This is a genomic window from Nitrososphaera sp. (assembly GCA_039938515.1).
Lineage (GTDB): Archaea > Thermoproteota > Nitrososphaeria > Nitrososphaerales > Nitrososphaeraceae > Nitrososphaera.
Genome location: JBDUUL010000015.1, coordinates 284,087 through 333,208 on the forward strand (window position 1 = coordinate 284,087; position 49,122 = coordinate 333,208).

The following is a 49,122-nucleotide window of genomic DNA, read 5'->3' on the forward strand; positions in this document are numbered from 1 at the left end:
CCTTCCGGGCAAGCTGAAACCCACTGAGCCCCGGCATGCGGACATCGGATATCAACACCTGACATTCGTTTGGAGAATACTTGAAATGCTCAAGCGCTATTAGCGGGTTGGAAAAAGCATGAACATTAAAGCCGTCTCTTTTAAGGCCCGCGCTAAAGACGCCAAGCGCGTCCACTTCATCGTCCACTAACATTACCAATGCTTTCTTTTGCTGCTGTTCCTGCGTCATCTCCTCATATTGCGGGCCAGAAGTATATACCCATGAGGAATTTATTGTGCGAATACCGGAAAATTGTTTGGTTTGAGGCAAGACCTGCGGTTTGTTTACATAAACCTGCAATGTGCGAATCGGTTTGCAGAGCACGCATTTTCTAAATTGCTTCAGTTGCCGGGTTGGTGGTTTCTAGCAGAAGCACCGTCAAGGAAGTAGCACCTGTTCGTCATGCATCATGACATGGGCGAGCGGTGGTCGCTGTACTTTGTCGAGCTATATCGCTTTGCGTTTGAGGGAAAAGGTATATTGATCTTCAGCATACTCTCGTTTGAAGCGGAATCTTGAAAAACGCTGCTTTTGATTGAGGCAAGAACCGTCTACAGAGTGCTGATTTTTCTGTCGAGGTCCTTGATCTGTCTGCGGTAACCAAATGCTCGCAAAACGTCATTGTCGTCCATTGCTGCCATCATTTGCTCGACTTTGGCCGCTCTCAGTTCTCTCAGCTCGTTGCGCAGCTCGGCAGCTTCTGCTTGCTCTGTCAGTTCCTTTTCGTCTGGAATAGGCTGACTTTGCATCCTCTCTTGTAGCACCGCCTAGCTGAAATCGTTGAAGGTCGAAATAGTTTGGCTTTTTGGATCAATTGTTATTGAGTAATGAGGTGCAGCTTTCCACATTCTTGAATATTGGTCACTAGCGCAGAAAAAATAGAGAATCAAAGCATAATGTGTACACAAATCGACATGATCCGTGGAGATTTCTTTTATAATTGGTTTACGTAGTTGGTCTGAAAATTGTGATAGCCGCCAAATGAAACTGCTAGTCATCACGGACATCATTACCAAGAAAACATACCTGATGACTTTTGTTGCTTGGGCGATAATTCTGGCGGATGTTGTCTTTGGCACCTTCCTTGACCGTTTTGGAAAACCTCTTGACTCCAACTTTGGCGTGGCTTTGTTCATAGCAATGACAGCCGCGGTTTTCTTCGCCGGCCTGTATCTCCTGCGGGACTGCATGAAAGTACTGCGCAAGGACCTCGAAGGTCAATCATTTTTTAACAGACTTTACCGGGCAACGCCAAAGTTTCTGTACGCTCTCCTGGCAATCTTTGCAGCAATAATCGTAGAGATGGTGGTTTTCTCGCAGTACAGCACAGCCCTGATAATACCGCTTGTGCTGATAAGCGGAATTGTCCCCATGTTGTTCTTTGGCTTTCGCACCTTCAAATTCCTCTCATGGTTCAAGTCGAGCAGCAACAAGCGGCGTAACGCCATGATACTTGCATTTGCCGTATCGTCAATGCTATTTGCCATCAGCGTGACCACCACCACTGTGCTTGACACCAAGGTCTTTGTTTTTTCAAGGCCGCAGGCCATAACCCCGGCCTACCAGTCAAGCAACGACATCACAATAACCCTGTCAGGCACGGAAAACCTGGTTCTCCTTTACGTCTTTATTGTGCCTGTGGTTCTTGCCATTCCCGCAGAAACTGTTGCCGTGGCGTTTTTCCTGCGATTCTTCAAGGACCAGATAGGAAGGGCGACATTCTGGGCAATAGTAATCCTGCCTCCGTTCCTCAATTTTTTCGGGATATTTGCGCCGCAGCTGCTGACGACTGGGTCAGCATTCGTGTATGCCGACCCCCGGTTCATCTACTTTAGGATTATAGGGACCGCCGGCTGGGTCGCGGCAGACTTTGTGATACTCTTTGCATACCTTCTGGTAGCTAGGACTGTCGAAAAGCAAGTCGGAAGTGCCGGCAACAAGAAAATCATCAACTATCTGATAATTGCGGCTCTCTCAACCATTCTGGTATCGCCAACGGCTAACAACTGGATTCCAAACGCCTCCTACCCGCCCTTTGGAGCTATCCAGCGCGCCTTAGCGGTGCTTGGCGCCTTCATGTTTACCATTGGCATTTACGCGGTCAGCCTGTCACTTGTACAGGACGCGGAACTTCGGAATTTAGCTCGAAGGTATGCTAAGGACTATGCCTTGCTTGATACTCTTGGCAACGCGCAGATGGAGGCCGAGGTCACGAGAAAGGTCGTAAAACTGGTCCGCCAGCAGGCAGACGTGATGGAAAGGGAGACAGGGGTTGAATCCGAGATGACAGATGATAACGGGGTTAAAGAGTATCTGGAACTTGTGATAAGAGAGGCTCGGGAAAAGAAGGCACTAAAGAGTGGCCGCCAGCCCAGCCCGTCGGAATCTTGAGCCGTATTTGCGCACTTTGTGAACGTTGGGGGATTGCAATTCACGACTGCAACTCTATCTGAAAACGCAATTGTATGTTCCATCGGGCAATTATCATAAAGTTCACGAGAGCGCCTTGAACACAAGCGCTCGAGATTTGAGACCTTACGAGCCACTTACACAGGACTTTTTCTGGTAGTCCATGCCCTCCTTTATCATCTGATCAATTGTTTCAAAAGTTAAATCGGTCCACTTGGCCCAGACACCATTCGGATCATGTTTTCTCTGGATGGTTGTCACATTGCGCAGAGTTACTCCTCCTTGCAACAGTTCGCGGAATGTTCTGGCAGTCCCATCTCGTTTTTTGCTTGATGCATTTCGGTTGAGAATTGCAGCCAAAGCAGGTGCCGGCGCCCCACTGTCAGCTGCAAGTTGCATAAGGCTCTTTGACAGCGTAATCAAATCCGTGACTAGCATTCCCACTTTTTTGTCATAATCCGATCTGTCGCAATAAATCAAGTCCTGCATCCTGTCCTTGACGCCATCGTGGTCGGTCGGCAGCGACGGGGTTTCTGAAGGCCATACATCGACGATGTACACTTCAAGGTCAGGAACTAAAGCCGCGTGTACTGTATTTGTCCAGTAATCCTGATGCGACTGTATGAGCTCTCGCAGGGGCGTATTGCTGACAAGCCATCCATCCCAGAAGTATCTGCCGCTTGCCTGCTGGTAGTCGTAAATGAGCGGCACCGTGCAGCTCGCCAAAATGTGTTCCGGCCCCATTCCTGCAGGGTACTCCAAGTTTACGTCAGTGGGTTTGCACGTAACCGGATCGCAGTAATTGAAAGTCGATTTTAGAGTATAACTGTCAAATGTCACTGCTTGACCATACTGTGCCTCCGTTGCCACCGCAAGCAGCCTAGGCTCAGGGGGACTTGTCTTTAGTGGAAAGTTAATGAAAGGCGCTCCGTTGAAAGTGCTTTGTATAGCATTTGAAAGAGGAGTGTCGTCATATTTGTACCACACATTGTTGGTGCTATCGCCGGGGGTATTGTCGTTGAACCTGGAGTCGGGCACAGGAATGGGAGGACTATATGTTGACGTAAGACCGGTAAAGAAAAACTGTTTCGTTGAATAGTATCTCCTTACGTCTTCTGGAAACAAAGGAACTCCGAAAGGGGTCGCGACTGCGGCTTTGTGGTACCAGTAATCCAAAACTCTGTCCGCTGCACCGTTCCAACTACCTGTCTGCTGAAAGTAGCTGACCAGAATTGCAGCATTAATGGCACCCGAGGATGTCGCAGCGATGATATCAGGCTTGAGCCCTAGATTATCAAATAACCCCTTGATAACTCCTGCTTCATATGCTCCAAGAGCAGCACTTCCCTGAAGGATCAGAGCCGTCTGCACCGCTGGAGGAGCTGCCATAGAATCTTGACATGCGCAGTAATTATTAAGTATAGTATAGGAAAAGCAGTCAATTATGGCCGCTGTTTCGAGGCTTTACAAGACCCTATTTCAACGAATTTCAGGTTAGAGAATAACTCATCGCGAACTATTGAGTGGGCAGAGAGAATTATCGCTCCGACGATATGCCTGGGAGCTATTCTTTCAGGGTACTAGTCTAATTGCCCTTCCGTCGTCGACTACCAGCGAAACCCACTTGCCAATCCTTCGTTCCAATTCTGCCTGTAATGCAGGATTGTAGTCATACCTTCCATCAAGCTTGGTGGCGGCTTGCCAGAAAGACACGAAATATTGGAAGGCTGGAGGCACGGGCCCGGGGTTCGTCAAGAAGCGGTAAAAGGCAGGCTGATCCGACTCTACTGGCCCTTCGATTACGAGCCTGTTTGTGGCAGGGTTTATCGACTTGAGCATCCCGGTGACTGATATCATTACCACGCTAATCAACTTGGTACGGTTTCATATAAAGAATCTCAGGGAGCGATACAGTTGCTGCCACGCAGTACATTTTGACACTGGTTCCGGCATTTCTTTGCCTTCTGCCCGTATCATACAGGTTCGTACAGCACTATAATGAATCGTGATAAAATACGACAAATAGCCATTAGCGCACTGCGCAATCGAATTACTGTTTATCGGCCGCTAGCTGTGACGCAAAAACTGCTTCACAACCTCACAGAACACGGCAGGCTTTTCTGAAAACGGCGCGTGGCCTGCATCGTCTATTACAACGAGTCTTGAATCCCTGATTGACTGGTGGAAAATGTTGCAATACGGCTCTAGTGGAATAAGCTTGTCCTGCGACCCCCAGATTAACAGAGTCTTGCTGGCAATCTGTTCAAGTCTTTGTTTTCCAAGCTGAGTGCTGACGCTATTATCGTATGCAGCGACAAATGCCTCTCTCGCGCCCTGCAACCCAAGACGGTATATGAACCCGTCTACCAGCGCATCAGGTATCCTCACAGGATTTGCGACCAGCTGTTCGAGAACTGGCCGTACTGTCTGCCGTGTCGGGTTCAGAGCCGCCGCAAGGTACTGCTTGAGCAGGGGAGTTGGACCATCAAGCATTCCTGACGTGTCAACCAGTACCAGTTTGTCAACCAATTCCCTATTTTGAACCGCCACCTCGGCGGCGATATACCCGCCAAGTGAATGTCCCACAAGAGTTGTCCGTCTGTCTTCAAAACCTAAACTGCGCAAAAATTGAACTACAAACCGGGCAAAGTCTTGAATGGTGTATTCCATGGCACCCCCCGGGCTGGGCTTGTCACTCAGTCCAAAGCCTGGCAGGTCTATTGCAAGGGTGTGATAGTGGAATGATAATGCAAGGGGGATGTCAAGCCACCTGTCCGCGGAAGAGCCGAGCCCGTGAATAAACAATACATGACCCTGTGTGTCAGGACCGGACTCAAAATAATGTGTCTTGATCCCGTCGACTGTCGTAATGTGCTCCTGTGGAACTTTGACGATTGAATTGCTGTGACCCCGTGTTGCCAGCGTGCCGGAATTATCTCGAGCCATTTCATGCATGCTTGAGCTATCGGATAGACGTAAGCGTTGCTTTTAAAATTTTGAAAGCATGCGCCCGGCTAAACGGTCGTTCATTGTAGCTTTCCGAGTAAAGAAAGAGAAAATGGACTGGAGAAAATGAAGTCTGTTGGTTTACTTAAATAAAACGAATGTTAACCCAATCCGAGCCCATTGAGCCGCGTTCCAAAATCTATCGCATTCCATTCATACAAGGGCGGAACCGGAAAGACGACTCTGGCCTGCAACCTGGCCGCCCTTCTGGCGACTCGGGGCTACAAAGTTTCCATGCTGGACCTTGACGTGTATGCTCCGAGCCTTCAGGCCTACTTTGCACACACACCCAAAAGGTGGATTAACGACCTGCTCCTCGGCGACGCAGACGTTTCCCAGGTCATGGTCGACATGACGCCTGCCATCAGCGGTCTTGGCGCGGACAAGGTCGGCAAGTTGTGGGTAGGATTTTCAAACCCCCAGAAGGAGGAAATCTTCAAGGTCGATAGCGGCCTTGGCAAGGACGAGAAGCCGAAGCTCAAGCTGCTAAGCAAGTTCATCCAGCTCCGCGAGAGCCTGATTTCGGATTTTGATTCTGATTTTATCCTCATCGACACAAGCCCGGGCATAAGGTTCTGGTCGATCAACTCGCTTGCAATAGCTGACATTCTCCTGCTTACGCTCAAGTTCGGCGAACTTGACATAGACGGCACAAGAAGGATGGCTGCAGAGCTTTACAGGGCATTTGAGGAATTTGGCGCAAAACCATTCCTTCTCTTAAACAGGGTGAACGGCTACTGCGTTCCCCATCCTTCCTTCCAGAGGACAAAACAAGGCGATACGGCCGTGCCCGCACAGTTTGAAGAAACGGAGCCGGGCGCCAGCCTTTCGCGCGAAATCGGGATGGACATGATCTCTGCCATTCCGTGCTACTGTGACATCCAGTTTGACAAAAAGGAGTTTCTCACCGTCCTGCGCCACAGAAATCATCCGTTCGCGGAAAAACTCGAACAGCTGGCGGCACGGTTCTCGTAGTTCAGTGATAGCTGGAAAGAAAGTCTTTGCCGTAAACCCGGTAGAGCTTTTTGAACGTGACCTGGCAAATAGTCTTGTCGAATACGTACTCGACTCCGTCCAAGGTCTCTACCAGCGCGCCTGAGGCAGGCTCCCTGCCGCACAAAATACACTTCTTGTCGTTTGTTGTTAGCGAAATTTCTGGTCAGCTATTATCCTATCCTGCAATACTTAATTTTTAGCGTGTGCTGCCTCGCATTCTGTGCATTTGAAAAATATCAGATGCACACTATGCACTGCCGTTTTGGTCAACTATTTTATCAAAACCTCCATTACAGGTATCATGAGTCTATTCCGGCTCGCAAATGAAGATTCAAAGATTAACCAAGGTGGTAAGGCAGGCAGCCAGTTTGACATCGGGGTTTATCGCGACCCCCAGGTACTAGTCGACGGACCAAATCCCGCAATGCCCCAGAGGGACACAAGTTTAGCGCTTGATTACCTGAACCCGCCAGAGATAGACGCCAAGTTTCAATCCCTGCTAGTCAAGGCGAGGTGCGCGTGCGAAAAATCAAAGGTTGAATTCCGGGTCCTCTCAACTGTCCAGCGAAAATTCGTCACGCACTACCGCTGCCCCCAGTGTGGTCTGCTGCCGCTATACCATCTGGACCTCACCCATCCAAAAAGGGTCCGCTGCGGCAAATGCAGGCACACAGTCCCGCTCAGAAATAACGGCAAGTACGGCAGGCTGAGAAAGGAAATAGCAATTGAGCTGTGGCTTGCAGGACAGGAGCGTGGAGAGCATTACCACCGGAAGTGAAGAAGCGCTGCTTGAAGCTCTTAACCTGGAGCTGTCAAAGCTTGGCGATTCGCCTCTGCACGGCGAGATTACACTTGCCTGCTCGTTTTACGTAATGCCAAACGGGATCAAGTGCTGCAACGTCCAGGTCCTGTGCAGTTCCGGGTGCGGACACCTCATAGTGGCTCTTGACGACGAGGCCGAGCTTTTGAACCGGCTGGCCCTAGTGATAAAAGGGATACTGGAGCGGCCAGCCGTTCTGGATTCTCCGCTGCGCTGCTAGGCGCGGGGAGGATCGGGATTGGTTAAATATTTGCGCCCGGCTAGAAATTTAAAGGCCAGGATTTTGAGTTCAGGCGATTACGCTGCGAGCAGGACGCATGCTCTGCCTTTGGTATTTCGGGGAAGGGAGGGCAGGCTCAACGCGCGCATAATCCGGTTTCTGGCCCTCAACGGGCCTTCGCTTATCTACTCGGTCTCAAAATTCCTGTCCGACACCTCCAAAACAAGAATCCATTATCCCACGATTAACAGGAGAATGCACGATCTGCTAAACCAGAACTACCTGCAGAAAGCCGGCGCCAAGAGCACAAAGACCGGGGTCATGGCCGACCTATACGCCACTACCATACGGGGCGACTTTGCCGCATTTGTGGATCTTGCTGAAGGAGACGACAGATTAGTCGACCTGTCCCCAAGTCAAGCGCGGCAGATTATAGACGCCGCATCAAAGAGGCACGGGTCTCCTTTTCTTCTCCTTGAGCACATATCCAAGGACAGCTCGGCAGGCAGTAGCCTTGTGGGCACGCTCCTGGTTCCGGAAATTGCCAAAAGCGTCAAGAACGGCTATCTGAATCTTGAGGCAACCGACGACTCGATAATGTGCAGCTCGTTTGCCTCAGTCGTGGCCCGGGCAGTAATGGGTATGATGATAAAATCCGGCATTGAGGCTAACCCTCAAATTGGCTCAAAAGAAGGTGGCCAGTACGCCAAAATATTGCTTCGATGCGTCGACAGGATGCTGGCTGAAGACCGCGTTCCGGCCAACGAAAACGGAAAAGACGGTTCCTTTTCAGAACACCTTACTCCGGTTCCCATGCGCTGGGCAAAAGAACTCAAGGTGTTTCTGAGACTGAGCGCAGTAAGTCTTGACCGCGGAATGGATTAGGCTATGACGGTTGCGGAAATGCACAAATAATTCTCATAACATCTAGGGTCAATGGCTCCAATCCCCAAGAGACAGCGCGTCTTTATCATGCAGGGCGGAGGCGCTCTCGGTGCTTATGAGGCCGGAATCTTTGAGGTTATTTCTTCAAGAATCAAAAGGAAAGATCCAAACTGGAAGACCACACTTTTTGATGTAGTCGCGGGCGCTTCCATCGGCGCGATTAACGCCACAGTCCTTGTAGACCACTACCAGAAAAGCAAGAGCTGGGAAGGGTCAGCAGAGTCGCTTCTGCAATCGTGGAACCAGTTAAAGAACAACACCTGGGTGGACTATGGCCACAACCCCGCAGCCCGCGCCATGTTTGAGAGCATGTGGAATTTCATGGACAAAATGAACCCGGCGCTTGCTCATCCGGAAGGCGCGCGGAGGTACTGGTCTTGGGTGCAGCTGGCAAACACGCCTTACATGGGCGCAAAGAATCTGTCCTGGACTATACCAAAGTTTGACTACAAGTTCCTCGACGCCAACCCCTTTGATTCCGCGTGGCTGGGCTACGACTATGCGCCGCTAAGGTCGTTTCTTTCAGAAAACGTAAACTTTCCGATAAAAAACCAATTTGGAGAAGGCCCAAGGTTGCTTCTGGTCGGAGTGGATGTTCAGGACTGCACCGAGGCCGTGGCTTTTGACAGCTACCCAAGGGATGCAAACGAATGGTATTCAAGCTATGCCCGCAGCGACGGCGGACTCTACAAGGTAAAGTACGACGGAATCGGGCTGGACCAGCTGCTGGCATCATGCATGTTCCCCTACTCCCTTTATCACCCCCGTATGGTGGACCAAAATACCGGAAAGGAGAGGACTTTCTGGGATGGAGCCTTCCTTAGCAACACGCCGCTGCGTGAGGTGCTCCAGCGCCACAGGGACTACTGGCTACGGTATTTCGAGATGCACAAGATGGACTATGACCGGGGCGCCGACGAAAAAGCAGGCAAGCCAAGAGTGCCGGACCTTGATGTGTACATCGTCAACCTGTACCCTTCAACAGAGGACCAGGTTCCGGCCGACCTTGATGCCATCAGGGACCGAGAGATTGACATCAAGTTCCATGACCGGACAAAGTACGACGAGCAGGTTGCGCACCTGGTCTCCGATTATATCAACCTGGTCCAGGATTTTATCGCGCTTGCCAGAAGCAAAAAGGCGGCGCAGTCAGAAATCGATTCCATCCTGAACAAGGACCGGAAACTGCGCAGCGAAGACAGGGCAGGGCATAGCAGGAGAAACTACCGCGAGCTGTTGGAAGGAAGGTTTGAGGTCAACGTTGTAAGGATTGACAGGCAAGACGATGGGAACACGATTTTCGGCAAGCATGCCGATTTTTCGGCGACCACGATTGACAGCCTCATTGAAGCGGGAAGAAGGGACGCAAACAGGATACCGGATGCCGAAATAGTATAATCCAATAGAATCTGGGCGTCGCCAGAACGTCAAGCAGAGTCGCGAGGACTCTTTAATTACGCTAGGCTCGTAACCAGAGCATGAAAGGTGAACAGGTGCAGTGCACGCACCTAAAGACCGTGAACCAGAGCATCAAGGGAAACACCAAGGGCTGCGAGGAATGCGAGAAAATCGGTTCAACGTGGGTCCACCTGAGGCTATGCCTGACATGCGGCCACGTCGGATGCTGCGATTCGTCGCCTAACAAGCACGGAACAAAACACTTCCACCAAACGAATCACCCCATTATCAAGTCCTACGAGCCGGGCGAAGACTGGGAATGGTGCTACATCGACAAGGTTTATTTGTAAAATGGGAGTGCTCTACCGCTCTTCCTTTTTGAAATGCCAAGTTTGTGTGGGATCCAAAGCAACATCTCTAAAAGGATAAAAAGCCTGGCTCCCCGGTGCACAACATGAGCCGGATAACGGACGAGTACATGCGTGAAATGCTGGCCAAGTGCAGGCCCTATACCCTTGTGATATTGCACAAGACACCAAAGCTCGCCGAGCCGGGAATTGACAGGGTTATCTGGGAGCACGGCAGAAGGAATTTTGAACTAAGAAGGGACGGCAAACTTCACATTGTATGCCCTGTCAGGGACGAGACTAACACCGCCGGCATCTGCGTCTTTTCTGCCGACCCAGTCGAGACGAAAAGCATCATGGAAGGGGACCCTGCGGTAAGAGCTGGTGTTCTGACCTTTGAAATCCACCCGACCATAAGCTTTCCTGGCTCCTATCTCCCTGGCTAGTCAACCCGTACTATCTAGTCAAGTCTCGAAAAAAGTTAAATCATAAGCGGCATTGACCATCAAGTAGCTCCTCACGCTTGATAGATTATAACCTTCAAAACGGAGATTCGCTCGGTGTCCTGCAGGCCCTAGCACGGGATCCAAAGGAGAATGAAAAATATCGCGTTATCATCACCTCCCCGCCATATTTTGGCCACAGGCGATACGGCCAGAATCAAAGCGAGGTCGGGCGGGAAAAGACAGACGAGCAGTTTATCGACCGGCTCGCAGATATTTTCAGCGCTTGCCAGAAGCTTCTGACAAGCGACGGCTCGCTCTGGATAGTCATAGGCGACACCCGCAGAAGCAACAGGAAACTAATGATCCCCCACAGGCTTGCGCTGAAGCTTGTGGACGCGGGCTATACCTTCAGGGAAGACATCGTCTGGTACAAGAAAAACAACGTTTCTAGCAGCACAAGGCAGAACCTTTCGCAGGCCTATGAGTTTATCCTCTTTCTATCAAAAAACGAAAGGTCATTTGCAAACCTTGACCTTATCAGGGTAGGCGGCAACGAGGCAAGGGAGGGAAGGAACAAGGTGCCTCCAAAGCACCTTCTGCAGTTCCAGCCGGTCAACCCGGACAAGCAAAAGATCCAGGAGCTTCAGGAAATAATCCACAGCTCGAGGCCCGACACCAAGTTCAGCTCGCTCCCTACGACAAGTGAAATCTCGGCTGCCTACGGATACGACCCGGAAAAATACTGCCCGACCTGTTACAGGAAGTTCAAGAGGCACGCGACGCGAAAGCGAATAGGCGACCACAAGCACTACCCGATATTTGCAGTCTGCAATCCGGCGGGCAAGAACCCCGGCAACGTCTGGGAGATCTCTACAAAGGCACACTATGGAAACGAGCACTTTGCAATCTTTCCCGAGGACCTTGTGGCCCGGATAATCAACTTTGCATCAGAGAAGGGTGACTGGGTTCTTGACCCGTTCATGGGCCGCGGAACGACCGGCATCGTGTGTGCGCTTACCGGCAGAAATTTCACCGGGATCGACCTTTATCCTGAAAACGTCAAGACGGCTGAGAAGAACATTCGCGACGCCATCAGCGGCAGGTATGACCAGAAGCTGGCGCAGACCGTAGCAAGAGAGTCCTCAAACCATCTGGAGATTCTGGTCAGGGCCGACGATTCCGCCTAGCGCTCCTGCCTCCGTTGTAACCTAGATCGGCCAGACAGAATTGGGCCGGAGCTCCAAGCTAAGCAAGTCATAAATTGATGGTTTGCGAGTGAGCAGGGAAAACGGGAGGATTTGCACGCTGTATTCGGTCAAGATTGTCCAGTTTATCGCTATAGCCATTCTAGCCATCGGCTCTGTCGCCACAGGCATGGCCTTGTACGGGTCTCTAGTGGCGCTGCCGCCTGCCCTAAACGGCATAGACCAGACGGCAGGCTACCTGAGCAGCTTTCAAATCCCGAATGTCTCCGGGCAGGTTGGAACAGCCGCCGACAACCTGCGAAACGCCTCGTCAAACATCCAGGGTGCAGGAAACAACCTGAAGGCAACGGCCGACAGCATGCCGTGCGCTTTTGGCTGCAGCGTCGCAGGAATCAAGATCATTGACCTCAGCCAAATGAGGTCAAACCTTGAAAACACCGCAACAAATCTGCAGGGACTGGGTTCAAACGGCCTTGCCCTTGCAGGCAACGTCGACAACTTGGGCAACAGCATTGGCTCTACATCGCAGAGCATAGAGAATCAGGTGCACCAAGCAGGCTATAATCTGTACAATGTCAAAGCCGTGTTTCAGTTTGGGCTTTTGTCGATTCTGGCCATCGCTATCGTCGGCGTACTTTCCGGCGCCGGTCTGCTTTTACTGGCTACAAGGATGAACAGGATACTCTTGGACCACCTGTCTGCAAGGGACAGCCAAACAGGGGCCGACAGTTCAGCCGCGTAATCATGGACGCCAGCCTGATGAGCCTGGTAAAGGGACTCAGGCGAGATGCAGGGTTGCGAAATGGTGCATGGCCAAGCAGGTGCCCCCCTTTTGCGGCCAATGGACCACAGGCATTGGGAGCAACCCGCCAAGTTTATTATCGTCAACGGCGAATTCTCTACGAGTCGCACACAATTGTCAGCAGGCAACCCTGACCTGAGACGCCAGGTCGAAGAAAACAGAGGCCCGCTAAAGAAGCTTCAGCTCCTGATCCCCGGCCTCAACAGCTACAGGAGAAGCGAGGATATCCGCGTCGCAGACGAACTTTTGCGCAACCAGGTCGCAGACAAGCTTGACCTCTCGAGGGAAAACCTTGAAGGGCTGAGAAAGCAGATGGCAAACGCGGGCGATTTTACAAACTTGTCTTCAGTCGGATCGCTTATTTTTCAAATCCAGCAGTTTTCGGGCGAAGTGCGCCACGCGCAGCAGGGCTATTCCGGCCTGGCGGCATCAATAAGCATTGATGAGGCAAAGCTGAACAGCCTTTACGAGTATGACTATGAATTTGTCAGCTCCTCGATATCCGTACTTGGCAGCACCTCTGCCCTTGTTTATGACCCTTCATCACCCGGCAACATACTTGCGGCGCTATCAACCATCAGCCACAACCTTTCAGATCTAAAGCGCAAGTGGTCCATAAGGATGGAAGCAGTCAGTAACATCCAGCTAAAATAACTGTGGGAAAGTGAAAATGTTTCACAGGCATCCAGACAAAAACGAAGGCGGGAGCGACATTCCCGCCCAGGGAGGCAGCGTCCTTGGCTCTATCACGATAAACTGGGAGGACCAGTACAAGCAGAATAACGTCATGTGGAAAGTGCCGCGCAACATAAGGCTTAACGACAACATTGTGGTGCGCGAAGACGAAATCGCGGTCTTTTACCGCGACGGCAAGGTGCTGACTTACTTTGACCAGCCAAACCGCTATGCGCTGACCAGTATCAATGCCCCCATAGTCGGCAGCCTCCTAAAATATTTCACGGGCGTCCAGCAGCAGGCCGAGGTCTATTACCTTCAGAAGCGTTTCATGGACGGCAAGTTTGGAAGCACACAGCCGTACCAGTTCATTGACCAGCTCTTTGGAATAGTGAACCTCAGGGTATATGGCGAATACAGATGGAGGGTGTCATCGCCGGAGAACTTTATCAACCAGTTTGTCGGCACCTTCAACCTCGAAACTTCCGACCAGATCGAAGGCAGGCTGCGTGAGCAACTGGTCGTGCTTGTTTATAGCGCAATCGGCAAGATGAAGGCGCAGGGAATGAAAGTCACCGACCTTGCTCCAAACCTTACAAGCATCGAGCAGGTGGTGCTCTCCACCTCACCTGACAACTTTGGCCAGTACGGGGTAGAGATTAACAAGATCTCCGGTCTTACCATAAGCCTTCCAGACGAAGTTCAAAAGGCAATTGACACCAGGTCGGAAATGTCCGTCCTCGGCGTCAATTACATGCAGTACCAGGCAGGCCAGGCAATGACAGAGGCTGCGAGCAATCCGTCCGGGGGCGCAGGCTCGCTCGCCGGCCTTGGAGCAGGGTTTGGCGCTGGCAGCGGAATCGGCTACGCAATGGGCGGACAGATGGCACAAGGCATGAACCAGCCGCCCTCAAAGAGCTGCATAAAATGCGGCACAATTATCTCGGCGTCGAACAATTTCTGTCCAAACTGCGGCGCTGATCAGAAGCAGACTCCCTCCCAGCAGCAGGGTGCCAAATTCTGCCCTAACTGCGGCTCGACCGTCTCTGCAGGCTCAAAATTCTGCGCAAACTGCGGAAACAAAATCGCGGTGTAGGCGAAAAGATGCCATTCTACTGTACCAAATGTGGAACCCAGCTTCCAGACGGCGCTGCCTTCTGCCTAAAGTGCGGTACCAACCAGCAGCAATCGGCCACAAGCCCTCCGCAGCAAGTTATTGCTTCTCCGGTCGCCAGCCAGCTAAAGTGCTCAAGCTGCGGTGCCCCTATCACGCCTAAGTTCGGCGAGATGGTCATCGCCTGTGAATACTGCGGCACAAGCATCACGCTTGGAACCGAAGGATGGAAGAACATACAAAAGCACACCATGCTTGCGGCAAAGGTGCGCGACAAGGACAAGATTACTGGCATAATCCACGATGTAATGGACAAGGGAATTTTCAGGCACCACCTGCAGGAGAGCTCTACACTCGAGGAAATGAACCTGAGCTACATACCTTATTGGATCGTCCCCGTGTCCGCTAGAACTGAGATCATATCTGTTGACACCGCGAGCGAGGCCGGCTCGATAGCCACGACCGCGGCGCTTCTGGCAGTGATGGGCGGTTTGGGAAGCCAGCGAGGAGGCCGCGGAGGGTTTGGAATGGGAGGCGGTGGCCTGCTGGGGGGAGCGATGCTTGGAGGCATGATGGCCGGAGGCGGTGGCCTAATCGGTGGCGGGATGAATCAGAAAAGAACATACAAGCTTGATCAGAACTACAACTATCCTGTCGTCGCCCTCAAAGCCCTTACGGAGTACCAGCCGCACGATTACAACTTTTCGCTGGACGATAGAAAGTTGTTCGACGCCTCGACCTTTGACAAGAGCATCAAGGCGCTAAACGGCGACATCAGCGAGGACATGGCCAAGTACCAGGCCAAGACGTATGTGGACCAGCGGCAGTCCGAGCGCGCTCATGCGCAGTACCACATGATCCAGCAGATTCATACAGAGATGGAAGTTGCGGAGGCTGAATTGCTCCATGCACCCATCTGGTTCGCCCGTTACGATCACAAGGGCAATAAGATAATCTTTGTAATTGACGCAAATTCAGGAACGCCAATAAACAGTATCGGCATCTGAGTGCCCAAAGGGTTTCCTCGCAACCTGCCTGACAAGAGCCTAGTTCTCCCTCTGAACCAGCTGCATAGGTATGGGGAACGGGTCGGCTAGTCGTGCCTTATGATTGCCCTGAACCTAGCGGTCCTTCTGAGCGGCTGAAACTCTGGCGCATCATTTGCGCGTTCGACGCAGTTTGGGTTCAGGCGCACGGCCTCGGCGAGCAGGTCGATCGATATGTCACTTTTGCCCTGGACCGCCATCAGCCGGGCCTTGTTGTAGTACGCGTTTGAGTAGTAAGGCGCAATCTCAAGTGCCTTGTCGTAACAGCTGGCGGCATCATAGTACCTCCCAACTGCCTGCAACAACACCCCCTTGTTGGTCAGCGCAACGAAGTTGCCCGGGTCAATTGAAATCGCCAACTCGAAGCATTCACGCGCGTCTTCAGGCCTGTCAAGGAGTTCAAGAGTCGTGCCCTTGTCGGTCAAAAGCACGGAATTCTGCGGATCTATTGCAAGCGCCCGGTCGAACGCCCCTATTGCCTCTTCATATTTTCGCTGCGAGCAGAGAAGGTTCGCCCTTGCCTGGAGCGTAAAACGATCCTCTGGGCTTATTCTCAAAAGCGTGTCTACTACCTCAAGCGCCCCTGCATAGTTCCTGTACCCATCGCACTCCACCCTGGCAACGTTCCACAGTATGTACAGCGAATCGGGGTTGAGATCCTTTGCCTTGATATAGCAGCCGAGTGCGTCCTCGTGCCTGCCCAGTCTCCCAAGCATTCTCCCTTTCCAGATTAAGGCCCTGCTGCTCCTCGGATGGGCCGACAGTATCGCATCAAATTTCTCCGGCTCCTCGCCAAAGGATGCGCGCAGCAGCTTGTCCTCAAAGCCGTTTGCATATTTGCAGAAAGCGTAATCGACCCAGACTGCCGCAAGCTCCGGATGTATCGCAAATAATCCGTAAAAACAGCGTTCTGCCTCGTCATAGTCTCCCCTGTCCGCTGACCTGTGGCCGCGCTCTACAAGTGAGGCCGCAATTTCAATTTCGCGCTTGTCAGTGCTCTTGATGGAAGGCAAAATTGCAGCCACCTGAGCCTTTGCAGACAAGGCCCTGTTTCCGATCCAAAGCAAATGAAAGGGCCCGTCCATGAAGACTGTACTCAATTCAATTTCTTAAGCATATCCCCGCGGCATTTGGAAACGTTACCAGTCGATCAATGATTGCCAGTTCCTTTCTTCGCAGCTCATGCGTTACTTCCAGCCCTGTCGACCCTAATCAACACCAGACTCTTCATTACCTGCAGCGCCAGTCAAGCTCAATCTGCCTGCACTGCCACGGGTTCTTGTCTAATGCATGATCACGATCCGTTCTTTAGAGCGGCCCCGGGGCAGTTGGAAGGAGCAAGCCGACAATGGTTGCCACGAACCAGATAACCAAAGCGACAATGAGGGCCTTGAGCCATCCCATCTTGTACAGGGCGCGGAGGGCAATGAGCCATACTATGCCCCCGATTATGGCGGCGAGCCAACCCCGGCCTAAAAGGTAGTAGACTGCAGAGTAGACTATGGTCCCGACAATGGCAGCTACGACTGCCCGCCCAATCCCTCCCTTTTCGCCGAACAACTTTGTAATCAGGAAAATAATGACTGTAGATACTGCAAGTCCGACAAGAAAAATAACTGCAGAATAAATCGCGTTTGGCACACTGGATATTGTCGCGCTGGCTATAAAGCCGGATGCAGACGGCGAAATTCCTCACTTAAACTCATCTGTCAGAATTCTCCCGGGCGCGATGATCCGGAGATTTGAGTCGACTTTGCTTAGAGGGGACAGTACCTTGCGACGAGATCATTCATGTAACTGCAGATGTGGCTGCCATTCTTTCTGGCCGCATGCCGCGCTGCTTTTGTTCTATTATCTCTAGGTAGCGCCTGACGACTTCGGCAATGAAGATTCTTGCAGGGGAGCCAAAAAAGCCAAGCAGACCCAGCTCGACTTCGACTATCGTAACAGGCGGCTCCCGCCGACTGAGAAGCTTGTATTTTTTTTCAAGGTAAGACATGACCGACATTCTTGCCTCTTCCGGGAGCAGGGAGCCCAAGGTTGACTCGAGAGCTTGTCGTACTTCCCTGCCGGTCATGGTTTCTTTGTCTGGATTCAACTTTACTCCCTCTTGCTTATATCGCAGTGTCGTTTCATCTGAAAACTGCTTGTATGTAAGCGCCGATTACATGCAGCCAAAGCCATTCTGAAGGAATGCCAGTAAGATCTGCTGAAACTGTCAATGACGGCATTGCAAATAGTTCTGAGTTCATATCGAGATGCGGCTATTTGCGCCATAACAGATGATTTAGCAAACATCAGGCCAAATGCAATAAACGGGCTCATCGGAAGGCAAATTGTGCAAACCGCCGAATTATCAAAGGCACTCCCGGCGCGGCGGTACAAAGAAGGAGCCGAATTCTGGAAAGGCTAGCGTTTTTATCGAACAGCCCAATGTAAACCATTAGTCGCCAGAGGCATCTCCTCGGGGCTCTAGTAGGCCAGCGAGGGCAGGAACAGACCAGCAGGCTCTTGGTAGGGGCCGAAGGTCATCAGGTTAGCCGGCCATTCGATTCTAAACTTGCAGTCAAACAGCCAATTCATAAGTTCATGATTTCTTGCTGGCACAAAGAAGCCCGGTCCCGTTATCGTTGGGGCAGAAGAGATAAGGGCCTTCAGGTCATTGTTTGATTTTGCAACGGCATGACCGAACAATCCAATACCTGCGGCATAGCCTGAAATCTGGCCGCCCCGCTCTATCATCAACGCTGCGCCGTGGTCAATTGCCTGCCTAAGCTCTCCTTCCCTCGTAAAGCCGTGCACTTTTCGGCACATTTCATTGCAAGACGCTATGTCCGTTGCATTCCGAACTGGTCTGACGTTTTTCGCATCATCGCTCTTTTGCTCATTAGTCAGTGGCTGGCCCTGCATTAGAAACAGAGGTTCGCGTAAGGCAAAGCCGCACTTTGTATAAAGTGCAAAGGATCTGATGTGGCTTGGAGACTGCACCAATCTTACTTGGCCCATATGCTGTTTTCCCGCCTGAGTAAGGACTGCATCCATAAGTGCTCTCCCGACCCCTCCTTGAGCCGAAGGTCGGACAGTAAGCGGACCTATCACTGCTACAGGCGAGGGCGGGAATTTGTGCAGGAAAATGCTTCCCAATACAGTGCCTTCAGCCTCTGCAAGGACACCAAAAGAGTTCGGGTTGTCAAGAAGCATTTTGACAAGTCCGATGCCATGCTCTTCAGTAGGTTGTTCGGACGGATATCCATGAGCGGCGGAAACGGTTTTGTGGGCCTCATACCCGATCTTGCCGCATACTTCAACATCGTGTTTCTCTATAGGCCGAATCGTCAGGCTCATTTTGTTCGCGAAGTTATTTTTCGCTAATAAGTGTAGTGAGCAACGTGCATTGCCCTTGCCTTCCAAACGGTCATGCTCAATGCGGATTGTGCCGTGTCAAGACTCATCGTCGGCAAAACCTGACAGCGCGTTAATATTATGGAGAATGGCGGGCGCGTGATGTCACATGCCTCCAGTTCAGTGAGAAAGACTCGGTATACCCCTGATGTTAGAGATATGTCTCGTCGACGTAGCACCACTTCCAGTTCTCGCCCGGCTCGTACGACTTGATTATGGGGTGCCTTGAGTGCTTGAAGTGCTTGGTTGCATGCTTGTTGGGCGACGAATCGCAGCAACCTACGTGGCCGCAGGTAAGACATAGCCTCAGTTTCACCCAGCCGGAGCCGAGCTTTTCGCATTCCTCGCAACCCTTTGTGTTGCCGGCTATGTCCGGGTTTATCTTGACAATATGCTCGCACTGAACGGTTTCTGCGCTGCGTCTTACCATGCAGAACTCATGCACAAACACCTAGTTAAGCGGTTCAAAGGCTCTTCCGCATCTTATGCTTAGGCTTGGGAGTCCTCGCGCTGCCTTCGCTTCAGGCCCAGCACAAAATTGCGCATATAAGTCGCAAGAATCAGCTCCCTCATTTCCTTGAGCGGGTCGAGTTCATTTTGCACACAGTGCGCTTCAAATGCTTCCCACTCCGGTCTTGGAAGCTTGGCAACGTATTCGTTTATCAGCCTGATGTCATGGGCGGAGAGCTTTCTCTCTCGCTGCCGGGCGTACAGCTCGTCTGACTCGAGCACCTGTATAAGGACGGCCGTCGCAGTGCCTGACGAGCCTACACCGCCGGCGCCACCCCGTCTGTATGATACCATGCGTCAGGCGGAGCTTGCCCTTGGCATCCTTTAGTCGGCGCGTGTGTTCAACCTAATAATACGGCCGCCTCACGTTGCCGGCTCCTCCATCGCCGGCACAATCTCCTCTGCGATAAACGCCCTGAAGCCCGGGTCAAACCAGCTCTCTATGTTCATGGACTTCCAGTCTTCTCGTATTGTGCCGAACTTGAATGCGTTTCTCATCCATGCCAGCCATCCTTCCCACTCGTTGTCACTTAGGACCTTTCGCTGGCGCATGTGGTAAGCGTGCGAGCATATGTAAAGAACGTAGTATGTAAACACGCCCTCTTCATCAGCCTCCGGCCTTCCCTTTGCTATGACCTTGAGCAGGCCGGGCCTCTCTATCAGGATCTCGCCCATCCTGTGTATTTTTTCGTCAAGGTCGTTCAACACCCTCGTTTCGACGTCGACCGAAATGCCCTGAATCTGCCTTTTCGAAAAATACAGAGTCATAAGCATAGTCCCGACGATTCCAATAGTCTGCGCGATAGTCAGCCAGTCGTCAAACGACAAATCCGCCATGAAAGGACTATCAGAAGTGCGTATTGAAAAGGCTGATCCAGCTCCTAGGCCGCAGAGCTGTCTGCAAGCCTCGCGGCCTCGACTACCTCAAAGACGTTGTAGTACTGCCTATCGTCGAATATCTTGTCGACAAGCGCGATTGTCTCCGCGCGCGACATGGTCGAGTTTTCAGGGAAACTGGTGCTCAGGTATTCCATGATCTTACTCTTGTCAGCCGGAAACGTGACGTTTTTTAGTACCTGCGCAAGCGCCGCAGCTTTTGGAAAGTCGTGGACCATCATGTCATCCCGCTGCATGCCCTCGACCCCCTCCTGCTTGCGCAGAACATCCGCGATATGTTCAACGTTTCGCTCCGTAGGAATTTGATCTTTGTTTTCTCTGGACATTCTTACGCCGTATATTGCGCAGCAAGATATTTACGCGCACCGCAGGCACGGATAACCGATTTAATCAATAAGATATGTCTTGTACTTCAGATGGCTCACGCTATGGAGTATGATAAGAAGGCTGCTGCCTTTGGAGGATTTGACGCTCTGCTGTTTGATCTTTTTGGAACGCTAGTAGATACGAGTTCGCTTGCCCGCGGCTTTGAAGAAATAGGCATCGCCGTCGACGTCAAGGCATTTTCAGAGGCGTGGCAGTCCAAGCGGCTGCAGTACATGTGGGTAAACTCGCTTCTGACCAAGAGCAGCTCAAATACAGCTCCGGTCGTACAATTTCAACCGTTTGAAAAACTGTCTATTAGAGCCCTCAGTTATACTGCAAAGATGCACGGCATAAACCTGAGTGAGGATCAGATTGTAAGGATATCCGAGTCGCAGCTCTCTCTTGACATTTTGCCGGACGTGAGGCAGGGCCTAGAAAAGGTGCATTCGGCCGGCAATATCAGGATGTCCGTGCTTACAAACGGCTCAAGTCGGAACACGGAGAAGCTGTTACAGAAAAATGGATTGGACCATTACTTTGAGGCAGTAATAAGCGCCGAGGATGTGCGCTATTACAAGCCGAGCCCCGAACCATATTATCACGCGGCAAATGTTTTGAAGCTCCCAGCAAGCAGGCTGGTAATGGTGAGCGCGAACCTCTGGGACATTGCGGGGGCCCAGAACGCGGGCATGAAGGCGTGCTGGATAAACCGCGAGGCGATTTTGGATATCGACCAGATGGACGTTCGGGGCGACCTCTCCTTTCCGTCGCTTATCGAGTGAATGCAGTTCTTCGCTTCGGCGAGCCGGATTGGGGCACGCGCAGCCTAAGAAAGGTGGATAACCGATAAATGAAATGCACGCTAACCGGCCGGTAGAATTCAGGATGTCTGATTCGATAGACTCGGTTCCGCTAACGGGATTGTCCGTGTTTACCAAGGAAGACGAGGATCATTCCGTGGGAGTGGTCGAAGACGTCGAGGAGGAGAGCGGAAGCTTGATTGTCCGCGGTAACTTGGATCTTAGAAAATATTCTATTCCCCGCGACACTGTCGTGGGAATTGATCCCACTAATGAAAAGTTGATTCTGGACATGACGCGAGACGACTTCATCGAGTATGAAAAATGATGGCTTTTTACATACTTTTGCGACCAGGAGAGTCGAGCGGTTAATGTCGGGCATTCTAAATGACGACCAGTATGTTTGCGAGGTCTGCGGTCGGGGTTTTGGCACGAAGGAGAAACTGAGGGAGCACCTCTTTGAGCACGGCGCCGATAAGGTGCAAGAGCGGCTGGAACGAGCGCTCTAAATGACGGTGCACTTAACCTACTACATTTAGCGTACCGTGCATGAACGGATGTATTGTACAATGGTAGGCTAGCGAAGGCTGAGGAGTTGACGGCATCTTTGCCGAGCCGGATTGCCCGGCGGCGATTATCCCGGTGTCAAACGATCCATTGTCTGCTGTCGCAGTATGGGGCGCCGTGTCTCTGTTGTCCCATACCATCGGAACCCCGGCCTGCACTGAAGCGGGATTAGGCTGGTAGTACTCCTTTACCTGCTGCGCCCCGGCTCCCGCGGGGATTCGGATAGCTACAATGACGTTTCTTGCCCTTGTAGAGTTGTTTGACGGGCCGCTAGCCGAAGTGCTTGCTGCCGCTCGCTGGCCTGCTGTCTGATTTGAAGTCGCTGACCCTGTAGCATTTCCAGTCGCCGTGGTGTTGGCCAGGTTGGTGGTACTGTTTGAAGCAATCTGCGTTTCATTTGAAAAGCCGCGCAAAGACGGCGGGATCTCGGCCTCCTTGGGAGTAAGAACCGGTTGCGCAGGAAGGCCGTACTGCTTCCTCAGTGTATCCTGCTGCTTTTGGAGCACCGTAGTTGAAAAGCTTGACCCCAGATGACCAAACGACAAATAAAGTGCGATAATCGCCGTGATTGAAATCCCCATTACAAGCAGGCCGCCGGCCACTCCTTTCATGTACTTCGAGTAGCCGCCTGCATCCTCGTCGCCTCCCTTCTTTCCGGCAGCAGACATCCGCAAGTACTATATGCAGACATCAAATGAAAGGGGTTCGCTAGGCCAGGCTGTTAGCCAGTATTTTTCTTGGGAGGCAGGAACAATAAAGACGAAGTCGGGCTATTGCTGTCTGTGCCGGTGGTAATAGTGGTATTGGTTGAACTGGGGTCTGACACCGAACTCAGGGTGAACTTGTCAGTCATTTGCGGCTGGGTGTATACATGGTTGCCCTGAGACAGTATTCTCACCGTAAGATAATAGGGGACGTTTTTTGTCATGATGGGTCCCTGCAGATGAAACGTCCCCGAGCCGGAGTGGTCATGATGCCCTCTAAAGTCAGGCCCCCAGGTTGTGAACTGGGAGGCAATAGGCTTGGTAGCATTGCCGGCCGTTGCATTTAGCGGCAATAGTTCCAGATCGAGGATTCCGCTTTCTGTAACAAAGCTGTGCCGGCAGAGCACTGCAGTGTCATTTGAAACCGTGACGTTGTACTTCAGCCCCTGGACTGGCGGAATTGAAACCAGCTTGGGGACAAACGAGACAACAAAACTTGTCTTGCTCGATGCATCAAAAGGCAAGGTCCCCACACCGCCAATGAGCATGTTCATGTAATAGCCCTTCTGCGTGGTGTTGCCCACGTTAATCGTTCCCTGAAGAGAGCTGTCCAGAGTATCCGAGTAATGGTAAGTGCCAGCATGGGTGAACTGGTGGGCGTACCAGCCGCCGTTTGCAAGAATGATTTTTGAGTCAAAGTTTTCCGGCGAACCAGAAGAGGTCACTGTATGGTTGGCACCGTCGTTGTTCACCCACAGCACCGTCAAGTTCAGAGGAATCGATGCGACCGACGGCTTGAGCTCCCAGGTGCCGCTTGATGCAGAAGTTATTGTAATGTTGTACGATGGTACCTCCCGTAGCTTGGATAACATCGGCGGGTCTGCCGTTGTTACCTGCACGGGAAAGCTGGCACTGTAGGCTGACAGAAAAATCCCATCGCCAGAGGCAAGGACAAGCAGGCCGGCAAAGCAGCAAAACTGAAAATATAGTCTCATGTTGTGCTCGCCTGCTCTACGCGGTGAAGCAATCACCGACCTATGGCGATTGCTAACCGCAAATTCACCTAATAATGGTTTTAGAATCTTTTACGTGCAAAAAGTTCCCAGCATACAACCTGCGCAGCCGAGATTTCAACGGTCGAAAGAAAAGAAAAATCCCGCCCGGCGCGCCAAACCGGAGCGGGCGGACATTCTTAACCTACTTGCCTGAGGGGGAATTGCTGGATGTGTAATTGCCAACTGGCATTTGGTTCGGAGCCGCTTTTGACGGTGTCATTGCAGGATTTGGCAAAACTGTATAAGTAGAGGTGCTATGGCCTGAACTGCTGCCCGATGCAGAAGTCGTCCCCGCGGAAAACGCCGGCAGGGCGAACTGATCTGTTTCATTGCTAAGCTTCGAGCTGTCCTTGGTGACGATCTGGACCTTGAGCGTGTACTGAGTATTCTGGGTCATCACCGGCCCCTGTATATGGAAGGTGCCAGTGTTACCATGACCTTCCTGGCTTACAAAGTCTGGACCCCATGTCGTGAACTGCTGCTGGATTGGCTTCGTGCTGTTGATTCCATGACTTGGCTTTGGCACAAGCTCTAGGTAAAGGATGCCTGATACGGTGTCATATGCATGAGAGTACAGCCTGGCAGTAGAGTTCGAAATGGTAACATTGTACGTCGTTGCGACAGCAGGAGGTATGCTGATGTCCTTTGGCACAAAGACCGTCACAAAACTCTGCGGATTTGATGCGTTGAAAGGAAGTACTCCAAGCCCGCCAATCAGCATGTTCATGTGCGAGCCTACCTCCATCCCATTGCCCACGTTGATTATGCCCTTGTCGGTCGCATTCTGGCCGTCATAATAGATGTACGTTCCGACCTTGTTGAATTTGAACATGAACGAACCGCCGTTAGGCGCCAGCGCGCGCGAGAATATTGTGGCCGGTGGAGTATATGTCGAGTTAACCACCGTCTGGACCGTATGGATGCCAATATCATTGTTAAACCATATTACAGTCGTGTTGACCGGGATTGACACGACCCTTGGGGTAAACTGCGTTGAGCTGTTTTGCGAAGATGGCTGCAGGTTGATTGTATAGGTCGGTTCGTCGCTGAAGGTGTAGAAGATCGGAGGAGGAAAGGTACCCTGAGCAAACGAGTTTGTGTTCAGCTTCGCGGTCGGCTGGGCATAGGAGCTTGCCGGCACGACAATAAGTGAAGTGGCTGCCAGCAGCAGTAGGGCTGGCACAATACGGGCGTTGTGAGAATTAGCCGGCGTTCCAGTGTTTTTCTTTGCCGAAGAGAACGGGTCTATCATGCTGCAATGTTTGGCGCCCGAAGAAATATTGGATTTACTTGATTTTTCCAGCATCTGCCTCGGCATCCGGCATCGGTGAGAACATACAATATCTTATTGCGGAACGCCCCAGCAAGTATTTTTCTCGCTTCGAACGGTACGTCCATGCGTCTTGGAAAACATCATTTGGCCAGGCGGCCAAACGTACGTTCAAAGCTGTCTGAAATTGGCGTCACAAGCACCTTGTCCAGCTTGCCAGCAACTGATACAAAGAGCAGCGCGACCGCTACACCAAGCATAATGCCTCCGGCAACGTCGAGCGGAGTGTGGGCCCCGAGATAAACACGTGACAAGCAGACAACCCCTGCTTCAGCGGTCATTGCAATGGAAATGACAGTCTGCCTTGGCGTGCCGCGGTAAAGCGCCAGCAGTACCGTTGCGCCTGCGGAAACGAGCAGGGCATGGCCAGAGGGAAAAGAAAACGAATTGTCCGGCGCAATCACAAAGTCGTCGGCAGGAATCGCAGGCCGCGGCCGGCCAACAATTTCTTTGGCCACAGTACCAATCGGAATAAGTGCAATCATCAGCAGCCCCATCGTCACCGCAGCGATTCTTCCCTGCCTGCCTCCAAATACAAAAAGCAGGATACCGGCCGCCGGCCACACGACTTCTCTGCCATAAGCAGTAGCAAGGAGCATGAGCGAATTGAGAATACCATAGTGAGGCTCGTTTAATTGCAAAAACATCGACCGGTCCGAATGCTGAACTGGGGACGGAACGCCTGTATTACAGCAGCTTCCTGGCGAGACAAGAACTGCCAGCAAAACAAACAAAACAAAGAGCGCGGCAGCAGCCGCAACAAACCTCCTCACCAATTCAACCCTTTATGCCAATTAGCGTTGCAAGCCATCCTTAATTATATTGCTAGTTTGTACGCCACCGAGTTGCTGTGCGATGGCGCGTTTGTGGGCTAGATTTAAGTACGCTGGCGGCAATCTAGCTGCAATGTCGGCACCTCAAAAAGTTGCGGTTGTTACTGGAAGCTCTAGCGGAATCGGGCACGCAGCAGCCGTTGCACTTGCGAACAACGGATTTCTCACTTTTGCCACCATGCGCGACCTGGGAAAAAGAAGTACCATAGATTCTGCCGCAAAAGGCATGCCTGATGGCGGCAAGAATCTGAGGGTTGTACAGCTCGACGTTACTGATGACTCGTCAGTGAAAAACGCGGTGCAGTCGATCGTGTCAGAATCGGGCAGGATTGACGTGCTTGTAAACAACGCCGGTTTTGGCGTCATGGGGGCTTTTGAAGACGTTTCAATAGAAGAGCTTAGAAAGCAGTTTGAGACCAACGTGTTTGGAGCTGTGCGCGTCACGCAGGCTATCTTGCCGACAATGAGAAAGCAAAGGTCGGGCAGGATTATCAACATGAGCTCCGGTGCAGGCAGGCTTGGATACCCTGGCGGCTCGGCGTACATTGCCTCAAAGTTTGCCCTTGAGGGCATCAGCGAATCGCTCGCCTATGAGGCAGACTTTTTCGGCATCCAGGTTTCTCTTATCGAACCGGGATTTATCCGGACTAACTTTGGCAACGGCATGATCCTTGCAAAGAAGGCGCAGGACACAGGCTCACCGTATCTGCAAATGATGCACGGTATGTCTAGCTTTTTCGACAAGGCCATGGAAAACGCCAGCCCGCCGGAGCTTGTTGCAGACCGAGTGGTTGAGGCCGCTACTGCCAGCAAGCCCAAATTGCGCTATCTGGCTGGGAAGGACGTTGAGCAGTGGGTAGGCGCCCGGAACAGCATGTCGGACGATGACTTTTTTGCAATGATCAAGCAGGGCATGATGCCAAGTAGCGGATGAGCTTTATCTGACTCCCACAGTGGCTTCAGTAAAAGCCATTACCGGTTATCGCCCGCTATGTATTTCCGCCGCGCCAGAGTGTGAGCCAGCTAGATCATCAAGAGGTCGTCGACAGGCTGTATCATAACCACAACCTTGTCACCCTTGAGCGCTTTTTTAATCCTCCCTGAGATCTCTTCCACGTCGTCCGAGTTTACCACAAAGGCGATCACCTTTCGGGTAGTATAGGCGAGCTCGGCGGTGCCGACACCTCTTCCTGTTGTAACTCGCTCTTTTTCCTTTGTCGCTCTCTTGACATCATAGATTGTCGCGTCTAGTCCCATTTCCCTGATGGCTGCTGAAATAGCGTCTATGTTTTCCGGTTTGGCTATTATTGCAAGCCTTTTCATGTTCTTTGATTTCTTGCTCGGTTTTTCAGAGTAAGTGATTTCAAAGGGGAGCGTCAGGCTTTCCCTTGTCAACCCTGTACTTGCCCCTGCCGCAGTAGAAAAGCCATTGTATCACGCTGCACTGCATTTGTGGAAAATTACATAACTTCAAAATTCTCCAAACGTACGGCAGACAGCAATATTTTCCCCGTATTCTTGCACTTTTGCTTCGAAATATCCAAAAAGGCTAATAATGATAGCAAGCTACAGCTGAATGCCATGCGGGGAGATGCGCCTTTCTCCATCCCCTCAGATGCAACTTGGCGCACCAATGACCCGTATGGATGATAATTTTATCAAATTGCATACGGTACGCTATTCTAAATGTCTTTTGCAATTCAATTGCAGTTGGCCATGTCTGGGTCGCCGCTGATAAACGCGCCATAATCAAACCATGCTCCAGTCAGCAGGAGCGAAATGCCTAGTCCAAAAGCGCCCATATCATGCGTGTGCTGGAATTACTGGACATTAAGCGTTATCGTGATGCGCCAGTTCCATTCGTTTTTGGAAGTTTTTCACGACTCATCCTGGAGTTTCACTGTAGCGTCTTGATGCCTTTCGTCTTGGGGTTTCAGATAGTAGTCAAGTGAGCCCTTGTCGCGGTTTGCAGTTAGCGCATTTTTCCTGCGGTTTTCCACTTGTTGCTCAAGCATATCTATCATTTTTTGGTTTGCCAGAATTACTGTCATAAGAAATGCTTCCTGTGGCATCTGCTCCTTTGCGTTAAACGCACCGATAAATTGCCGGGTCTCAGACAGCATTTCTGTGAACAGCTCCTTGTTTTCGTTCTTTAGAAACACCGAAAAGGCGTTCCAGCTGGCAAGCTCGCGCTCGTATGCAGACGACATGTCCTACAACACAGCAGGGTATCAAAAATAGCTGTAGGTTGTACCGGAAGTGGTTCAGGCCGTATCCGAAAGACATTATTCGTAGCGGTAACACGTAACCGTGTGGCGACCAGCCAGGCTGGCAGGACGTTGGTCATTGCGGGCGCAGTAGTAATTGCACTCGGCCTGCTTTTTACTTTGCAGAGCAAGTCCGCAGTCGGCCCGAGGTCTTCATTCATGTACAACAACCCACAGTGGACAGTTAACGGAATTGCAATAGCATATGCCGGGATTGCAATTACCATCTTCGGCGTTGTGCTCTACCTGTACGGCAGGAGACAGAAATCCCAGCCGCAGAGAAATGGGAGCAGTATATAAGACCGGTAGCCGCCAAAGAATGCAAATGCAGGGCATTCAAAAGGAAAAGTGTATTTCATGCGGCATCGGCTTCATGTCGGAAGACGGAGCCAAGATGTGTCCCACATGCTCGATGTCACGAGGCGGGCAGGGCCATGAAATGGGTGGATGTGGCTGCGGCGGCCATCACCACTAGACGTTTTTATTTTTTCTAATAGCCAAATTTTTTCGGATTTGCCTCAAACTGCGTCTTGCATGCAGCTGAGCACAAGTATACCTTTTTTCCGCCAGACTCGGAAACGTGCTTTGCAGTCTTTTCATCAACCATCATTTTGCACACGGGATCTTTGAACACGTTCTGATGAGTGCATCCTCCATAAATAAAGCCTAGGCTGCCGCATGACTGAATATGTGGTCGCTCGTTACAGTCCGGTTTGAGGGCTCTACATCACGCTGAGCCAGTATGGCAAACGTGTCTTCCAGGTCGCAGCACTCACACCTACCTTCGATACACAGAGCTCTAGAATCATGGTCACAACTTCCACACTTACACCTGTAAACCTCAGGCTCAATACCCTGCAATGCTATCGCATCGAAACAATGGATTATTAGCCTAGCGCCTGATTATTCCGGCATGCAGACTTTGAACAATTTTGCGGATGGACCGTACTCAAAAAAGGAAAATTGAGCTAAAGATCCTTTTTTAGGTCCTTAGCTGCGTCTCCCGCCTTTGTCTTTGCCTTGTTGAGCGTCTCGGAGCTAGGCTTGCCTTCTGCATGGTCTTTTGGCCGTATCCGCCTTGGCTCTTACATCCTGCTCAAAGTTTTTTGCGTCCTTTCTGAGATCTGTCACGCAGTTTCCTTCGCGGCATTGTTTAACAACGCTGCTGGGAAAACAGCGTGTAAGATGTCACCTAGAATATTTCAGTCTGCAGCCTGCGCAACTGCACCATCCGACTCTAACTTCTTACTAGATCGTCCATTGCGACCGCGTTTCCTATATCCAATACGCCATTCTGACTATCAATAACAGCTGCCATCAATGGGATTATGTCTGACCATTTTTTGTCAGGATTTTTTTGCAGCAAGAGTACTTTTGCTATGATTCGCTCAGACTACGACCAGCATTTCGCGAAGAGTCTGAACCTTTTCGAGTGTCTGCCTGCCCTTCTGGGTAGTTGCAAAAGTCTGGTCCAATGGCTCGAACTGGACAAGACCCTTCCTAATAAGGAAGGCAGTCGCTTCCTGAACTTGGGACTGAGGTAGGAAAGCTTTGTACATCAGCTTTGTCCTAGTCACTGGAGTGGTCGCTGCGTTTAATATGTCGCAGAGCATCTCAAACCGCGTCCGGTTCGCCATCCGCATTATAGTGAGCTGGCTGATCTTAATTGGGATTTTGTCGAGGGTTATAGAGGTAAAAGGCCTTAGAAGCTAACTGTAAATGCCAACTATTTGATCTTAAAGCCGAGAAGCCCGACAATGGTCGAAAGGAGGAGAGGAGCCTTTGATGAGAAGGCAACCATACTTGAGGAGCATGATTATAATCCCCTCTCCCACGCTATGCTACGCGCTCCGGGTGGATAAACATTACTCTAACAATCAATGATTGGCGCATCAGTATAGATTGTTACGTACGATTTTCTAAAAAGGATGCATGCATCATGTGAAGAGAAGTATTACCCGACTACTTCCCCACGACTCCGCACTGAGCGATCCTGTATGGGACGCGTAGAGGGGGCTTGTTGGTTTGACCCCCTCTATCTCCATGCAGCCGACTTAAACCTGCAAGCAATACGGCGCGTTCAAGGTTTTGTTAGTCAACTTCTATTTCTGTTGCTGTTCAAACAGTACCATGTCATACGTGTCAGGCGACAAGAACTACACCGACCCGCTCAATTCGGGAGCTGGCTCTGCAGGCAGAGTTGGCAGCACAAATGGCGAACCTGCAGAAAACCTAGCTGCGAACCGAAAGACCGCAGTCAAGACTGCCAATCTTTTGGAGGGATTAGATTTTCCCGCCACAAAAGAAGACATAAAGAATCACATAAACAGAAAATCACCTGCGATGGGCAATCGCACGAACGATGTTGTTGAAGCGATTTGGAATAAGCTGGATGACAAGGTTGAGTATCATAGCGCCTATGAAATAGAAAAAGCCGCAGGTCTTGTGAGGGAATCTGGATAACACTTTAGCTCAGGTTCATGTGCAGGAGTCGGGACAAGACCTGTCCCTCCAGACTACAGTGATTCTGGATTCTCTAAAAAACAAGCGCGCTCGGCACCTGCGGATAAATCCAAAAAAATAGTCGGGATGGCCTACTTGATTCGCAGGCCAGAGCACAGCGTATGTGCCGTAATCGATACTTGATCCGTTCCGGTGTTTATCAGGCCAGCCTGCCAGCCCTCTGCCTTGGTTGTCGTCCCTACCACTACAGGCGTGTTTGAGGTCAGAAAGACACTGTTTGGGGTGACCTTTGCAGAGGCATACTTTATTTCGTACCCGCCGTTTACGACTGTATCACCCGGCTTGCACAGAGCGATTGCGGTAGCATTTGTCAGCGACGCAACGTCGACAGACTTGCTGCCGATATAGGTTACTTCGACGGTCTGTTGTGTTGCATTGCTGTTTGCTGCCATTGCCTGGCCGAACCTTCCAAGGCCACCGCCGTATATCGCTCCAAGCAGAACTGCTGCTGAAGCAAGCAGAACAACGATGACATATTTCTGGTGCATTGAAAACGTGCTATCGTTTAGGCAATTAAGAAGTCCGCGTAATGTTTGCGTAACTTGACGCTCTAAGATAACTCGAAAAAAAGAAAGGAAAAGGCTGCTCTAACCTCTGCCGCAGCCCCAGATCATGTCAAATACCGAGAGCGATTCTGAACACTGGGTGGCGTCTACAGTCGCATAGTTGTCATTCTCGTTGTACCCATACTGGTCGTTGCTTTGGCTCTGGCTGTTAGTGACATTCTGGTACTGGGTCGTTGACTGGTCCGAGTTCTGGTTGCCTGTTGTTGTTCCGCCGCCGCTTGCGCCCTGTGAAGGTGTATTGCTATTTGTCGCGGTGTTGCCGCCTCCAAATTGGTTGTTGCTTGCAATGGTTGCCATTTCTGGGCCGTACTGTGTGTTAGTCTGTGTTGCGCTGTTTGGATTGGTCAGTGTCGCCGAGTTGGTTGCTGAGGTATCGCTACCTACGGCAAGCGCGCCCTGGCTCAACGTCACAGTTGGCTCATTGTAGTTGTAATTCTCTCCGTCCTGAGAGTTGGACTGGGTCTGAGTGTTTGTCACAACCTGCCACTGGCCGAGCGACTGGTCCGAGTTCTGGTTGCCTGTTGTTGTTCCTCCGCCGCTTGCAAGTTGAGAAGGAGCGTTGGTGTTGCTGGCAGTGTTGGTTGCAACATTATTGCTGGTAATCGCTGCCGTTTGTGACGATGACTGGTCGTTCGACTGTGTTGCGCTGTTTGGATTGGCTATGGTTGCCGAATTGCTCGCACTGCCGTTTTCAGAACCGGCGCTCTGCGTGGCTGTGTAAGTAGGCTCATTGTAGTTGTAGTTGTATCCGTCCTGGCTGGAACTCTGGTCCTGCGAGTTTGAAACTACCTGCGCTTGCTCTGCTGACTGGTCCGAGTTCTGGTTGCCTGATGTCGTTCCGCCGCCGCTTGCGCCCTGTGACGGGTTATTTGTATTGCTTGCGGTATTTGTCGCTGTATTATCGCTTGTAATAGTCGCGGTCTGACTGTTCGACTGGGTGTTGCTTTGGTCCACGGAGTTGCTGTTTGCTATGGTCAGCGAGTTTGAGCTGTCCGCAAACGCGGGAATAGCGCCTACGGTCGCCGCCACTACGGTAAGCATTGCTGCTACCTGTACGTTGGTCTTTCCGAACATTCAAAAAATTTGCAGGGTGGTATTTTTAATAAGGAGTCCTCATGACGAATCTCAAACGCGATGGCAGATTATTATTCGCCAGATTTATCGGCAATCGCAGCAGAGATAAATCTAAGGTTAGCGTGTGACGACTTGTTTTAGTCAACAAGAATTCAAAAACAAATCCTATTGTTCTATGCAAGCAGAAATTGAGAAAGTTGTGTAGAACCCCTTTTATTTTCAGAATCAATCCCGCATTGAGTACGGATGAGAGAAAACAGCGTACGTCTTGCAATTACTCTTGCCTGCGCGGCTCTGCTGGTTGCCGGCGTGGCATCAAATGGTTTTACAGCAGTCAGGGCAGACGCGGTCGCCGCAAAACTGAGCCAAAAGTCTGGCAATTACATTATCAACTATATCTACGAAATAGACGTCGGCAAGAACCTGCCTAGGCTTGCCGCAAGCCCCTCAAGCGTAGCCCCTGGAAATACCTTTGAGATAAACGGAACCAATTTCAAACCAAATTCTACAGCCAAGGTCGACATTTTTGCAGGAAATTCGGTTACGCTTCAGAGGAGCAATGGATCTATGTCTGGAAGCGCAGCTATATTGTTGTCAAGCTCAAATCTGACACTTGCAAGAAGTGCTTCGCCGGTGGTTGAAAACGCGCCCTCGGGCCGTGGCACCGCAGGAAACGGCACCGTGTTTATTGTGACAAAGATTTCGACGAGTGATCTGGCCCCAGGCAATTATCATGTGTCGCTTACCTGCGCTGGTGACAACCAGACCCGGGTTAATGAAACCGCAGCGGACCCTCTTGTGACAGGCTCTTCGGCAAAGCAGTTCTTCAGGATGCAATTGCCAGCGGGGAAATACTCGGACTGCAACATTGACGTGATGTCAGCCGGAGGTTCGAGTACATTGAATGCCCGCGTCGGCACTTTTGATGTGGCCCCTAACGTGCCATCCGGAGTCCTGTTAGGCACAGGCCTTCATGGTGAATATCTGAAGCAGGCACATGTGGACAGCGGCGCACACGCAGGATCGTACGTGCTTTTGGCCCAGGGCAACTCGTCGTCAAGCGGCAAGCCGCTAAGGGCCATTGCTCCTCTTGCGATTACCACGACCGCAAATGGCAACTCTCAGTCTGCTTCCTCATCCTCCAGCCTGTCTTCAAATTTTGCTACGAGCATGAGCCAACAGCTCTCTACATCCACGGGCCAGGGCCAAAACAGTCCGTCTGCAAACCAGAATAAGACAAACCAACCCGGAAACCCGGGCCCAACAAACCACACCAGCGGCTCGCAGCAGCCTGCATGTGCCAGCACATCGTCCAGCTTTTCAAAGGTGATCAACAATGAAAAGCAGCTGTCGTCGCAGACCTCGAGCAACAACTCTACAAATGATGCTGTCGTGACTGTAGTCCAGAAGATAAGCGGCAGTCCGAATGGAGCCGGCGCCAAGATAAACAACAACGTGCTTGTCAGCAACACCAACACGGTGACGCAGCATATCAGTCAGTCCATTTCGCAGCATGCGAACATTGAAAACTGCGGCTCTGACGCTGCATCCAACTCTGGCCCGGCCAACCTCACCAACTCTATCTTTATGAACTCGACTCAGGACGCGTCAAACATCTTTTCGGATGATGCAACAATAATTATAATGCAGACGATAATTGTTCCAAAATCCTGCGACACCACAGTTGACGCCGGGGTGACTGTCAACAACAATAACAACGTGAAGCAGCAGATTACGCAGTCGATAAACCAGGATGCCAACATCTACTATGGAAGTTCTGGCGGGTCGGGCAGCGGAACGTATCAAAACAGCGTAACGCAGGTCTCAATCCAGGTATCCAACAATACCTCTGCCAACAGGCCAATCTATAACGTGAACCAGGTAATTATCGTGCCTGAGGGTTGCCCGGCAATAGTTTCATCCCCTGTGGTGGTTAATAACGTCAATAACGTAACCGAGAGCATATCGCAGGTGAGCAATCAGAACGCAACCGTCTATGCCGGAGTACCCGGCGGTGGACTAACTATTCTATCTTCCGTGTCAAATCCTCAAGGTCAGTCAAGTCTCACTAATACCATTACGGCGATAGCGTTGCAGAACGCCACGAACTCGTTTACCAATAACCCCACCGTGACGATTCAGCAGAAGGTTTACTATGTTGGCAACACGACCGGCTGGGACGCAAGCAACTACCAATCTATGCTTGCCAAGGAATTTGCAAACGAGAACGGCACAGGAGGATCAGCGCAGGGGCCTGCCGCTCACGCACAAAACTCTAGCTCTTCCACAACAAACCCTGGACAGCCAGCAGCTCAAAGCTCCGCAGCTGCAACTGTGCTGCCAAAAACTGCTGTCACAAATTCGACAGCCCCCACGCAGGGGGGCGCACTGAACGTGACCGCTTCACAGACCGGGCCTCCGGTTATAGCTCAGGGAAACAACACTTCGACTGCTAGTACAAACTCTACCAGCTCACCATCTCCTGATCACAGCGGGGCGCCATACACTCCCGGAGGGCCTAACAAACCCCAAGGTAGCTGATGCTGGTATTGTGAAAGGTTCCTGCCCCCGCGGACTGGAGGCAGAAACCCTGAATGTTCGGAAAGGCTTCCGCCTCCCCAATACGAATGTGCCCAGCGTCAAATATATTCAAACCACGTTAGTTAACATCAATAATTCCGGTTTCTAGCTCCGGCTGGCGCAGCAGAGTGTATGCCGACACTCGGGTTGAACATACCGTTCACGGTAGATTGCACCACATTTGAGCCGGGATATACTGACGAGCCGAAGCAATCGCTCGGTTGAAAAGTCAATCAGAATATCGCACTACGCCGCTTCTTGTGTTTGGGGGTATCTAGCTTGGGATGGTAGGTTTGAGGTGCGCATTGCTTCGTGTGTGATTTGGCTCCCCTGAGTCTGCGCGGCAGAACTGGCAGAAGCTGCCAACTTGCCCATTTGACTAACAATATAGTTCAAATCGTTTAACAACTCTCCTACTGTCTTGCCTGAACTTGTAGTCAGGTTTGAAATACCGCCTTGAACGCTTTTCTGTTTGCTTGTAGATTTTCGCCCGCGTCTTCCCTTAGACGCCCTGCGCCCCGGTCTGCCCCTAGCTGTTCGCCGTTTATGCGGTTCGGATTGATGATTAGCAACCTGCTGCGAAGATTTCTTGCTTGCCATGGTCAATATTGAATCAATAATTGTATTAATGGACAACAGAACATAGGTTGAGAATCGAGTTCCTGCTCTTGCGGCAAATCGCCCCAATTTTTCGAAAAGGCCCGGCCTCAAAGGCTCACTGACGCAGTCATTGGATATAGTTATCGGAAATTTCCCGTCTAATTGTCAGATGCGTTCTCCTGAAATTTGCATTCAACCTTTCTTGTACTACTCCTTTATACCTTGACCAATCTTATTCGTCATGACACAAAACGCGCAGCAAGGTAGGGGCTCTCAACGTGGGGGTCAGCAACAACAAGGCGGACTCGGCGAGGGTCTGGGTGGAACGGTTGAGCAGCTAACTGGAACTCTTGGTAATACCCTTTCTGGTGCGACGCAGGGACTGGGCCAAACGGCCGGGCAGCTTGGTCAAGGTCTGGGTGATACCGTGAGTGAAGTAGGACAGCAAGCGGGTCAGCTTGGCAATGGCTTGAGCGACATTACAACAAGTTCAGGAAGAACACTCGGGGACGTAGTGCAGGTCTTGGGACAGCTCGTAGAAGAGGTTGCAGAAGTGGTTGGAGAATCCGGAAATATCCCTCCAAAAGGCAATGAGCAGCAGGGAAAGCAAGGTCAGATGCAAGGTGGTGGCGGCCGAGGAGGACAAATGCAGGGCGGCGGCAGAATGGGCCAAGGCCAGGGAAACCAAGGCAGACAACAACACAACCAGGGCGGACCTCAGCAGCAACAGCAGCATGAAGGAAATAGGGGCAATCCTGGAGGCCAGCAGGGAAACCAAGGCGGCGGACAGCACAGGCAGCAGATGGGCGGAGGACAAATGCAAGGGCAGCGCGGCATGCAGCAGGGTCAACAGGGCCAAGGGCAGATGAACCAAGGCGAACAGCAATCAAAATCCATGAACGAATTACTTTCGTCTCTGAACCAGATTGTACAGGAACTCGGTTCCGCGCTTAACACGCAAGGTGGAATGGAGGCTTCAGCGGGCTTCCAGCAGGGGAATTCGCAGCAATCCGGCAGGGAGCAGCAGAACCAACAGCACGAGCGCTTCCAGCGTTAAACGAATCCGGGACGACTGCCTGCCGACGCAGGCAAGCCGTTTATTTTTCATTTTTACTTTACCTTGCACTTTATTTTGCAGGCAGATACTGCCCAAAACACGCTGTTCAAATCTGGATTTTGCGTGCGCTGCAACAAGCATTATGTGATAAATGAATTAATTCTATATGCGTCCGACCGGCTCTGAACCTTGGTCTGCATCTGCATTATTTGACATTGCAAACTTTAGGTTTGTTTCATTGAATTGTATCAAATCGTTTTTGTAATATTCAAGCCCCAGAGTACCATGTCTCAACAACAGCAATCCGACTTTCTGCAGTCAGCAGAGCAGGACCAGAGTTCACTTAACAAACCAATATTGGGTTTGTTCGAGCTGGTGGACAGGATTCTTGACAAAGGGCTCGTGATCGATGCATTTGTTTCCATAACAGTGCTTGGGATTCCGCTCGTGATAATTCGCGCTAGAATCGTCGTAGCTAGTCTGGACACATTTCTAAGGTATCAGGAGGCAATGGGCCTTCGCGGCGAACCCGGTGAAAAGGTTGAGCAGCGTCAGCAACAGGGGTTCGATCCTCAGCAGGCACAGGCTGATTCGCAGCGCCAGTTCCAGCCGCAACAACAAGGCTACGCCCCGCAGCAGGGCTACCAGATGGCATCTTAGAGCTCGCCCGAGCCCTAGGAGAGTGGTGTCCCGAGCTTGGCCGTTTGCATCGTTTGCGGTAGGTTTGACGAGACAGACCTCAGGTCTGCCCTGAACTATGGTTGGGTATTTCTTCGATGCCCCGAATGCCAGCGGGGTATACCCTTTGACATTATCGCTGGCCACATGGTCAAGCGAGGCAAGGAGGCATTAGTGCAGGGATTCTGTCCGGATCACTGGTTTAGGGACACCGGCATATGCGCATATTGCAGGGCAAAGCGGACAGGGCCGAATGCGGGGCAGACTGGACAGCAGCAGTATTCTCAATACGCGCAAGGTGATACCAGCGATGCAGTCGCTTGATTACAGCGAATACGGCAGTCCTCAGGGAGAAGGAGGTTCGGCCGGTCAAATTGGTTCCGGCGGCCTACTTGAACTGATTGACAAGGTCCTGGACAAGGGTCTCGTCATCAATGGCGATGTTACAATTGCCCTTGCAGGTGCAGAGCTTCTCTCATTAAGGATTAACCTCGTTATAGCCTCTCTGGAAACGGCAAAGAGATATGGCATAGAACTTCCCTGGGAAAAGTGGAACAGGATAGACCAGGATAATCAGGAGCTGCAAGTGGAGCAGGATGGTTGGGAGCAAACGGCCGCTCAGGACGGAAATGCACAGGCTCCTGATCTTCCCCCGGACGATGCACAGACTCAGAGCCAGCAACTTGCAAGTAACAAATCCCGGGCGAGATCCAATACACGGATCCAATCAAAGAGAACCAGCTCAAGCGCCAGCAGGCGAAATCGCACAGGCTCCCGAAGAGGCTGAGGGTTATAGTGAGCCGGCGTTCAATCACGCAGTCACGGACCCGGGTTGGCCGGCACTGGGATGGACAGCCGGGCTATGTGAATGCTCGATACCCAGAATCGCAAACGGATGAGCAAGTCGAAGACGGGCTTTCCAAGCTGATCCTGGCTATCGTAAAGGTGCTTCTGGAAGTCATGGAAAGACAGGCCGCACGAAGGGCCGGGGAAGGGTCTCTTTCGGCAGACGAGGTGGAGAGATTGGGCCGAGCACTGATTAGGGTCAGGAGCCAGTTTTCAAACCTCTGCCTGAAGTTTGGACTCAACCCGGATGACTTGGGCCTGCCCGTTCGGACATTTGAGGACATTCCCGAGGGGGATAACATTTTGCACCCGGGAACAACTGAGCCGCTAATCAATAACGAAATGGCGTCTTCCAATCGCATGGGATTGACGGCTCATACTCTGGCAAACATCCTTGACCGATTGATCGAAAAGCAGACGACAATTGCAGGCGAGGTGACAATGTCACTGGCGGGCATAGAACTGGTCGTGCTAAGGCTACTTGCATCCCTCCAGCCAGTACGGAGCAAAGCACCGGCGAAATCAAGAGCGAAGTCATGACATGGTTGAAAGCTGTAAATTAATGGGTACAGAGATACCATGAGCTCAGGCAAGGTCTCCGCCAACGGAACGGGCAAGTACGTCTACGGCGTTATGCGCTATCCTGAAGAGGAAGGTCCGCAGCCCTACTTTATCGAAAGGGCAGCGTTGACTCAAAAATCCGAGCAACCGTTAGCATCTATCGGAAATACCGGAATTGGAAACCGGCCGGTATCAGCGATCCCATACCGTGGCATAGCCCTGGTTGCAAGTGATATCCATTTGCATGAGGCTCGGTCTTTGACCAATGCGATAAACAAGAAATCTGCCGATGCAGGTTCAATAGGTCTAGAGTACATTCATTCCCACCAGCGCGTAATCGATCGATTGCGCGGCAACAATTACACGGTCATTCCGGTGAGATTTGGCTCGGTTCTTTCGCCCAACAATGCCCGCAAACTCTTGCAGGAAGGTCACGGCTATTTTTTGGAAAAACTGCAAATGCTCGTTGGAAAGGACGAATACGGCGTTACAATCGTCGCTCAGGCAGGTACAGAGCAGAAATTGGACGCAATAATTATGCGATATCCGGAAGTCAGTAGGCTGGCTGACAGGATGCAGGCAGAGCTCTCAAGCGGACAGACAGGCGCCCACCACTTCTCCTCGCTCAAGTTTGAGGACCTAAAGCGAAATATGAGGTTCAAGATTTTTGACGAACTTGCCAAGGATGCCAACCAGCTGCTCTCGGCCGCAGCATATGCTTCCGTACCCCAAAAGCCCACTGCAAACAACGCCATCTTTAGCAGGGCGTACCTTGTAGACAGGGCGAAACTACAAGAGTTTAACAAAACGCTTAACTCTTTGAACGAGCGCCTGCTCTCGCTTGGAGTAAAGATATTCAAGACTGGCCCTTGGGCTCCTTACTCATTCTCTATCGACAGCAAGTTCTCTAGAGCCGGCACTAGTACTCGAGGGGGCGATTTCCAACATGCTTCCGTTCAGCGCCAGAAGGGAAGAGCGCGGCTCTCTGATTCCACACTGGGAGCGGCTTCGCAAGCATGATAATCGAACTGCTGATACTCCAGATGACCTTGAATGGAATAAAATCGCTCGCGGAGAAGGAAGCGGAGGGGCAAAAGAGATCTCGCGATGTGGATCTCTTCAAGCTGCGCCTTGCAGACCAAGTCAATCGCTACCAGAGACAAGAACAAACCAGTCGCAAGGCTAAAGCTCGTAACGTCAACCTTCGTACACCGCCGCCTGTCGATCCAGGGCAGAATCGCAGCAAAAGAAGAGCGGCCCAGACAACGTAATAGATAGACTGGCCTTTCCACCGGACGCTATCTTTAGGCGATTTGGGCGATAACGAATGTGCCCAATTGGATAGACTTATGCTGCAGTAGCAGACCGCGTTGGAGGCCGTATTCCGTATTCTGCGTCGTAAACTACGTTAGTCACGGCGAATTGTATCCCGTCTATTGCCTTGATTTCCCGTGCAGCGCGACGCAGGCTGGCTGCATCCGCAGCCTCAATCTTGATAACCATGTCGTAAATGCCGCTAGTCCGGTAAACCTCCTTTACTCCCGCAATATTCGCCAAGACGGATTCTATAGAAGCCCGGTCCCTATCCGGATAGCGGGTAGCAAGAACAAATCCGTAAATCATGAGTAACCTTGGATGACTGCGGTTATATTAGAAATTGCCACTGTCTATGAGCTTACAAAGCTCCCTGAGAAAATGCAAATATCAATACCTGTTCTCATTTTTCCAGGCGCAGCCTCAATTATCAGTACTTTGGCTGATTGTCTGTTGTATCAGCCTCCACACAACCAAGGTAATAACGGACGGATTGTATACTATTTCGACGTAAAGTCATTAAGCCAACCCCCGACGAGCTCGCCGGACTGCCGAATAAATATGACGTAGCCGGTCCGCTCGCATCTAACCCAAGCAGCTGGAGGGAATCAGGTCCTATAAGCAGGGTTTGCGGCAACAGATTTTCTCAACCACGCTTCTCTGCCGGTTGGACGCAGCATACAAGTCAGGCCTTGGATATGGAAAGGCCGCATCAAGCCGAACCTGTATGATCTGCCCGGAGAGGAGAGCTTTTGATAAGGCGACCAGGCATGACCCGCGCGATATAGCTCCTCTCTAAAGCGATTTTCAGAATCCTGGAGACTAAGTCGTTTCGATTGATAAAAGGCGGGCATTGGCCGATACGGCATGGTCGGTTGCCAAACCACCCGCAAATTACTAGGACAGCCAGGCGTTGCCCGCCTTTGTGTGAACCTCCCTAGCGTCTTGAGGTGCATTGAGTTAGGCAATTGCAGTATTTATCGTAGGTGGTCAGTTTTGGCCATAGGCCGGAGAGGCCTCTGTCCCGCCATTTCAAAATCATAGAATTTTCGCCTGCTTTTCATATGCTGATTATGTCTAGATTTTTAGCCAATGGCGGACTGTATTTTTCATGGCACAAGCAAGGAACCACAATGACGTGATATTGTTTCACCGTGAAAGGGCCGCGTACCATCTGGAGCGCATGCTCTCAGCTCTTGAAGAGGGTGATTTTTTGCGCGCAAAATTACACCAGGAGGAATTAGACGCTGAAATGGGAGAGGTATTTGCAATCCGCCAGGTAACCAATTGGAAGTAATGCCCCGTTTTCATTAAAGATAATGGCCGGGAGCAGTCCTGATGATTCAAGGGAGGCGGTTAGCAGCGGCCTGTTCCATCGTGCATGACGGCTGCTCTTAAAGCCATAAGAAGGACGCGTTTCTTTAACTGGAGACGGCTCATATGGCGAAACTTCGAAAGCCAACCAAAGAACCACACTCATCGCATTCTATCCTGTCCGATTTTATCCTTGGCTCGCAGGACGGTCTGGTAAATGTTCTTGGCATCTTGCTTGGAATCTCGGCAGCAACAAGCGATGTCAAGATTCTCTTTGTCGCCGCATTTGCGGCCCTTGGCGCCGAATCGATATCAATGGGTGCAGTCGCATTTACGTCGACGCTTGTAAGACGCAAGCAGTACCTCAAGGAAGTAGAACGCGAAACAAAGGAGATGAAAGAAATTCCTGCTGATGAACTTGAAGAAGTCCGCGGCATATTACGCAATTGGGGATACCAAGGAGAGAGCTTGGAAACTATGGCAAATTACATCAAGGCTAACCCCAAGGCGATGCTGGAATTTATGATGTCGTTTGAACTCAAGCTTGCTCCAGTTGCCCAGAGCGAAGCAGCGCGGAGTTTCGTGATTGTGCTCTCCTCAACCGTATTTGGATCACTTATTCCTCTGGTGCCCTATTTTTTTGTAAGTTCCTCGACCATCTGGGTAGGTACGATAGCATCCGTAGTCCTGAGTGGGGCGGTTCTTTTTGGCATAGGCGCGTATGAGGCAAAGACGACTGTTGGTTCCGTATGGAAAAGCGGCCTGCAGATGACGCTTATCGGACTCGGGGCAGGATTGGCCGGCTACATGATTGGCCGATTGATAGGGGCGGCTCCATCCCTATAGACGGTCAAAATATAGCATGGTTTCTGGCAAGCGCGCTGGAGGTGGATTTTCAAGCCACAAGCATCAGGCCTGTTAGTTCCCTTTGTTACATCCCTTTGTTAATCAGTGGTTTTAAGCCTGCACTGGCTAGATAATGCATGAACACATGGAAGCCTGTCAGCATTGCTTTCATGATAATCGGCGGTATTGGCATCATAGTGAGCCTTAACCTGGTGACTCATGCCATCCTTAGGAACAATCAGCAGACAGTTCTCTCAAGCCTTGTTTTTGGCCTGATCTCAGCCGGCTGCAGCGGAGTGCTGTTCATGCTGGGATTCATGTCAGAGCGGCGAAAGCAGGAACAGTTTGCCTAGGCATAGGCGATTGTATTCCCAAATAATAACAGCGGGGTCACAATCTCATCCAGTGAGGAAAAGTCTGCATCCGCCTAAGCACAGCTGATTTATTTGGTTTGTCCAAGCGGTAAATGAGACGTATGATTCTCTGGACCTTATGTACAAGTTCTAGTAACTTGACGGCCCAGCCAGCATTACTAATCCAGTGTTCTGCTAGAAATTAGGGTACCTCTCTATATGGAAATTTGCCGTATGGGACACGTGCCAGCCAGCGCAGTGAAATTGCAATGACCGAACTGAACAGGGTTGCGGTAGTCACCGGCTCGACCAAGGGAATCGGACGGGCGATCGCCGTGGCTCTCGCCAGGTCCAAAGAATATTCAGCTGTCGTAATTAACGGCAGAAAGCCTGAGGAAGTGCTTGCCGCAACTGAAGAGATAAAGGCACTTGGATGCGATTCAATCGGCATTCAGGCTGACGTCTCTAAGGAAATTGATTGTGTCAAACTAATCGCGGAGGCAGCGCACCGATTTGGGAGAATCGACGTGCTTGTCAATAACGCCGGAATCCAGAAGGAAATGCCATTTGCACAGACGACCTTTGACGAGTGGTACAAGATCCTCGCCGTCGACCTGACCGGGCCGTTTATCTGCAGCAGGGAGGCAGTCAGGTACATGCAAAAGCAGGAGCCGAAGGGAGGCGTCATCATAAACATTTCATCCGTCCACCAGACTATACCAAAGCCCTATTACGTTCCTTACTCGACGTCAAAGGCAGGCATAGATATGATGAGCAGGACGATGGCACTAGAGCTGGCTCGGGACAACATCCGCGTCAACGTCGTGGCTCCCGGGGCAATCGCAACCGAAATGAACAAAGAGCTTGACAATAACCCGAAAGAGTTGCAGAAGGTCCTGGACAGAATTCCCCTAGGCAGAATAGGGACACCTGAAGAAGTTGCCAACGTTGTCGAGTTCCTGGCCTCGGGCAAGGCGTCGTACATCACCGGGGCGTCATTTTTTGTCGACGGTGGGATGACTCTATATCCGAGCTTTGGAGTCTCTGGCGCAAACGAGACACAGGCCGCCTAGTCAGGCATTTCTGGACTCTGGATCTGGCCCCGGATACTCGAATAAATGTCGGCGATGGCCACCCTGACAGCGCATATCCCGGTTCTGAAGGGAAACGCACCATTTCCCGCGCCCGTCGTCGGGTCAACCCATTCGTAGAATGATAGCATGTGCAAATGACTTTCGGTGGCGAGTGTTGAAAGCAATTCATCGCACTCGGCGACCCTGTCAAAGCGGCTGCGGGCAAGCATCTCGATTCCCGTACTCCATGGCCAGAATGTGTGGTTGTGGTACTGGTGAGGCTGCAGCACCCAGGGCCCGGAGATTTTCAAATCAACCTCTGTCACTAGTGGCCACTTGCCATCCCACAGCCTGTTCTTCATTGCGTCCAGCGCCCGTTGGGCCCTGCCTGCCTGATCAGGGGGAGCTTTGTCCTGCAAATTTTGGCCGTCGATGTTATCCCTGGCCGTACCGTCGGTGATTGCAACAAGATAAAGTGCGACGTCCTGCGTTAACGTCCTATACGCGGCACCGAGATGGTGCGACTCCTGTATATCGATATAGCATCCGTCCTCCTCGGACCACAAGTATTTTTCCACTCCTCCAATTGCCTTGCGGGATATCTCCAACAGCCTCTCCGCCTCGCGCCGCCTCTGCATTTTATCAAGCAGCCTCGCAAGGCTTCGCAGCGCCATTATCCAGCAAGCCTGGCTGTAAACGATTTTGCCCGTCCGCAGCACCGTGTCCATCCAGTCCTCGTTGTGGTTCTGTTCAAGCAGCCCGTCGCCGTCCCTGTCCCGTGTAAGCAAATAGTCTACTGCCCGCATCATCTTGGGCACGAGAAATTCAGCCGCTCTGACACAGTCGGTGATCCCAAGTTTCTGCTCAAGAGAAAACACATAGTCTGCCGAGCTCTCGGACGCGACAATGGGAGTTGTCAGGGGACCCTTGCTGCCAGAATCCTCCTCAAGTCCCCGGCGCAGGATCTTCGAAGTGGTCGAAATCATTAGAGCCGTCGAGTCGATGTCCGGGTTCTGGGCATAGACCTCCGTGAATCCTATCTGGTAAATCGTGGTCGGGAGCGCGCCGGCAAATTCTTCCTGCTTGTCATCTTTTGCCTCCTCCGAGAGAAATTGCATCTCAGGCGACCCGCGCCCGTAGATAATCTTCTCCCTACCAGGTTCTATCTGGTGCAACCAAATGAGATTTAGCTGCTGAAGGGCGGCTGCCATATTTCCCGAAAGAGACCAGTCCCGCAGTATGTAGGCCGCGTCGCGGCACCAGATCGCCTGGTAATAGCCGCCCGGATTGAGCCCCTGGAGCGAATGCTCCCTCGTTTTTTGCAAGAAAGTATCAGCTTTCGATATGAAGGAGGTCCATTGCCCCGGCTTGGGATCTGGTATCAAAAGCGCTGTCCTATTCCAAGGATATTCCCGCTTTGGTATTATGGATTACAATATTGCGCGAAACCCATTTGGGCGATGTCCGCGTCTTGGATGCATGCAACGGGAAGGTGTTTTTGCTGGTATCTGCTAGCGGACAGAAGGTGCCGGGGCGGCTGAAATGCAGGTCGTGCGGCCTCGAATTTGACAGTCTGGGAGACCTGCAGAAGCACATCCTGACGGAACATCACCAAAAAGGAGACATACCGTAGCAGCGATTCGGGGTTAATGATAATGAGGACGCAGGGAAAGCAGGCTGCAGTTCAAATCTTGCTCACCCTGCTTGTCGCTTCTTGAAGTCAAGATGCCCAAGATGAACGGTCTTACTGTTTACGAAAAAATACGCAAACATGACCCGCGGGTAAAGGTGTGTTGTCTGACTGCATTTGGCCCCGAATATTACAAAGTTCAAGGTCAGGTATTCCTGCCTTGACGTAAGCGCTTCACGCAGCATCTGCCGAATAAAAAGTGGCAAACACCATTAAAGCTATTAGCACAATATGACAAATGTCATTGCAATAATATCCCAGTAATCAATAAAAGCAAAGTTCCTCGCCCAGCACGTCTCTGAATGCGGGTGAAATGATTACAATGAATCAGCGAGCAACGCGTTAATGCGTGAAACTATCTCCTCGTGATCGTGCTGCTGTAATACCTGCACGGCAAGCACGCCCTGGATGCCGTGGTCCGAAAGGAGAAAAAAGAATAAATCAGCGTTTTGAAAGTGCAGCGTGAAATACCTTGCTTGTCCGAAAAAGTCAGAATTTCCAATCATGATATTCGCAATGAGCGTTGCCTGGAAAAACATTTTTTCAAATCTGTCGTCGTTTGGGACTGCCACGCCAGGCCTTGCATCCATAGCAACAAGTTTGTTGTCAACAATAATTCCTGCACCCGCGATGGTCTCGGAGAGGTGGCAGACGGCCTTACAGACTTCGAAAGTGTTCATCCGTTATTTGTCTGACTGACCAGACGATTGTATAATCGTAATCGTGGAAGCGGCTGACCATCATTGTGCTCGTCCTTTAATGGACAATTATGCTGAGTGCTCGTCGCGATGCTGCTCGCCCTGAATCCCAGAAAAGGCACTGTCGCATTTTCCGAATAGCCGTCCTATGGCGACAAGGATAGATCTCTCTTCACCCGTTGATCTGCGTCCTGAAGTACGGCGCATCGCGCCTTTGTCGTCTGTTTAGCAGCTGCTTTTCAGGCCGACAAGGAGGCGGGGGTGCTCGGCGGCAATGTGTTGTCGCATCTCGCTAATCACATTGCTGGAAAACGGGCAGCCAGTCGATAAGCAATTGTATTTTTCCATCGCGGGGTTATTGATGCGGAGATAATTATCAATGATGGAAAAATCTGCAAGAGCATTAAGCAAGCCGATTTCCGGAATCGAAATGATAAGGAGGACAACGTTCGGATGAGAGGCTTTAGCATGGCCGACAAAAACCTGCCATGCCGCGGCGTAGCCCGTCAGCATGGCTGTAGGAACCAAAGTAGACCTCATTTAGTGAAAATCAGAGCACGACGGCATAATACCGTACTATTATCTTTCGTTGTGATTATATAATGTGATATTTCTCAGTGTGATGATTTTCGCGAATTGGAAGAGGAGAAAGAACCCCGAACGGTCAGCCTGCCTTGTGGCTGCAGGATACTCTGGGACGATGCAAATACGGCTGTAGCATTTTGCACGGGCCATTCTTCAGAATATCAGGGGGCCAAGAACGCGTATTGCCCCGAAGCCTTCTTCATGAGGTATAGCCGGGGTCTTCGCGGAATAAACACATTTTCAGACGAGCTAAAGTCACGGCTGCGATAGTCATCCCGTTCTTCGCAAGGCAACAAAGGCTGACGAGTCCTTTCAGCGGCTGAGGATTCTGATAATGTTGCTAGTTAGCGGGTCTTGAGTGCAGAAGCGCCGCAAACTGCCTAACCGACGGAAATGTAACGCCTTGGCTGATAAATGTATAATTATTTTGTTTCAACAACCTTAAATGAGAAGATTTTTCTTCTCGAAATATGCGAGTAAAATCTAATACAAAATTCTCCGACATTCGATTAGTTATATCTGCTACCTCCTGCGTCGCTTTATTGTTCTGTACGATGTCCGGCTCTTTTGCCGCTCAGCCCAAGGGCTTGATAGTGCCCCTCTACAACTATGATGCTAATATTGACGGCCTTATCGCGGCCAAGCAGCACTACCCGTCAGTGGACATCATAGCAATCCTCAACCCGGATAGCGGACCGGGTGACGCCAAAGATGATCACTGGACCGGTGTCGTCGGGAAGCTTCACGCCGCTCACATACGGGTCGTCGGATATGTCGACACAGCTTACGCGGGTGTATCTCAATCAGACGCCGACAGCAGGATAGACATGTATTACAACTGGTATGGAGTGGACGGAATATTCTTTGACGACGCCACACCAGACAACCACGACTATTACCAGGCTTTGACACATCATGCAAAGACTGGCGCGCCGGGCAAGCTCTCAATAATCAATCCCGGAGCAGCCGTCCCCGGAGAGTACGCCGACGCGGCAGACATTGTAATTGTGTATGAAAACGACGCGGTTCCATCGGGAATCGAAACTAGCGGATTGCCAAGCTCGCACGTTGGAGTGCTTGTTCACGGCACAGACGACTCGGGAAGCGTCTTTGACGCCGTGAAGGATTCAGCCGGCTACGTCTACACCTCGCCTGACTGGGGCTCTGTCGCACCTGATATTGTCGACCAAGCAAAACGCATGAGCTAGGGCGATATGATTCCAGCCCGCACGCAAGTCCCTGCTGAAACTATCGCCTATTCTCTTGGAATAGGCAGGCTTCAAATTACGAGTCAAAGGGCGAATACCTCTAACGGCTTGCCAGCAGAGAATTTAGGCTTTCAGTATCTTCATCAAGTCTGAACTGCCTTATTTGTCGGCCCTTGGGAAGGCCTTTTACTTCCCGCGACAGATGCATAGTGTATCAACTTCGGTAATAGAATGCCATATTGAAGGGTGATTGGGCAAGCGTTTCGAGACACCGGCTAAAGAAAAGTGACATCCCTGATTCTTGCAAAGTGTTAAAGCCGGAAATCAAGTGAAAACAATCAGTAGCAACTAATATCATTCAAGCCGGCGGATGCAGACCGTGCTAATTGTCGAGAAAGAAATAACGGACGACATGGTAGAAGAAAAAATAAGGGAACTAAAGCCAATCCACCCTGAACTTGCACAGGTGGCAGAAACAATACACCAGATGGATCTAAAAACAACCGTCAACACTATCCTTGTAGTGGATGCGCTTGAGGCGCTGCTAAAGGTCCACGCAATGCGCGAGGCAAGAGGGAAGGCTCTCACTGAAGAAACGTCACAGGAAATTGTCAGGCAGCTACGGCCAAAGCATCCAATATTAGCCGCGGTCATTGAGCGAGGACATAAAATGGACCTGCGCGAGACGTTTGCAGCCATGATTGTCCTTGATGCCATGAAGTGGATATTAAAAATCCACGCCGCAAGGCTCGCTACTGACTAGGCAAAAAGGCGCGTCCTGACTCAGGTAGCCAGAGGCGCGTACCACCTCCCACCTTTTTCAAATTTTAGCTCAAGTTAAAATGGTTCTTGGTCGACTTGTCGTAGAACTTGCTGGTCTCGATTGACTTGAACACCCAGAATGCAATCAATGCGCCTATCACAGGAGCAATCCAGTAAATCCAGTTATCAGCAAAGTCTCCAAAGACAAGAGCCGGCCCAAACGAGCGCGCGGGATTCACTGAGCCGCCGGAGACGTTCATTCCGACGATGGTGTCCACTGGAATTACTGCGCCTATCGTAATTCCACCAAAGCTCTTACCGCCGTGTTCAACCAGACAAAGTCGTTTATCGTTTTTCACAGCTGCTAGTCCAAATTTCTAGCATTAGCCCCAGACTAAAACAACAAGCACCGAAAATCATGCAAGCATAAAAAACGGCAGCGTTTTATTTCCGGATTTTACAGAATAAAAAAGAGGGAGTCGGCTTTATCCGACCCTTAAGATACGTTAACGGTGCCTAGCATCGTCGGGTGCAGCTGGCAGAAGTACTTGTACGTGCCTGCCTTTGTGAAGGTAAAGCTGTAGCTTGACTTTG

At 51.2% G+C, this 49,122-nt stretch carries 66 protein-coding genes (1 of these 66 running past the window's edge); 37 read left to right on the forward strand and 29 right to left on the reverse strand.

What is annotated here, in order from left to right; translation table 11 throughout:
- Positions 1-229: the 5' portion of a response regulator gene (locus tag ABI361_09590; GenBank protein ID MEO9320914.1), read on the reverse strand. It extends 170 nt beyond the left edge of the window; 229 of the gene's 399 nt are visible here — the first part of the coding sequence; the start codon lies at positions 227-229; the stop codon falls past the left edge of the window.
- 362 nt (positions 230-591) lie between these two features.
- Positions 592-789: a hypothetical protein gene (locus tag ABI361_09595; protein ID MEO9320915.1), complete on the reverse strand. Its 198-nt coding sequence runs from the start codon at positions 787-789 to the stop codon at positions 592-594.
- Positions 790-1,021: 232 nt separating this feature from the next.
- Between ABI361_09595 and ABI361_09600 the strand changes: the two genes are divergently transcribed.
- Positions 1,022-2,431, forward strand: a complete 1,410-nt coding sequence (locus ABI361_09600) for a hypothetical protein (GenBank protein MEO9320916.1) — start codon at positions 1,022-1,024, stop codon at positions 2,429-2,431.
- 144 nt (positions 2,432-2,575) lie between these two features.
- On the opposite strand, the gene ABI361_09605 is transcribed toward ABI361_09600, so the two are convergent.
- The 3 genes from ABI361_09605 to ABI361_09615 all read right to left on the reverse strand — a co-directional run bounded on the left by ABI361_09605 (position 2,576) and on the right by ABI361_09615 (position 5,395).
- Positions 2,576-3,838 (reverse strand): patatin-like phospholipase family protein, encoded by a 1,263-nt coding sequence (locus ABI361_09605; protein ID MEO9320917.1) that lies wholly within the window; start codon positions 3,836-3,838, stop codon positions 2,576-2,578.
- Positions 3,839-4,021: 183 nt separating this feature from the next.
- Complete coding sequence (locus ABI361_09610) at positions 4,022-4,312, reverse strand: hypothetical protein (GenBank protein ID MEO9320918.1); 291 nt, start codon at positions 4,310-4,312, stop codon at positions 4,022-4,024.
- A gap of 204 nt (positions 4,313-4,516) precedes the next feature.
- Positions 4,517-5,395, reverse strand: a complete 879-nt coding sequence (locus ABI361_09615) for an alpha/beta fold hydrolase (protein MEO9320919.1) — start codon at positions 5,393-5,395, stop codon at positions 4,517-4,519.
- 180 nt (positions 5,396-5,575) lie between these two features.
- On the opposite strand from ABI361_09615, the gene ABI361_09620 reads away from it, so the two are divergent.
- From ABI361_09620 to ABI361_09675, 12 genes are all read left to right on the forward strand, one after another.
- Positions 5,576-6,430, forward strand: coding sequence for an AAA family ATPase (locus tag ABI361_09620; GenBank protein ID MEO9320920.1), 855 nt, complete (start codon positions 5,576-5,578; stop codon positions 6,428-6,430).
- Positions 6,431-6,752: 322 nt separating this feature from the next.
- Complete coding sequence (locus ABI361_09625; GenBank protein MEO9320921.1) at positions 6,753-7,229, forward strand: hypothetical protein; 477 nt, start codon at positions 6,753-6,755, stop codon at positions 7,227-7,229.
- The gene (locus tag ABI361_09630) at positions 7,204-7,491 is read left to right on the forward strand and encodes a hypothetical protein (protein ID MEO9320922.1); all 288 of its coding nucleotides are present in this window, start codon (positions 7,204-7,206) and stop codon (positions 7,489-7,491) included. The genes ABI361_09625 and ABI361_09630 overlap by 26 nt, the downstream gene beginning before the upstream one ends.
- Before the next feature lie 63 nt (positions 7,492-7,554).
- Positions 7,555-8,376, forward strand: coding sequence for a hypothetical protein (locus tag ABI361_09635; GenBank protein MEO9320923.1), 822 nt, complete (start codon positions 7,555-7,557; stop codon positions 8,374-8,376).
- Between the two features lie 51 nt (positions 8,377-8,427).
- A complete protein-coding gene (locus tag ABI361_09640; protein MEO9320924.1) occupies positions 8,428-9,834 on the forward strand; it encodes a patatin-like phospholipase family protein in 1,407 nt (468 codons plus the stop codon).
- 80 nt (positions 9,835-9,914) lie between these two features.
- Positions 9,915-10,184 (forward strand): UBP-type zinc finger domain-containing protein, encoded by a 270-nt coding sequence (locus ABI361_09645; protein MEO9320925.1) that lies wholly within the window; start codon positions 9,915-9,917, stop codon positions 10,182-10,184.
- Between the two features lie 104 nt (positions 10,185-10,288).
- Complete coding sequence (locus ABI361_09650; protein ID MEO9320926.1) at positions 10,289-10,627, forward strand: hypothetical protein; 339 nt, start codon at positions 10,289-10,291, stop codon at positions 10,625-10,627.
- A gap of 77 nt (positions 10,628-10,704) precedes the next feature.
- Positions 10,705-11,814, forward strand: a complete 1,110-nt coding sequence (locus tag ABI361_09655) for a site-specific DNA-methyltransferase (protein ID MEO9320927.1) — start codon at positions 10,705-10,707, stop codon at positions 11,812-11,814.
- An 88-nt stretch (positions 11,815-11,902) separates the two neighbouring features.
- The gene (locus ABI361_09660; GenBank protein ID MEO9320928.1) at positions 11,903-12,574 is read left to right on the forward strand and encodes a hypothetical protein; all 672 of its coding nucleotides are present in this window, start codon (positions 11,903-11,905) and stop codon (positions 12,572-12,574) included.
- Between the two features lie 174 nt (positions 12,575-12,748).
- Positions 12,749-13,288, forward strand: a complete 540-nt coding sequence (locus tag ABI361_09665) for a hypothetical protein (protein MEO9320929.1) — start codon at positions 12,749-12,751, stop codon at positions 13,286-13,288.
- A gap of 16 nt (positions 13,289-13,304) precedes the next feature.
- A complete protein-coding gene (locus tag ABI361_09670; GenBank protein ID MEO9320930.1) occupies positions 13,305-14,405 on the forward strand; it encodes an SPFH domain-containing protein in 1,101 nt (366 codons plus the stop codon).
- A gap of 8 nt (positions 14,406-14,413) precedes the next feature.
- Positions 14,414-15,430 (forward strand): zinc ribbon domain-containing protein, encoded by a 1,017-nt coding sequence (locus ABI361_09675; protein ID MEO9320931.1) that lies wholly within the window; start codon positions 14,414-14,416, stop codon positions 15,428-15,430.
- Positions 15,431-15,516: 86 nt separating this feature from the next.
- Here ABI361_09675 and ABI361_09680 read toward each other — a convergent pair whose 3' ends face one another.
- The 8 genes from ABI361_09680 to ABI361_09715 form a co-directional block, all read right to left on the reverse strand.
- Entirely contained in the window at positions 15,517-16,512 is a 996-nt protein-coding gene (locus ABI361_09680) for a tetratricopeptide repeat protein (protein ID MEO9320932.1), read from the reverse strand.
- A gap of 265 nt (positions 16,513-16,777) precedes the next feature.
- Positions 16,778-17,110: a hypothetical protein gene (locus ABI361_09685; GenBank protein ID MEO9320933.1), complete on the reverse strand. Its 333-nt coding sequence runs from the start codon at positions 17,108-17,110 to the stop codon at positions 16,778-16,780.
- 148 nt (positions 17,111-17,258) lie between these two features.
- On the reverse strand, positions 17,259-17,567 hold the full coding sequence (locus ABI361_09690; GenBank protein ID MEO9320934.1) for a hypothetical protein: 309 nt from the start codon (positions 17,565-17,567) through the stop codon (positions 17,259-17,261).
- Positions 17,568-17,941: 374 nt separating this feature from the next.
- Positions 17,942-18,814 carry a GNAT family N-acetyltransferase gene (locus ABI361_09695; protein MEO9320935.1) on the reverse strand — a complete coding sequence of 291 codons (873 nt, stop codon included), beginning with the start codon at positions 18,812-18,814 and terminating at the stop codon, positions 17,942-17,944.
- A 208-nt stretch (positions 18,815-19,022) separates the two neighbouring features.
- The gene (locus ABI361_09700; GenBank protein MEO9320936.1) at positions 19,023-19,301 is read right to left on the reverse strand and encodes a UBP-type zinc finger domain-containing protein; all 279 of its coding nucleotides are present in this window, start codon (positions 19,299-19,301) and stop codon (positions 19,023-19,025) included.
- 59 nt (positions 19,302-19,360) lie between these two features.
- Complete coding sequence (locus tag ABI361_09705; protein ID MEO9320937.1) at positions 19,361-19,675, reverse strand: hypothetical protein; 315 nt, start codon at positions 19,673-19,675, stop codon at positions 19,361-19,363.
- 69 nt (positions 19,676-19,744) lie between these two features.
- The gene (locus ABI361_09710) at positions 19,745-20,218 is read right to left on the reverse strand and encodes a hypothetical protein (GenBank protein MEO9320938.1); all 474 of its coding nucleotides are present in this window, start codon (positions 20,216-20,218) and stop codon (positions 19,745-19,747) included.
- A 44-nt stretch (positions 20,219-20,262) separates the two neighbouring features.
- The gene (locus ABI361_09715; GenBank protein MEO9320939.1) at positions 20,263-20,604 is read right to left on the reverse strand and encodes a DUF2795 domain-containing protein; all 342 of its coding nucleotides are present in this window, start codon (positions 20,602-20,604) and stop codon (positions 20,263-20,265) included.
- A 90-nt stretch (positions 20,605-20,694) separates the two neighbouring features.
- Here ABI361_09715 and ABI361_09720 point away from each other — a divergent pair, with 90 nt between their 5' ends.
- From ABI361_09720 to ABI361_09730, 3 genes are all read left to right on the forward strand, one after another.
- Positions 20,695-21,426: a haloacid dehalogenase type II gene (locus tag ABI361_09720; GenBank protein MEO9320940.1), complete on the forward strand. Its 732-nt coding sequence runs from the start codon at positions 20,695-20,697 to the stop codon at positions 21,424-21,426.
- A 103-nt stretch (positions 21,427-21,529) separates the two neighbouring features.
- A complete protein-coding gene (locus ABI361_09725) occupies positions 21,530-21,772 on the forward strand; it encodes a hypothetical protein (protein MEO9320941.1) in 243 nt (80 codons plus the stop codon).
- 43 nt (positions 21,773-21,815) lie between these two features.
- Positions 21,816-21,953, forward strand: coding sequence for a C2H2-type zinc finger protein (locus ABI361_09730; protein MEO9320942.1), 138 nt, complete (start codon positions 21,816-21,818; stop codon positions 21,951-21,953).
- Between the two features lie 12 nt (positions 21,954-21,965).
- On the opposite strand, the gene ABI361_09735 is transcribed toward ABI361_09730, so the two are convergent.
- From ABI361_09735 to ABI361_09750, 4 genes are all read right to left on the reverse strand, one after another.
- Positions 21,966-22,679 (reverse strand): hypothetical protein, encoded by a 714-nt coding sequence (locus ABI361_09735; protein ID MEO9320943.1) that lies wholly within the window; start codon positions 22,677-22,679, stop codon positions 21,966-21,968.
- A 53-nt stretch (positions 22,680-22,732) separates the two neighbouring features.
- Positions 22,733-23,710 (reverse strand): hypothetical protein, encoded by a 978-nt coding sequence (locus tag ABI361_09740; protein MEO9320944.1) that lies wholly within the window; start codon positions 23,708-23,710, stop codon positions 22,733-22,735.
- 202 nt (positions 23,711-23,912) lie between these two features.
- Entirely contained in the window at positions 23,913-25,088 is a 1,176-nt protein-coding gene (locus ABI361_09745) for a hypothetical protein (GenBank protein ID MEO9320945.1), read from the reverse strand.
- A 95-nt stretch (positions 25,089-25,183) separates the two neighbouring features.
- Positions 25,184-25,873, reverse strand: coding sequence for a phosphatase PAP2 family protein (locus ABI361_09750; protein MEO9320946.1), 690 nt, complete (start codon positions 25,871-25,873; stop codon positions 25,184-25,186).
- Positions 25,874-26,006: 133 nt separating this feature from the next.
- On the opposite strand from ABI361_09750, the gene ABI361_09755 reads away from it, so the two are divergent.
- On the forward strand, positions 26,007-26,867 hold the full coding sequence (locus ABI361_09755) for an SDR family oxidoreductase (GenBank protein ID MEO9320947.1): 861 nt from the start codon (positions 26,007-26,009) through the stop codon (positions 26,865-26,867).
- Positions 26,868-26,956: 89 nt separating this feature from the next.
- Here ABI361_09755 and ABI361_09760 read toward each other — a convergent pair whose 3' ends face one another.
- A complete protein-coding gene (locus ABI361_09760; protein MEO9320948.1) occupies positions 26,957-27,328 on the reverse strand; it encodes a P-II family nitrogen regulator in 372 nt (123 codons plus the stop codon).
- Positions 27,329-27,810: 482 nt separating this feature from the next.
- Positions 27,811-28,143, reverse strand: a complete 333-nt coding sequence (locus tag ABI361_09765; GenBank protein MEO9320949.1) for a hypothetical protein — start codon at positions 28,141-28,143, stop codon at positions 27,811-27,813.
- Positions 28,144-28,245: 102 nt separating this feature from the next.
- Here ABI361_09765 and ABI361_09770 point away from each other — a divergent pair, with 102 nt between their 5' ends.
- Entirely contained in the window at positions 28,246-28,500 is a 255-nt protein-coding gene (locus tag ABI361_09770; GenBank protein ID MEO9320950.1) for a hypothetical protein, read from the forward strand.
- 25 nt (positions 28,501-28,525) lie between these two features.
- The gene (locus ABI361_09775) at positions 28,526-28,675 is read left to right on the forward strand and encodes a hypothetical protein (protein ID MEO9320951.1); all 150 of its coding nucleotides are present in this window, start codon (positions 28,526-28,528) and stop codon (positions 28,673-28,675) included.
- 15 nt (positions 28,676-28,690) lie between these two features.
- Here ABI361_09775 and ABI361_09780 read toward each other — a convergent pair whose 3' ends face one another.
- Positions 28,691-28,834 (reverse strand): YHS domain-containing protein, encoded by a 144-nt coding sequence (locus tag ABI361_09780; GenBank protein MEO9320952.1) that lies wholly within the window; start codon positions 28,832-28,834, stop codon positions 28,691-28,693.
- A gap of 754 nt (positions 28,835-29,588) precedes the next feature.
- Entirely contained in the window at positions 29,589-29,837 is a 249-nt protein-coding gene (locus ABI361_09785) for a winged helix-turn-helix domain-containing protein (protein ID MEO9320953.1), read from the reverse strand.
- Positions 29,838-30,330: 493 nt separating this feature from the next.
- Between ABI361_09785 and ABI361_09790 the strand changes: the two genes are divergently transcribed.
- A complete protein-coding gene (locus tag ABI361_09790) occupies positions 30,331-30,663 on the forward strand; it encodes a hypothetical protein (protein MEO9320954.1) in 333 nt (110 codons plus the stop codon).
- Between the two features lie 131 nt (positions 30,664-30,794).
- Here the strand turns inward: ABI361_09790 and ABI361_09795 are convergent, their stop codons facing one another.
- The gene (locus ABI361_09795; GenBank protein MEO9320955.1) at positions 30,795-31,211 is read right to left on the reverse strand and encodes a hypothetical protein; all 417 of its coding nucleotides are present in this window, start codon (positions 31,209-31,211) and stop codon (positions 30,795-30,797) included.
- Positions 31,212-31,310: 99 nt separating this feature from the next.
- Positions 31,311-32,363, reverse strand: a complete 1,053-nt coding sequence (locus tag ABI361_09800; protein MEO9320956.1) for a hypothetical protein — start codon at positions 32,361-32,363, stop codon at positions 31,311-31,313.
- Between the two features lie 246 nt (positions 32,364-32,609).
- Here ABI361_09800 and ABI361_09805 point away from each other — a divergent pair, with 246 nt between their 5' ends.
- From ABI361_09805 to ABI361_09845, 9 genes are all read left to right on the forward strand, one after another.
- Positions 32,610-34,904, forward strand: coding sequence for a hypothetical protein (locus tag ABI361_09805; protein MEO9320957.1), 2,295 nt, complete (start codon positions 32,610-32,612; stop codon positions 34,902-34,904).
- A 1,196-nt stretch (positions 34,905-36,100) separates the two neighbouring features.
- A complete protein-coding gene (locus ABI361_09810; protein MEO9320958.1) occupies positions 36,101-36,412 on the forward strand; it encodes a hypothetical protein in 312 nt (103 codons plus the stop codon).
- Positions 36,409-36,600, forward strand: coding sequence for a hypothetical protein (locus ABI361_09815; protein ID MEO9320959.1), 192 nt, complete (start codon positions 36,409-36,411; stop codon positions 36,598-36,600). Before ABI361_09810 ends, ABI361_09815 begins: the two co-directional genes overlap by 4 nt.
- Positions 36,601-36,885: 285 nt before the next feature.
- A complete protein-coding gene (gene gvpJ / locus ABI361_09820; GenBank protein MEO9320960.1) occupies positions 36,886-37,260 on the forward strand; it encodes a gas vesicle protein GvpJ in 375 nt (124 codons plus the stop codon).
- A 36-nt stretch (positions 37,261-37,296) separates the two neighbouring features.
- A complete protein-coding gene (locus ABI361_09825) occupies positions 37,297-37,602 on the forward strand; it encodes a hypothetical protein (protein MEO9320961.1) in 306 nt (101 codons plus the stop codon).
- On the forward strand, positions 37,589-38,065 hold the full coding sequence (locus ABI361_09830) for a gas vesicle protein (protein ID MEO9320962.1): 477 nt from the start codon (positions 37,589-37,591) through the stop codon (positions 38,063-38,065). The genes ABI361_09825 and ABI361_09830 overlap by 14 nt, the downstream gene beginning before the upstream one ends.
- An 8-nt stretch (positions 38,066-38,073) precedes the next feature.
- Positions 38,074-38,664 carry a gas vesicle protein K gene (locus ABI361_09835; protein ID MEO9320963.1) on the forward strand — a complete coding sequence of 197 codons (591 nt, stop codon included), beginning with the start codon at positions 38,074-38,076 and terminating at the stop codon, positions 38,662-38,664.
- 39 nt (positions 38,665-38,703) lie between these two features.
- A complete protein-coding gene (locus ABI361_09840; protein MEO9320964.1) occupies positions 38,704-39,705 on the forward strand; it encodes a GvpL/GvpF family gas vesicle protein in 1,002 nt (333 codons plus the stop codon).
- Positions 39,702-39,956, forward strand: coding sequence for a hypothetical protein (locus ABI361_09845; GenBank protein ID MEO9320965.1), 255 nt, complete (start codon positions 39,702-39,704; stop codon positions 39,954-39,956). The genes ABI361_09840 and ABI361_09845 overlap by 4 nt, the downstream gene beginning before the upstream one ends.
- A gap of 76 nt (positions 39,957-40,032) precedes the next feature.
- Here the strand turns inward: ABI361_09845 and ABI361_09850 are convergent, their stop codons facing one another.
- Entirely contained in the window at positions 40,033-40,308 is a 276-nt protein-coding gene (locus ABI361_09850) for an Lrp/AsnC ligand binding domain-containing protein (protein ID MEO9320966.1), read from the reverse strand.
- 802 nt (positions 40,309-41,110) lie between these two features.
- Here ABI361_09850 and ABI361_09855 point away from each other — a divergent pair.
- From ABI361_09855 to ABI361_09870, 4 genes are all read left to right on the forward strand, one after another.
- Entirely contained in the window at positions 41,111-41,296 is a 186-nt protein-coding gene (locus ABI361_09855) for a hypothetical protein (protein ID MEO9320967.1), read from the forward strand.
- A 143-nt stretch (positions 41,297-41,439) separates the two neighbouring features.
- Positions 41,440-42,159: a VIT1/CCC1 transporter family protein gene (locus ABI361_09860; GenBank protein ID MEO9320968.1), complete on the forward strand. Its 720-nt coding sequence runs from the start codon at positions 41,440-41,442 to the stop codon at positions 42,157-42,159.
- 137 nt (positions 42,160-42,296) lie between these two features.
- On the forward strand, positions 42,297-42,512 hold the full coding sequence (locus ABI361_09865) for a hypothetical protein (GenBank protein MEO9320969.1): 216 nt from the start codon (positions 42,297-42,299) through the stop codon (positions 42,510-42,512).
- Between the two features lie 269 nt (positions 42,513-42,781).
- Positions 42,782-43,585 (forward strand): glucose 1-dehydrogenase, encoded by an 804-nt coding sequence (locus ABI361_09870; protein MEO9320970.1) that lies wholly within the window; start codon positions 42,782-42,784, stop codon positions 43,583-43,585.
- Here the strand turns inward: ABI361_09870 and ABI361_09875 are convergent.
- On the reverse strand, positions 43,582-44,910 hold the full coding sequence (locus ABI361_09875) for a GH116 family glycosyl hydrolase (protein ID MEO9320971.1): 1,329 nt from the start codon (positions 44,908-44,910) through the stop codon (positions 43,582-43,584). The genes ABI361_09870 and ABI361_09875 overlap by 4 nt on opposite strands.
- A 128-nt stretch (positions 44,911-45,038) precedes the next feature.
- Here ABI361_09875 and ABI361_09880 point away from each other — a divergent pair, with 128 nt between their 5' ends.
- Positions 45,039-45,218, forward strand: a complete 180-nt coding sequence (locus ABI361_09880) for a hypothetical protein (protein ID MEO9320972.1) — start codon at positions 45,039-45,041, stop codon at positions 45,216-45,218.
- 374 nt (positions 45,219-45,592) lie between these two features.
- Here the strand turns inward: ABI361_09880 and ABI361_09885 are convergent, their stop codons facing one another.
- The gene (locus ABI361_09885) at positions 45,593-45,955 is read right to left on the reverse strand and encodes a hypothetical protein (GenBank protein MEO9320973.1); all 363 of its coding nucleotides are present in this window, start codon (positions 45,953-45,955) and stop codon (positions 45,593-45,595) included.
- 243 nt (positions 45,956-46,198) lie between these two features.
- Positions 46,199-46,513, reverse strand: a complete 315-nt coding sequence (locus ABI361_09890) for a hypothetical protein (protein MEO9320974.1) — start codon at positions 46,511-46,513, stop codon at positions 46,199-46,201.
- A 96-nt stretch (positions 46,514-46,609) separates the two neighbouring features.
- On the opposite strand from ABI361_09890, the gene ABI361_09895 reads away from it, so the two are divergent.
- The 3 genes from ABI361_09895 (at position 46,610) to ABI361_09905 (ending at position 48,529) form a co-directional block, all read left to right on the forward strand.
- Positions 46,610-46,828: a hypothetical protein gene (locus tag ABI361_09895; GenBank protein MEO9320975.1), complete on the forward strand. Its 219-nt coding sequence runs from the start codon at positions 46,610-46,612 to the stop codon at positions 46,826-46,828.
- A 284-nt stretch (positions 46,829-47,112) separates the two neighbouring features.
- Positions 47,113-47,766, forward strand: coding sequence for a spherulation-specific family 4 protein (locus ABI361_09900; GenBank protein ID MEO9320976.1), 654 nt, complete (start codon positions 47,113-47,115; stop codon positions 47,764-47,766).
- A 370-nt stretch (positions 47,767-48,136) separates the two neighbouring features.
- Positions 48,137-48,529 (forward strand): hypothetical protein, encoded by a 393-nt coding sequence (locus ABI361_09905; protein MEO9320977.1) that lies wholly within the window; start codon positions 48,137-48,139, stop codon positions 48,527-48,529.
- Positions 48,530-48,593: 64 nt separating this feature from the next.
- Here ABI361_09905 and ABI361_09910 read toward each other — a convergent pair whose 3' ends face one another.
- Positions 48,594-48,887, reverse strand: coding sequence for an aquaporin (locus tag ABI361_09910; GenBank protein MEO9320978.1), 294 nt, complete (start codon positions 48,885-48,887; stop codon positions 48,594-48,596).
- Between the two features lie 137 nt (positions 48,888-49,024).
- Positions 49,025-49,122, reverse strand: a 98-nt coding sequence (locus tag ABI361_09915; protein MEO9320979.1) for a plastocyanin/azurin family copper-binding protein, incomplete at its 5' end; no start/stop codon positions are given.

What these genes read in the sequence shown, in the direction of transcription:
- ABI361_09595 (MEO9320915.1), bottom strand. Translation starts at nt 789, where the DNA reads ATGCAAAGTCAGCCTATTCCAGACGAAAAGGAACTGACAGAGCAAGCA.
- ABI361_09600 (MEO9320916.1), top strand. Translation starts at nt 1,022, where the DNA reads ATGAAACTGCTAGTCATCACGGACATCATTACCAAGAAAACATACCTG.
- ABI361_09605 (MEO9320917.1), bottom strand. Translation starts at nt 3,838, where the DNA reads ATGGCAGCTCCTCCAGCGGTGCAGACGGCTCTGATCCTTCAGGGAAGT.
- ABI361_09615 (MEO9320919.1), bottom strand. Translation starts at nt 5,395, where the DNA reads ATGGCTCGAGATAATTCCGGCACGCTGGCAACACGGGGTCACAGCAAT.
- ABI361_09625 (MEO9320921.1), top strand. Translation starts at nt 6,753, where the DNA reads ATGAGTCTATTCCGGCTCGCAAATGAAGATTCAAAGATTAACCAAGGT.
- ABI361_09640 (MEO9320924.1), top strand. Translation starts at nt 8,428, where the DNA reads ATGGCTCCAATCCCCAAGAGACAGCGCGTCTTTATCATGCAGGGCGGA.
- ABI361_09645 (MEO9320925.1), top strand. Translation starts at nt 9,915, where the DNA reads ATGAAAGGTGAACAGGTGCAGTGCACGCACCTAAAGACCGTGAACCAG.
- ABI361_09650 (MEO9320926.1), top strand. Translation starts at nt 10,289, where the DNA reads ATGAGCCGGATAACGGACGAGTACATGCGTGAAATGCTGGCCAAGTGC.
- ABI361_09670 (MEO9320930.1), top strand. Translation starts at nt 13,305, where the DNA reads ATGTTTCACAGGCATCCAGACAAAAACGAAGGCGGGAGCGACATTCCC.
- ABI361_09675 (MEO9320931.1), top strand. Translation starts at nt 14,414, where the DNA reads ATGCCATTCTACTGTACCAAATGTGGAACCCAGCTTCCAGACGGCGCT.
- ABI361_09695 (MEO9320935.1), bottom strand. Translation starts at nt 18,814, where the DNA reads ATGAGCCTGACGATTCGGCCTATAGAGAAACACGATGTTGAAGTATGC.
- ABI361_09700 (MEO9320936.1), bottom strand. Translation starts at nt 19,301, where the DNA reads ATGGTAAGACGCAGCGCAGAAACCGTTCAGTGCGAGCATATTGTCAAG.
- ABI361_09705 (MEO9320937.1), bottom strand. Translation starts at nt 19,675, where the DNA reads ATGGTATCATACAGACGGGGTGGCGCCGGCGGTGTAGGCTCGTCAGGC.
- ABI361_09710 (MEO9320938.1), bottom strand. Translation starts at nt 20,218, where the DNA reads ATGGCGGATTTGTCGTTTGACGACTGGCTGACTATCGCGCAGACTATT.
- ABI361_09715 (MEO9320939.1), bottom strand. Translation starts at nt 20,604, where the DNA reads ATGTCCAGAGAAAACAAAGATCAAATTCCTACGGAGCGAAACGTTGAA.
- ABI361_09720 (MEO9320940.1), top strand. Translation starts at nt 20,695, where the DNA reads ATGGCTCACGCTATGGAGTATGATAAGAAGGCTGCTGCCTTTGGAGGA.
- ABI361_09725 (MEO9320941.1), top strand. Translation starts at nt 21,530, where the DNA reads ATGTCTGATTCGATAGACTCGGTTCCGCTAACGGGATTGTCCGTGTTT.
- ABI361_09730 (MEO9320942.1), top strand. Translation starts at nt 21,816, where the DNA reads ATGTCGGGCATTCTAAATGACGACCAGTATGTTTGCGAGGTCTGCGGT.
- ABI361_09735 (MEO9320943.1), bottom strand. Translation starts at nt 22,679, where the DNA reads ATGTCTGCTGCCGGAAAGAAGGGAGGCGACGAGGATGCAGGCGGCTAC.
- ABI361_09740 (MEO9320944.1), bottom strand. Translation starts at nt 23,710, where the DNA reads ATGAGACTATATTTTCAGTTTTGCTGCTTTGCCGGCCTGCTTGTCCTT.
- ABI361_09745 (MEO9320945.1), bottom strand. Translation starts at nt 25,088, where the DNA reads ATGCCGAGGCAGATGCTGGAAAAATCAAGTAAATCCAATATTTCTTCG.
- ABI361_09755 (MEO9320947.1), top strand. Translation starts at nt 26,007, where the DNA reads ATGTCGGCACCTCAAAAAGTTGCGGTTGTTACTGGAAGCTCTAGCGGA.
- ABI361_09765 (MEO9320949.1), bottom strand. Translation starts at nt 28,143, where the DNA reads ATGTCGTCTGCATACGAGCGCGAGCTTGCCAGCTGGAACGCCTTTTCG.
- ABI361_09775 (MEO9320951.1), top strand. Translation starts at nt 28,526, where the DNA reads ATGCAGGGCATTCAAAAGGAAAAGTGTATTTCATGCGGCATCGGCTTC.
- ABI361_09785 (MEO9320953.1), bottom strand. Translation starts at nt 29,837, where the DNA reads ATGGCGAACCGGACGCGGTTTGAGATGCTCTGCGACATATTAAACGCA.
- ABI361_09790 (MEO9320954.1), top strand. Translation starts at nt 30,331, where the DNA reads ATGTCATACGTGTCAGGCGACAAGAACTACACCGACCCGCTCAATTCG.
- ABI361_09795 (MEO9320955.1), bottom strand. Translation starts at nt 31,211, where the DNA reads ATGCACCAGAAATATGTCATCGTTGTTCTGCTTGCTTCAGCAGCAGTT.
- ABI361_09800 (MEO9320956.1), bottom strand. Translation starts at nt 32,363, where the DNA reads ATGTTCGGAAAGACCAACGTACAGGTAGCAGCAATGCTTACCGTAGTG.
- ABI361_09805 (MEO9320957.1), top strand. Translation starts at nt 32,610, where the DNA reads ATGAGAGAAAACAGCGTACGTCTTGCAATTACTCTTGCCTGCGCGGCT.
- ABI361_09815 (MEO9320959.1), top strand. Translation starts at nt 36,409, where the DNA reads ATGAACCAAGGCGAACAGCAATCAAAATCCATGAACGAATTACTTTCG.
- gvpJ (MEO9320960.1), top strand. Translation starts at nt 36,886, where the DNA reads ATGTCTCAACAACAGCAATCCGACTTTCTGCAGTCAGCAGAGCAGGAC.
- ABI361_09830 (MEO9320962.1), top strand. Translation starts at nt 37,589, where the DNA reads ATGCAGTCGCTTGATTACAGCGAATACGGCAGTCCTCAGGGAGAAGGA.
- ABI361_09840 (MEO9320964.1), top strand. Translation starts at nt 38,704, where the DNA reads ATGAGCTCAGGCAAGGTCTCCGCCAACGGAACGGGCAAGTACGTCTAC.
- ABI361_09845 (MEO9320965.1), top strand. Translation starts at nt 39,702, where the DNA reads ATGATAATCGAACTGCTGATACTCCAGATGACCTTGAATGGAATAAAA.
- ABI361_09850 (MEO9320966.1), bottom strand. Translation starts at nt 40,308, where the DNA reads ATGATTTACGGATTTGTTCTTGCTACCCGCTATCCGGATAGGGACCGG.
- ABI361_09855 (MEO9320967.1), top strand. Translation starts at nt 41,111, where the DNA reads ATGGCACAAGCAAGGAACCACAATGACGTGATATTGTTTCACCGTGAA.
- ABI361_09860 (MEO9320968.1), top strand. Translation starts at nt 41,440, where the DNA reads ATGGCGAAACTTCGAAAGCCAACCAAAGAACCACACTCATCGCATTCT.
- ABI361_09865 (MEO9320969.1), top strand. Translation starts at nt 42,297, where the DNA reads ATGAACACATGGAAGCCTGTCAGCATTGCTTTCATGATAATCGGCGGT.
- ABI361_09870 (MEO9320970.1), top strand. Translation starts at nt 42,782, where the DNA reads ATGACCGAACTGAACAGGGTTGCGGTAGTCACCGGCTCGACCAAGGGA.
- ABI361_09885 (MEO9320973.1), bottom strand. Translation starts at nt 45,955, where the DNA reads ATGAACACTTTCGAAGTCTGTAAGGCCGTCTGCCACCTCTCCGAGACC.
- ABI361_09890 (MEO9320974.1), bottom strand. Translation starts at nt 46,513, where the DNA reads ATGAGGTCTACTTTGGTTCCTACAGCCATGCTGACGGGCTACGCCGCG.
- ABI361_09900 (MEO9320976.1), top strand. Translation starts at nt 47,113, where the DNA reads ATGTCCGGCTCTTTTGCCGCTCAGCCCAAGGGCTTGATAGTGCCCCTC.
- ABI361_09905 (MEO9320977.1), top strand. Translation starts at nt 48,137, where the DNA reads ATGCAGACCGTGCTAATTGTCGAGAAAGAAATAACGGACGACATGGTA.